Here is a 57,671-nt window from a genome sequence, read left to right on the forward strand (position 1 = left end):
CCAGGGTTCGCGCGAGAACTTGAAGCAGCGGTGGCCGCGGTCCAGGACGCCGCACGGGGGGCGGGCAGCACCGTAGTAGGGGCCTACGGGCTGTCGGTGGGTGGGAACCTGTCGGTACAGGCCGAGAAGGATTCGTTCGCTGCAGGTGTGGCCAATGTCCAGGGCGGGGTGCGCCTGGGAAACCCTCAACAGCCGGGCCCGAATCAGCCCTGACGGGACCCGGTAGCGAAGCCGTGCTTCTCTCGGGCGTGCAGGCCAGCAACGGTTCACTGGCCGCCGAGCAGTTCCGGGCCGACAACGTCTATTTCGGTGGCGCCCAGCCCGACCCACTGAACGTCCCCGTTACAGTGGCGCCGCCTCTGGGCGTGCGTGACCCAAGGCATCCACTGCGGGGCCGCGATGCACTGCTGAAACAAGTGGAGTTGGCGCTGTCCGCACCCGGGGACAGGCGGGCGCATGTGCTGTCCGGCATGGGCGGGTCTGGCAAGACCTCTGTGGCTCTAGATGTACTGCCCGGGCAGGTTGGTTGAGTTTGTGCGACGACACGGTCTGAATCTGTGAGATGGCGAAGGCCTCCGGTTGTGGAGTGGAGCTGTCTAGGAACCGCTCCGCCAACCTGGAGGCCTTCGTGTCTCACGCTAACGCTGCTTTGACTCCTCGTGCCCGTCTTCGCCTGGCGCGTCTGATTGTTGATGACGGGTGGCCGGTCGCTCGTGCGGCCGAGCGTTATGACGTGTCCTGGCCGACCGCGAAGCGGTGGGCCGTCCGTTACGCCGAGTCCGGTGCCCAGGCCATGGGCGACCGGTCCTCACGGCCGCACCGCAGTCCTGCCCGAACCACGCAGCCGCAGGTCCGCAAGATCGTGCACCTGCGCTGGAAGCAGCGTCTGGGCCCGGTCCAGATCGCCGGACGGCTCGGCATGCCTGCCTCCACCGTGCACGCGGTCCTGACCCGGTGCCGGATCAACCGGCTCTCGCACATCGACCGCGCCACCGGCGAGCCGGTCCGCCGCTACGAACACGACCATCCCGGCGCGATGCTCCACATCGACGTGAAGAAGCTCGGGAACGTTCCCGACGGCGGCGGCTGGCGCTACGTCGGACGCGTCCAGGGCCGCAGGAACCGCGCCGCGACCCCGGACAGGCCCCGCAACAAGTACCGCGGACCGCTGCTGGGCACCGCGTTCGTCCACACCGTCGTCGACGATCATTCCCGGGTCGCCTACGCCGAGATCTGCGACGACGAGAAAGCCGCCACGGCGGTCGGTGTCCTGCGACGCGCGGTCGACTGGTTCGCCGCCCGCGGCGTGAGGGTCGAGCGGGTGCTCACCGACAACGGCTCGGCCTACCGCTCCCGGCACTGGACACAGGCCTGCACCGAGCTGGGAATCACGCCGAAGAAGACCCGGCCCTACCGGCCACAGACCAATGGCAAGGTCGAACGCTTCCACCGCACCCTGGCCGACGGCTGGGCTCTTGGCCGCTTCTACTCCAGCGAATCAGCCCGCCGCAAAGCCCTGCCGGCCTGGCTCCATCACTACAATCACCACCGCCCCCACACCGCAACCAGCGGCAAACCACCCATCACCAGGTTGACCAACGTCCCTGGGCAGTACATCTAGAACTCACGTTCCGCCGAATGCGGATGGGTCATGAGGTGTGGTGGGTCGACGCACGGCAGGCTGCGACGCTTCAGTCGGGCTTGCGGGCGGTGGCCCGTCACATTGGGGCGACAGATGAGCAGTTGCACGCCGGGGACGCGGCCGACGTGCTGTGGGCGCATCTGTCGCAGTACGGGCGGCCCTGGCTGCTGGTGGTGGACAACGCCGACGATCCCGCACTGCTGGACGGTCCCGGACGGCTTAGGAACGGCACCGGCTGGATTCGCCCTCACACCAACAGCCTTGGCAGCGTGCTGGTCACCACCCGCGACAGCACCTCCAGCACTTGGGGAGGCGGCTGCGTCCTGCATCCGGTGCGCACGCTGACCGGTGACGACATCGGAAACGCCGCGCAGATCCTGCTGGACCACGCCGGCGACACAGCTGGCACGGCAGTCGATGCACGCCGCTTGGCGGAACGCCTTGGCGGACTCCCGCTAGCTCTGCTCCTGGCTGGTACTTACCTGGCCGAGGCGAACGACATGCCGCCCGCGTACCGGGACCCGGACATGCCCGCGGACTTCTCCTCCTATCAGGCAGCCCTGGATACCGGCCTGCGCCGAGTGGACCCCGGCAATGTCATCGGCCAGACCTGGGCCATGTCCGTGGACCTGCTGGAGAAACGTGGTGAGCCCCTCGCCCGACCGCTGCTGGAGCTGATCGCGACATTCGCCGACGCTCCGCTCCCCTACACCCTGCTCCTAACCCCATCAGCCCTGGCCAACGCCGGGCAACTCGCCGGCCTCGACGGGCCGCGCCTGTGGCGACTGCTCACGGCGCTGGTCGACCTCGGCCTAGTCGACCTCTCCTCCACAAACAACGACACGGACGCGCTGCCCACGTTGCGGGTACACCCGCTGGTCCGCGACGCCAGTCGCAGCCACACTGCCCTCAACACTGCGGTCGCAGCGCTAACCGTCGCGGCATTGGCGAACGAAACCGGAATACCGGAGGAACCGGCTTACTGGGATCACTGGCGGCTCCTCCAACCCCACGCGTCGGACCTCTTCCACCGAGCCAGTGCCGCCCTCCTGCCTGGTGATGTCATGCAGATGGCAGCAACAGCAGCGGTCTTCGCAGCCCGCCAGCTGCGAACCCGCGGCCTCTACCAGCAGGCCCGAACCGAATTCGAAGCCATCCTCGCCATCCAGCGCGAAACCCTCGGCGACACCCACCCGCGCACTCTCGTCACCCGGCACGAACTCGCGCGGATCCTGCACGACCAGGGCGAGCCGGCACAGGCCCGAACCCAATTCGAAGCCATCCTCGCCATCCAGCGCGAAACCCTCGGCGACACCCACCCGCACACTCTCGGCACCCGGCACGAACTCGCGCGGATCCTGCACGACCAGGGCGAGCCGGCACAGGCCCGAACCGAATTCGAAGCCATCCTCGCCATCGAGCGCGAAACCCTCGGCGACACCGACCCGCAGACTCTCGTCACCCGGTACAGCCTCGCGCGGATCCTGCACGACCAGGGCGAGCCGGCACAGGCCCGAACCGAATTCGAAGCCATCCTCGCCATCCAGCGCGAAACCCTCGGCGACACCCACCCGGACGCTCTCGGCACCCGGCACGAACTCGCGCTGATCCTGCACGACCAGGGCGAGTCGGCACGGGCCCGAAGCGAATTCGAAGCCATCCTCGCCATCGAGCGCGAAACCCTCGGCGACACCCACCCGGACACTCTCGTCACCCGGCACAGCCTCGCGCGGATCCTGCACGACCAGGGCGAGCCGGCACAGGCCCGAACCGAATTCGAAGCCATCCTCGCCATCCAGCGCGAAACCCTCGGCGACACCCACCCGCACACGAAGGTGGCCCGTAAGTGGTTGGCTTGGGCAGACGGCCGCCGGTGAACACCGATACAGACGGCGAGGCCGATTGGCAAGGTTAAAGAAGGTTGACGGCCCCGAGACGGCCCAATCAATGTCAGCAGGCCCCCGGCCAACACCAAAAGTGCTGGTCGGGGGCCTGCGGATGCTACTGAATTGCAAGTTCTCCGGGCTTGGGCATGGTGTTACCAGTGTCGCAGAGATACCAAGAGGGGTTCGCCGTCCTGTGGACAACGAACCCCTCGGCCCAAACACGCAGGTCAGCCGATCAGCCGGATCCGACGAAGATCACCATCAGCAGCCACACCACGGGAGCCGTCGGCAGCAGGGAGTCGAGCCGGTCCATGATGCCGCCGTGTCCCGGCAGCAGCGTGCCCATGTCCTTGATGCCGAGGTCCCGCTTGATCATCGACTCGCCCAGGTCACCGAGCGTGGCACTGGCCGCGACCGCGAAGCCGAGCAACAGGCCCTGCCACCAGGTGCCGTCGTCGATCACGAACTCCATCAGCAGCGCGCCCGCCACCATCGCGAACGTCACCGCGCCGACCAGGCCCTCGCGGGTCTTCCCGGGGCTGATGCGCGGCGCGAGCTTGTGCTTGCCGAAGCGCCAGCCGACGGCGTACGCACCCGTGTCACTGACCACCGTCAGCACCAGGAAGGTGAGCACCCGCTGCGGCCCGTCGTCCGCGGTGAGCATCATCGCGACGAACGTCGCCAGGAACGGCACGTAGAACGCGGCGAAGACACCCGCCGTGACGTCCTTCAGATAGCCCTCGGGCGGCTCCGTCATCCGCCAGACCAGGACCGCGAGCGCGGTGAGCGCCATCGCGACCCAGGCGCCCTCCGCACCACGGACATAACCGGCCACGACCATCGCCGCGCCGCCGACCGCGAGCGGTACCAGCGGCGCCTTGATCTGTTTGCGCTCCTCGAGACGCGAGGTGAGCTCCCACAGCCCGACGACGACGGCGACCGCGATCACGCCGACGAACACGGCCTTGACGATGAACAGCGATGCCACGATCACAGCGCCGAGCCCGACACCGACCCCTATGGCCGCCCGCAGATCGCGGCCGGCCCGCTTCTTCTGCGGCGGCTCGGACGCCGGCGGCGGGGTGGGCATGGGCTCCTGCGGAATCTCGTCCCGGAACAGAGGGCCGCTCAGCCGAGCGGCCCCCATGTCACGGTCGTCGTTCTGGTCGGGGTCGTTACGGTCTTCGGCGTCTCTACCTGCGTCGGGAAAGTCCGGCACGATGGGCATGGGCCGAGTCTGATGTGCGTCATGCTCATCGTATGCGGGACCCGCCGGGGCAGGCCCCTGGTCGGGCGGTCCCCAGAAACCGGCTCTCGGTGGGGCCCCCCAGGAAGAGTCGTTCATCAGACCTCGAGCAGCTCGGCTTCCTTGTGCTTGAGCAGCTCGTCCACCTGCGAGACGTACTTCGCGGTGGTGTCGTCGAGCTCCTTCTCCGCACGGCGGCCCTCGTCCTCGCCGACCTCGCCGTCCTTGATGAACTTGTCGATGGTCTCCTTGGCCTTGCGGCGCACGGAACGGATCGAGATCTTGGAGTCCTCGGCCTTGGTCTTGGCGACCTTGATGTACTCCTTGCGGCGGTCCTGCGTCAGCTCCGGGAACACCACCCGGATGATGTTGCCGTCGTTGCTCGGGTTGACACCGAGGTCGGAGTCGCGGATGGCCTGCTCGATATTGCGCAGCGCGCTCTTGTCGAACGGGGTCACCACGGCCATCCGCGCCTCGGGAACCGAGAACGAGGCCAGCTGGTTGATCGGGGTCAGCGCACCGTAGTAGTCCGCCACGATCTTGTTGAACATCGCCGGGTGCGCACGTCCGGTGCGGATCGCGGCGAAGTCATCCTTGGCGACCAGGACGGCCTTCTCCATCTTCTCCTCGGCCTCGAGGAGGGTCTCTTCGATCACCACTTGCTCCTGCGTGTCTTGAGTAGGCCCGGCGTTCGACTGGGCCGGCGGAACCTGCGTCGCGTCTTTTCCCTGCACGGTGTCCGACCGGCAGGACTTTGTCCATCCCTCGAGGGAAGCCCCCGGGGTCAGGCCCTGGTGCCCTGGTCGCTCACGAGCGTGCCGATCTTCTCACCCTTGACGGCCCGAGCGATATTGCCTTCTGCGAGCAGTTCGAAGACAAGGATCGGAAGGGCGTTGTCGCGGCAGAGAGTGATGGCCGTGGCGTCGGCGACCTTGAGGTTGCGGGAGAGCACCTCGCCGTACTCCAGCGCGTCGAACTTCACCGCGTCGGGATTGGTCTTGGGGTCGGAGTCGTAGACCCCGTCGACGCCGTTCTTGCCCATCAGCAGGGCTTCGGCGTCGATCTCCAGGGCGCGCTGCGCGGCGGTGGTGTCGGTGGAGAAGTACGGCATGCCCATACCGGCGCCGAAGATGACCACGCGCCCCTTCTCCAGGTGGCGCACGGCGCGCAGCGGGATGTACGGCTCCGCGACCTGCCCCATGGTGATGGCGGTCTGGACACGGGAGTCGATGCCCTCCTTCTCCAGGAAGTCCTGGAGGGCGAGGCAGTTCATCACCGTGCCGAGCATGCCCATGTAGTCGGAGCGGGCCCGGTCCATGCCGCGCTGCTGCAGTTCGGCCCCGCGGAAGAAGTTGCCGCCACCGATGACGACCGCGATCTGCGCACCGTCGCGGACGACCGCGGCGATCTCGCGCGCGATGGCGTGTACGACGTCGGGGTCGACGCCGAGTCCGCCGCCGCCGGCGAAGGCCTCACCGGACAGCTTCAGCATGAAGCGCCCGGCCTTGTTGACGTCGTGGTCGCTCTTGTCGTCGGCTGCCTGATTGGCGTCCGCGCCCTTGTTCATGGAGATCTCCTCGTGCACATACGAAGAAGGCCATTGCCTTGGGGTGCTGGTGTCCCTGTCGGCAATGGCCTCCTCGTCAGATCTGCGGTCTCCGGCGCGAGCGCGACCGGCGACTGCGTAAGAAACCCTAGCGGGCTCCCGTGTCGATCGCTTAACGGGTCAGATGCCGACCTTGATGCGCGAGAAGCGCTTCAGCGTGACACCGGCCTCGTCCAGGACCTTCTGGACGGACTTCTTGTTGTCGAGCGCGTAGGGCTGACCAAGGAGGGTGGCCTCCTTGAAGAAGCCGTTGACGCGACCCTCGACGATCTTCGGGAGGGCGGCCTCGGGCTTGCCCTCGGCGCGGGTGGTCTCCTCGGCGACGCGACGCTCGGACTCGACGACCTCTGCCGGGACGTCCTCGCGGGAGAGGTACTTCGGCGCGAAGGCGGCGATGTGCTGCGCGACACCCTTGGCGACCTCGGCGTTCGCCTTGTCGAGCTCGACAAGGACACCGATCTGCGGCGGGAGGTCAGGCATGGTGCGGTGCATGTACGCCGTGACGTAGGCACCGGAGAACTGCGCGAAGCGGTCGAGGACGATCTTCTCGCCGAGGTTGGCGTTGGCCTCGTCGACGAACGCCTGGACGGTCTTGCCGGCCTCGATCTCGGAGGCGAGCAGCGCGTCGATGTCGGCCGGAGAGGTCGCGGCGACGTGCACGGCCAGGGCGTTGGCGACGGCCTGGAACTTCTCACCCTTGGCGACGAAGTCCGTCTCGCACTTCAGCTCGACGAGGACACCGGAGGTGTTGTCGTCGGCGATCAGGGAGACGACGGCACCGTTCTCGGCGGAGCGGCCCTCGCGCTTGGCGACGCCCTTCTGGCCCTTGATACGCAGGGCCTCGACGGCCTTGTCGACGTTGCCCTCGGCCTCGTCCAGCGCCTTCTTGCAGTCCATCATGCCGGCGCCGGTGAGCTCGCGGAGCTTCTTGACGTCAGCGGCGGTGTAGTTCGCCATGTCCTTGAATCTCTCTCGAAAGTCGAAAGTCGAAGATCTACGGGTGAGCGGCGGGGGCCGGCGCTTGTGGCACCGTCCCCCGCCGTCAACTACCGAACCTGTGTGGTCAGGCCTGCTCGGCGTCCGCGGCCGGCTTCTCAGCCTCGTCGGCCGGGGCGGCCTCAGCGGCCGGAGCCTCAGCAGCGGCCTCAGCCGGCTTCTCGGCCTCGGCGGCGGCCGGAGCCTCGGCGTCGTCGGCCTTCTTCTCGCCCTCGAGGAGGTCGCGCTCCCACTCGGCCAGCGGCTCGCCGGCGGCCTTCTCGCCCGGCTTGGAGTCACCGGTGGCGACGCCGGAACGGGCGATGAGGCCCTCGGCGACGGCGTCGGCGATCACGCGGGTGAGCAGGGTGACGGAGCGGATGGCGTCGTCGTTGCCCGGGATCTTGTAGTCGACCTCGTCCGGGTCGCAGTTGGTGTCCAGGATCGCGACGACCGGGATGTGGAGCTTGCGCGCCTCACCGACGGCGATGTGCTCCTTCTTGGTGTCGACGATCCAGACGGCGCTGGGCACCTTCTGCATCTCGCGGATACCACCAAGGGTCTTCTCCAGCTTGGCCTTCTCGCGGGAGAGGACCAGGAGCTCCTTCTTGGTGAGGCCGGACGCGGCCACATCCTCGAAGTCGATCTGCTCGAGCTCCTTCAGACGCTGAAGGCGCTTGTAGACGGTGGAGAAGTTGGTGAGCATGCCGCCCAGCCAACGCTGGTTGACGTACGGCATGCCAACGCGCGTCGCCTGCTCGGCGATGGCCTCCTGGGCCTGCTTCTTGGTGCCGACGAACATGATGGAGCCGCCGTGGGCGACGGTCTCCTTGACGAACTCGTAGGCGCGGTCGATGTACGACAGCGACTGGAGCAGGTCGATGATGTAGATGCCGTTGCGCTCCGTGAAGATGAATCGCTTCATCTTCGGGTTCCAACGACGGGTCTGGTGACCGAAGTGGACGCCGCTTTCCAGCAGCTCCCGCATCGTGACGACGGCCATGGCCGTATCTCCTTGGGTTCTCGGTTATGTCCTGACGCCCCGACGCGCCGTGCCACAAGGGACCGAGGAGCGCGGCCACCGACCTGAAGAGGATGTGGTGGCGGGGCGTGCGAAGTCGACCCGGTGACCCGGATCGCCAGAAGAAGTGTACGGGACCCGCGCAGTGCCGGGTGACGGAGCTGTCCACAACCGGTCGGTACTCCACAGATCGGGACCATGATCCACTCGGCCGCGGGATTCGCGGGACGGTCTGTGCCATGAACCGCGCCCTGTTTCGCAGTCTTCTCGTCCTGCTCGTGTCGATGCTTTCCCTGGCCTGGGCGGGCACCGGCCCAGCCCGGGCCGGTGATTCCCGCAGCCGGAGCTGGCCGCTGGGGCCGCCCCGTCCCGTCGTCGTGCGCGGGTGGGAGCCGCCGGCCTCGGCGTACGGGGCGGGGCACCGCGGGGTGGATCTGGCCGCGCCGCCCGGCACAGAGGTCCGGGCGGCCGCGCCCGGCCGGGTCTCGTTCGCGGGCCGGGTCGCGGGCCGCGGCGTGCTGTCCGTGACCCTCACCGGTACGGGTGACCCGCCGCTGCGCACCACCTACGAACCGGTGCGCCCACTGCTGGCCGAGGGCGCGGAAGTGAGCGCGGGCCAGGTGGTTGCGACCATGGAGGCGGGGCCGTCGCACTGTGCTTCGGGGTGCCTGCACTGGGGGCTGCTGCGCGGGAGGGAGTATCTGGATCCGCTGTCCCTGCTGCCGCCCTGGCTGCTGCGCCGTCCCCCCTCCAGGCTGCTGCCGGTGTTCGGCGTCCCGGCTCTGGAGTCGACCAATGCTGTGGATGTCCCCGCGGTGCGCGCGGTGCAGACGCCGGTTCTGGCGGGTGCGGGCGGGGCGCTGCACGCTGTGATGCTCGCGGTCACCGCCGCCGTGTCTCAGTGGCTACTCCGGCGTGGCCGGGCGACCGGCCCGCACGGGCCGGGTACGCGCGGCACGCGGCCTGAAGCGGGCCCGCGCCGGCTCAGCCCCGTACGCCTCGCAGAGCCATCGCCACGGCCGCGTCGGCGATCGCCTCCGGGTCCTCCGCCACACCGATCTCGATCCGGCGCACCGCCGCGTCCACGACACCCTGCAGCAGCATCGCCGCCAGCCGGGGCTGCTCCTGGCGCAGCTCGCCCAGCGCCTCCACGATCATCGCGATCAGCCCGCCGTGCGCGGCACGGATCTTCTCCCGTGCCCCGGCGTCCAGCTCGCTCGCGGAAATCGCGACAACCGCCCGGTGACGCCGGTCGCCCACGAGGTCCAGCTGCTTGCGTACGTACGCCTCGACCTTGCCCTCCGCCGTGTCCGCCTGCTGCATCGCAGTCTCGACCTCCGCCGCCCAGACGGGGAAGTCGACCGCGCACAGCTCTTCGACGACCGCGGCCCGAGAGCGGAAGTACTCATAGACGGAGGACCTGGCCAGGCCGGTGCGCTCGGCGAGGGCGGGGAAGGTCAGCGCCTCCGTGCCGCCCTCGGACAGCAAGGAGCGTGCGGCGTCCAGCAGGGCGCCGCGCTGCATGGTCCGGTGCTCGGCCACGGAGGCCGCTCGAATCCTTGGCACGCCTCCACTGTACGGATGCAGGCGGATGAGGCAGGGAGGATTCGGCGTCAGCGCCCGACGTCGGCCAGCTTCGCGCGCAGTTGCAGGACCGACTTCGTGTGGATCTGGCTGACCCGGCTCTCGGTGACACCGAGAACATTGCCGATCTCGGCGAGGGTGAGGCCCTCGTAGTAGTAGAGGGTGACGACGGTCTTCTCGCGCTCGGGCAGGGTGTTGATCGCGCGGGCGAGCAGTCGGCGCAACTCCCGGTCCTCGGCCACCTCGACCGGGTTGTCGGCGGCCGTGTCCTCAAGAGTGTCCATCAGGCTGAGCCGGTCGCCGCCCTCGCCGCCCACGTGCAGCAGCTCCTCCAGCGCCACGACGTTGGCCAGTGACAACTGGCTGAAAACCGCGTGCAGTTCGTCCACCGCGATCCCCATCTCGGCGGCGACCTCGCACTCCGTCGGCGTACGCCGCAGCTGCGCCTCCAGGGTGCCGTAGGCCCGCTCCACGGCCCTGGCCTTCTGCCGCACGGAGCGCGGAATCCAGTCCAGGGCGCGCAGTTCGTCGATCATCGCGCCACGGATCCGGGTGATGGCGTACGTCTCGAACTTGATCGACCGGTCGATGTCGAACTTCTCGATGGCGTCGATGAGTCCGAAGACTCCGGAGGAGACGAAGTCCGCTTGTTCAACATTGGACGGCAGCCCCACGCTCACCCGTCCCGCGACGTACTTCACCAGAGGCGAGTAGTGCAGGATCAACTGCTCCCGCAGCCGCTCGTCACCCGTGGCCTTGTACGACCGCCACAACTCGTCGAGCGACGAAGGAGCGGGGGGCCGCACGGTGCCTCGGGCAGCGGGGGGCACTGCCGCGCGGTCAGACCCGGAGGTGTGCTGGGGCATGCGTTGCCTTGAGCCGTTCTGCTGTGAGGGGGGAGGGGGACGAGCGTCTGGGCCGGAACCTTGGTGAGCGTAGCGTGACTGTGGCGTTGCGGTGGGCGAAGGTCGAGGGAACGAACCTGTGCGGGTATCTGCTGTCGCCCACACCTTCGAACCGGGGCGGCCACCGCGCGCGCCGGGCTCTCAGATGTCGCCGAGGGGCCTGCAAAGCTCATCGGCATCACCTTTTCACCCGAATGCTCCAGGTCAAGGACCGCCTCGCCGCGCGTTCGAACCGCGGATCGCGCTGCGCGTCAAGTGCCATCCGTCTCCGTGCCGTTCGACGAACCCCAGCGAGTGCAGTTCGTACAGCCTGCCGAGCGTCTCGTCGGTCGTGGTTCCGGCAGCCCGCGCCAGCCGGCCGCCGTCGGCCGCGCCGCGCGCCGGCATGGCCTCAAGAACCCGCGCGCTGACGGGATCCAGCAGATCCCTCGGGAGCACAGGCCCCCGCCGGTCCGGGGCGAGATCACCGATGTCCCCGACCAGCTCGGCCACTTCGGCGGCATCGGTGACCAGCACACCCTCCCCGCGCAGGAGTTCGTGCACGCCCGCCGAGAGTCCGCTGGTGGCCGGCCCCGGGACTCCCATCGTGTAGCGGCCGAGCTTCTGCGCGCTGCGCGCGGTGACCAGCGAACCGCTGCGGTATTCGGCCTCGACGACCACGGTGCCCCTGGTGAGGGCAGCGATGACCCGGTTGCGCAGGACGAATCTGCTGGGCGTGGGATGGTCGCTGGGCGGCAACTCTCCGATGACCAGCCCCTGTTCGGCGATGCGTCCGATCAATTCGGCATGTCCGCGCGGATAGACGACATCGACCCCGCAGGCGAGTACGGCGACGGTGGCCCCGCCCGCGGCGAGTACGCCCCGGTGCGCCGAGCCGTCGACCCCGTAGGCCGCCCCCGACACCACGACCCAGCCGCGCTCGGCAAGCCCCGAGCCGAGCGTGGCCGCCATGTGCGCCCCGTACGGAGTGCAGGCCCGCGCTCCGACGACGGCGACCGAGCGCAGTGCCCATTTCCGCAGGTCGGCCCGCCCCCGCACCCAGAGTCCGATCGGTCTGGCGTCATGCAGGTCGTCGAGCTGCGTCGGCCATTCCTGGTCGCCGGGGCAGATGAAGCGTCCACCGACCGCGGCGACCGACGCCAGGTCGCGGTCGGGGTCAGCCCCCGCAGCCCGTATCCGGTAGCCCGCGAGCCGCCTGGCCGTGGCTCCGGTCAGCCCTGCGTCCTCGTGCTCCGCTGCGGTGAGCCGCGCCATGAGCCCTTGCGCGCCGAACTCACGCAGCCACCGCCCGCCGTGCTCGTCCCCCGGCTCGATCACCCGCGTCAGCGCGGCCCGTGCGAACCGCTCACGCTCCCCGGCGACCGCCCGGAGCTCGCCCCCTGCGTCCGGCATCACAGCCCTCCCGTGCCGACGGGCATGGGCGCACCGCGCGCGATGCCCGTACGCAGCTCCAGAGCCAGGTCGACGTCGCAGGCCTGCGGCCGCTCCCGCCCCGCGAGGTCCGCGATCGTCCACGCCACCCGCAGCACTCGGTCAATGCCCCGCGCCGTGAGCAGTCCCCGTTCCATGTCCCGCTCGGCCGCGGCCAGCGCCCCGGGCGCGACGAGCCAGCGCGTACGCAGCTCATGCCCCGGCACCTCGCTGTTGACCGTCCACGGCGTGCCCTGCAGCCGGGCCGCGGCGCGCTCCCTGGCCTCCCGCACCCGGGCCGCGACGACCGCCGTCGGCTCGCCCCGGCCGCCCTGGCACATCAGGTCTCCGCGGTTGACGGGCTCGACCCCGACCCGCAGATCGACCCGGTCGAGCAAGGGCCCGGACAGCCGCGCCTGATACCGCCGGATCACCGACGGCGGACACTCACATCCCGCCCCCTGCAGCGTGTGCCGCCCACACGGGCAGGGATTGGCCGCCAGAACCATCAGGAAGCGGGCCGGCAGCCGCACCACTCCCGCGCTCCGCGCCACGACCACAAGCCCGGATTCCAGCGGCTGTCTCAAAGCATCGAGCGCCTTGCCCGAGAACTCGGGCGTCTCTTGGACTTTACCGATCCCCCATCTGGCCGGATCGGCTCTGGGCTGGTCTAACACGTCACGTAGGTGTCAGCGATGTGCCTCATGTTGGGTGTCTGGTTCCGTGGGTGGGGGCTGGTCCCGATAGCGTGCCGCCCGAAGTACGTGACATGAAGGACAGGCTCCGGTGGCGAAGTGGTGGGTCCGGTACGTGATGCCTCCACGCGCACGCCAACCACTTGCAGGAACCCCGAGGTCTTGGTCGATCACTGCGGCATGCGACTTTCGAGCTCAGCGATCCGTGCCTTGACCGCCGGATCTTCGGCGAGCCGCGGCGGAAGTTTCGTCTTTGATGTGATGTCGGCGGAGATGACCTGTTTCAGCTCCACCACCGCGCCGGTCAGGTCCGCGCTGTCCAAGTCCGCACCGGTCAGCTTCGCATTGCTGAGGTCCGAGCTGGTCAAATCCGCGCCGGTTAGATCCGCGGCCTCCAGGTCCGCACCGTCCAAGTGCGCCTCGTGCAAGTTCGCCTCGTACAAGTCCGCGAAGTCCAGCTTCACGCCACTCAGGTCCGCACCGTTCAGGTCCGCACCCTTCAGGTGCGCCACAATCAGGTTCGCATTGCTGAGGTCCGCGCCGGTCAGGTCCGCGCTGTCTAAGTCCGCGCCGACGATGTACACGCCCGACAGGTCTACGCCCTGCAACTCTGCGTCGTACAGATTCAGGTCCGAAGGTCTTGGGGTTTGGATATCGGGAAGTTGGGCGAAGCGAAGATCGGCTCTGTAGTTGCGGCGGTCGTGTGCGGGGTTGCGGGTAGCGAGCACGATGAAGGCGGCCTGTACGTCAGCCGGGACGCCCACGCCTCGGCCTGGAGGCTTGCTCGCATGCGTGCGGACGTAGGTCGCCAGGACGTTGGCGATGGTGGGTTGGTCACGGGGGGAGTCCTCCATGATGCGCTGCAGGGCGTAGATGCCGCCCAAACGCACATCCACTGCGTCGTCCCCGAGGTTGTCCACGGCTGCGGTGTACCGGTCGGTGATCTGCCCTTCTTTCCCGAGGCTCAACTCCGCACGACTGACCTTCAGCTCGTCGCGCACCTGGGCATTGGAGTACAACAAGCCTGCCGCTGTCACGACGGAGGCGATCACGACCGCAGCCAGCTCGATCCGGCGCGCCCAACCCAAGCCCGCCGGGGCACCATCTGCCTCGTGTAACCCACGGTCGGCGGGTTCCCGGGTAGTGCGCCAAGCCACTCGGTGCAGCTGCTGACTGCGTCGGTGGTACATAGGGCCTATTGGATCTCTGCCTCCCGTCTTCCGCATTTCTTGGTGTCCTGCAGGGACCCTTTTCATGATCCCTATGGATTCGCCGGTCCTTTCTGTGGACTGACCTGCTACAGGGAGGGACGGAAGCCCGTCCGAACCCAAGGGATGTCGCACAAACAGCGGATACCTGCCGCTGCACGACGCCCCATAGTCTCCGGAGCAGCTTGCTGGTCTCTTCGGTGGTTTGTGCTGTGCGGCATCTCGGTAGCGCGGCCGCCACAACGCAATATGGCACCATGAACGTCCCCCACACGGCGCCTGGCACTGTTCGAATCGAGATCCTCAACGGGAGTGGGGCTACCGCCCAGGCTGTCCACGCGTGCCTGGCAGGCCGCCACCGGCTGGTGTCAGATTTGGAGCAGCTGACTGGGCAACCTGAAGGTACTCGCTGGCAGTTCTTCGCAGACCTGACCAGCCCCGCCGTCAACGGTGGCCCCCCGCCCCTCACCTCGGGGCCACCTAAGAACATCTCTGTCAGAGCGCGATGCTCCACAAAAGCTCACGTGCAGACTGTGGCGCAGGACCTGGAAGAAGCCTTCTGGTGCGTGGTCCCGGAAATCCAAAGGGACGATGAGGCCGACGCGTGGTTCTGTGACGTGGTCGTCGACCCCAGTCACCGGCCACCAGGTGCGGCCTGAGCGGCGGCGTCACCCCAGCTCGGCGCGGGCTTTTCTCCATCGTGACGGTGCCGGAGTCCGGCAGCCCCGCAGCCGACCACGCGGCCTGTGCGCGAGGTAGGCCCTCGGGGAGTATCGGCACGGCGGGTAGCGGTTGGGTGTTCAGTTTGTTGAACATCTGGTGGTGGCGGGTGGTCAGCGTTTGATGCGTCCACGGACGGCGAGGACAGCGAGGGCGAGGAGGGTGGGTTCCAGGAGGCGGGAGGTCATCTCGATGTAGGTGCCGACGGTGGTCCCCCGCGCCTGCGTATAGCGCCGCCTAGCTGATTACGAAGGGAATCAGTGCCACCTCCACATCCCACGGCGTCGACGACGGAGACCTCAGCACGAAGCTGTACTGGCGACCGTCGTTATCGGGAACAGCGGCGGAGACACAGCGCGGGTGATTTGCCAGCAACTGAGTGGCCTTCTCCACGATCGGCTCCGGCTGGGCCGCGTGGATGAACAGCGGAAGCACTGCGAAGCGGTCGTAGCGGGTCAGGTAGCCGAACAGCTGGTCGATGGCGTCAGGGAACTTCGATGCGCCCTTCCAAATTTTGCACTCGCCGACGAGAACGTTCCGGTCCTCGATCCGCAGCAGAAGATCGGTTTTCCCCGCACCGTTCAGGCTTTCCGCAGTGCAGCGGCCCGCGAACGCTGCGCCGAGCGCGACCAGGAGGACGTCTCGGATGTCTTCCTCGCCCTTTCCTCGGGTGGTGGAGGGGAGACGTTCGATCTGGTTGCGGGCGTGGCGCAGAACACGGAGAGCTTCGGTATAGAGCTCGGCGTCGGCCTTCTCATGGTCAGGCCGACGCTCTCCGGCCTTGCGAATGCGCAGGCTGTCGGTGATCTGGTAGCTGTCGTATTCGAAGTCACGGCGGATCCTGTCGAGTTCTTTCGCCCACTTCTGCTGGGGCGTCTCTTCCTCGGATCCGGAGTATCTCTCCACCCCGTTGCGGTAGGCGCGGAGCATCCTCTCGAACACGGCTATGGCACGGGTGACCTGTTCGGGGTCACTCCAGGTGATGTGGTCGGCGTAGGAAGAGAAGAGTTGCTTCCTCTGGGCGCCGGAGGTGTCGTTCGGAGGTCCGGGGGTGAAGCCGCTGCCGTCCCAACAGGCTTGGAGGGGGGAGAGCTCGATCCGGGAGCTAATCTCCCGCATGCAGGTGCGGGTCGGGCCGCTGACTAAGTCTGATGCCATAAGGGGTGAGGATAGTGACCTCGTGGTGGATAGGGTCCGGTGTCCGTCCAAGAGCCAGGCGGCCTTCTCGGGCCAGACGTGGTCGGTCAGCCATAGGTGAGGGGGACGAAGCCGTCGCCATCGTCGGCCTCGTCCTTCAGGGCCGGGCGTCGGCCGGAGCGGTCTGCTGGAGTTCGAGGAGTTGAACTTCGAGGTCGCCGATGCGTTTGTCGGAGAAGCGGAGGTTGGTGCGGGCTCCTTCGAGGCGTTCTTGGAGCTTGCGGTGCTCTTGTGTCACCTGTTGGAGACGGCGCTTGAGGGTGGTGTTCTCTGTGGTGAGGTGCTGGAGGGACTCGCCAGGGACCATGCCATCGGCGTCACGGAGCTGGCCCATGAGCTCGCCGATCCGCTGCCGCTGTACCAGGACCTCGTTCTGGGTCCGGGTGAGTTCGGCCTCGGCGTTCAGGGCGCGCTCACGCCAGGACGCCTCGATCTGCTCGTGCTTCTCGCCGGTGCGCCGGTCGTGGCGGCTCTTGCTGTCGGCGACGGCCTGCTGGACGAGAGCACGGGCGTCGGGGTTCTCGTAGAGAAACGTGGGAGACACGGCCGCCCGCTCGGCGATCGCCCGCACTGCGAGCCGGCCGCGTTCGCGGCGGAGTTGGGTGATGGCCTTCTCGACGCGGGTGAGTTTGTCCTGGGTCTGCTGGCGGCGGGCGGCGATGGCCGCCGCGGTCTGACCGGGGCCGGAGGTCATGGCGTCTCCTTGTCCTCGTCGGCCGGCTGGGTCGTGCCGACGACCGTGATCGCGCCGCTGGCGGCGTACTCGATCGCCGCGGTGGTGTCCGCGCCGATGTAGAGCTCGCTCGACGACTCGACGCGGAGGTGCCCCAGCCGCCGGGCCGCCACGAGTTCGGCGCTTTCGGTGTACTTGGTCAGCGCGGTGGTGTCCGCGCGGATGTAGGCCTCGCTTGACGCGGTGCGGCTGTGTCCCAGCTGCTGACGGGCCAGGGTCCGCAGGTGGCGGTCAGCAGCGGTCATGACAGGTCCTCGCTGTTGTCATCGGTGTCGTACTCGTCGTCGAAGTCGACATCGCCGTGGTCCTCGAGCTGGGCAAGTTCGCTGGCGCGGAACGCGGTGGCCCAGACCCGGCCGAAGTAGTCCTGGGGGCGTCGCAGGTCCAGGGCGAGGGCTTCATCAAGGAGACCGACGCCGGCCAGGGCCTTCTCCAGGCCGTCGATCGCGCGGGCGGTCGGTTCGAAGAGCTGGTGGAGGTAGTCGGCGACATTGGGGTCGGACGCGCCTTCGGCGACCGCGCGCCACTGCTCGCGCTTGCGGTGCCAGTAGACGAGGTCGGCGCCGGACATCACGAACTTCTCGCAGTTGTGGCAGTCCAGTTTCCAGGGGCATGCGCCGCCGTCAACCACGGCCTGGAAGGTGCAGAAGCCGCCCTCGGCCGGGGTGGACTTGCGGGTGAGGTCGATCATCATGGCCTCGGCCTGCTCGCGGCTCATCGGTTCGCCGCCGGACAGCACCACACCCGGTTCAGGGGCGCCGGGGCCGGTGACCCAGATCGCCTGGAGGGCGTCCTCAAGCTGCCGGTCAGTGCTGGCGATGTGCACGTAGTGCTCGGCCATCGCCTCGGAGACCTGCCCGAGGTAGCGCTTGACTTGAGTGAGGTTCGCCCCGTTCTTGAGCAGGTTGGTGGCCAGGGTGTGACGAGCCTGGTGGGTGACGACGTAGATGTCGGTGAGCGAATCGACCCACTTGCGGAACTGGGTGTTGAACCAGCCGTAGCTGACGCCCTTGACGTGCTGCCGGTTCGAGTTCCTGCTGGGAAACAACGCGATCTTCCGGCGTTCTTCTCCGGTAGGTTCGCGGCCCTCGCGCCCCAGGAACCTGTTGATCGTCTTGGCCTGGCGCTGCTGAAGCCGTTCGTAGAGGCGTTCAGGGATGCGGATGGCCTCGTCGTAGTTGCCGACCTTGGTTGCGTCGTACCAAAACATCGGAAGCCCCCCGAGGCGGCCGATGCACTCCAGCCGCAGCTCCAGCACCTCGCGGCAGCGGCGGCCGGTAATGACCAGGGCCTCCCAGCAATCCAGCAGACCCCGGTCGTCGACGTCCAGGGCATCCAGGGCCTGCAGGTTGGTCTCGTTCGCGACGGCCTTGGCAACGTCATCAGGGAAGGGACGGCGCCGCCTCTGCGTGCGCTTGCCCGGGGGGAGTGCGAGGACGAATGAGCGGTCCAGTCCGAGGCGTTCGACCTCCCCGGTCTCCATAAGAGCCGTGCGCAGGGCGCGGCGGATCCCGTTGAAGTAGTCGCAGACCATGCCCTCTGTGACGGGATCGTTCTGGCTGCTGCGGCGGCGGCTCGCCGCCAATGGTGACAGTCCGTTAAGGACTCGGTGCCGCTGGTCGGCGACGAAGTCGACCATGTGGCGGCCTTCCAGCAGGCGGGGATCGTGACCTCCGCCGGGAGCCTGAACCTCCAGGAATGCGCTGAGCTCCGCGCATCCGCGCCGCATCGCATCGAAGGGCCCGGTGCTGCGGGGTGGGACGGTCAGCAGCCGGTTCGCCATGTGGTCCCAGACCATGTCCCGCAGCCACCGCTGGGAGATGTGGATCAGATCGATCTGCCCACCGTGGGTGCCGAATCGGATCCCAAAGTGCTCGGTCTCGATGTAACCGGCGTCCCGGGTGTCCTCACGGGTGAAGTAGATCAGCCGCAGCATGCGGAGCATCCCTCGGGCCACCTGTGCCGGGAAGGGGCGTGCCTGTTCGAGATCGAGGTCGGCCAGCGAGTTGACCTTGCGGGTTCGGCAGTCGTCGGCCACGTACTGGATCCAGGGCAGTGGCCAGTGCCCGGCCTCGACCTTTGACTGGGTCCGCTGCCCCATGCACCACTGGATCTCGGCCTTCACCAGCGGACGCAGCCCGAGCAGGGACACCTTCCCGTCCATGCGATGGGCCGGGTCCGTCTCCGCGCACCATTTCCGGAACGCCAGCTCGTCGCTGTAGAGCACCGGGATCGGCTTGTCCCGGTCGGCCAGCCACCGTCCCCACTGGTGTGGCAGCCGGGCCAGGCCCGGCGAGCCGGCCTTGTGGTAGCGGCTGACGTGGCGCTGACACAGCCCGATCGGGTTTTCTGCAAGGCTGGCGCAGGCCAGCACCCGGCAGTCGCCGAAGGGCACGAAGGGCTTCTCCGATGCGAGCCACGCATCGTAATCCGGCTCCCCCTCGCCGAACCTATTCCTCCACCCCTTCTTGCGCGCCTGCCACCGTTTGCTGTGCAGGAAGCACAGGGGGGACGCTCCCGAAGCCGGGATGCCAGGGCAGATAGTGCAGTCCTCGGGCTGATACCAGGACACCGGCTTCAGCGGCTCGGCGGTCCGCATGAAGTCGCCGAGCAACCCGCCCGCCGCCTTCTGCGTGGCCCACTCGATCTCGTGGATGGAGCAGAACGACCGGGTCACCTCCTGAGCCCGCTCGCACAGCGGGACCGTGCAAATCCACCCGTAGGTGTCATGTTCCCCCGGCATGCGGATCACGTCCTGGCGGAACAGATCAGCGTCGAAGCCGGGCGCCTGCATCAGCGCGTGCAGCAATTCCAGCCGGTCGCCGGTGGTTCGGCTTGGCTGGTCGGGGTTGATGACGGGCAGCAGGTTGCGGATGGGCTCGCTCACGCCTCCTCACCCCAGACCGCCTTCAGCGCGCCGATGAACTCCGGGGAGTGCATGTCGGGATGCCCGTAGACCTCGTCGACGGTCTGCACCGATGCCCAGTGGCCTGCCTCCTTGGCCACCCAGCTGTTGTTGTTCGTCACGTCGAGGATCTTGCTGGTGGTCGAGTGCCGGAACGCGTGCGGCTTGATGCGGCCGGGCAGCTCGGCCCGCTTACCGGCTCGCCGCAGCACCCCGCGGGCCGCGTCCGCCGTCCACGGCTCGCCGATCTGCGGTCCGGCGAGCTGGATCAGGAGCATGCCGTGCCCCGTCGCGAACTTCGCATACTCGGTCGTCATGTACTTGAAGTAGGAGCTGATCATGGCTGGGCTGACCCGGTAGATCTCACCGCCGGTGATCACGCCGTCGACCAGATTCCAGTCTTCCTTCTTCTTCGCCTTGGCCCGGTTTCGGTTGCCCTGCCGGTGGCAGACGTGGACGTGCGGGCTCTTGTCCTCGCCGCAGGCCGCGTTCTCACGAAGGTGCAGGTCGACCAGGTGCAGGCCGGTCAGCCCGCCGATCCGCAGGGTCGTGTCGGACAGCCAGGTCACGACCATCTCGTCGCGGGCCGTGTTCACCGCGCTCATCAGCTCCGGGCGGGCTCCGTCGGGCAGCATCTTCGGATGCCTCCGTCGCGTTCCCTGCGGCGGTGCCAGCGGATTGGTCTTGACCGACGTCATCGTGTGGCCCAGGATCGCCCGATTCTTGTCGGCCTTGGTCGGCAGCCTCTCGACGTCCAGCTCGGCGCGCAGTTGCTCGTTGATGCCCCGGGTCACGCATTGGTGCAGGTAGAAGCCCTTCAAGACGGTCGCCGAAATCGACAGTGCCGACGTGCCGTACGGACGCTTCGGCGGCACCCGCCAAGGCTGCCCGTACGGCATCGACACCTGAGCGCCCACTGCCCCCTGGTAGCGGTGGAGATCCTGCATCGCGATCGTCTCTGTGGTCAAGCCCTCACGGAACCGCCACCGCAAATGGTCGACGAGGTAGTACGCGTACGGCTCCTGCGACCCCGACCCTTCATAGGGACGCAGGTAGCTCTCCGCCTCCTCATCGACCGAGCAGTCCGGCCAGAGGATCGCGTACGACCAGCCGCCGTCAGCCCGTTTGATCTTCTGTACCCGTAGGTCATTCAGCACCAGCGTGCTTCGCATCAGGCCCTCTTCCCGTTCATCCCGAATAGGACGAAGAGAACCAAACCGTTAGCTAAAGGCCCACGCGACGCGGCCGAAGTGCGTCTTAACGAGCGACATGATCACGGAACTAGTGGTCGCTAAAATCGAGGAACAGCACGCCCCTGTGGGCGAGCGAGACCGCCCCCGGTCTCGGCAGGCCGTTTCCTCCGCCGACGAGCGACTGCATCGTCGCCGAATGGTGCGGCGCGCAGTACGGAGCCGTCCGTACCAAAGGCTCGCCCGGCGGCAGGATGCCGGCCACCGAGTGAACGGCCGTGACCTCCAAGGACTCCCGTCTGGTCAGCGGTGGCAGCAACCCGGGCAGCCGCTCGGCCAGCATGGTCTTGCCCGCGCCGGGCGGTCCGTGCAGCAGCAGATGGTGGCCGCCGGCCGCCGCGACCTCCAGCGCCGCCCGTGCCGCGCGCTGCCCGGCGACATCGGCCAGGTCCGGCCCTTCGCCGGGCTCCCTCGCCAGCCCCGTGCCGACCCCCGCACCCGGCACCATCAGCCCGGCCAGCATGGGATCCGGCCTGCCTTCCGCGACCGGTTCCTCCTCGGGCACCGGTTCATTGGTCAGCACGGCGATGAGCTGGCGCAGGCTGCGGACGCCCAGCACCGAGACACCCGGCACCAGCGAGGCTTCCCCCGCGGTCTGCTCCGGGACGACCACCTGCCGGTAGCCCGCCTCGGCGGCCGCGAGGACGGCCGGCATCACTCCGCGTACGGGTCTCACCCTGCCGTCCAGGCCGAGCTCTCCGATCATGACCAGGTCGGCGATGTCCTTGGCGTCGATGCGTTCCGCCGCACCGAGCACCGCGCAGGCAACCGCCAGATCGAATCCGCTGCCGCCTTTGGGGACGGAAGCCGGGCTGAGCCCTACGGTCAGCTTCTTCTGCGGCCACTCCGCGCCGGAGTTCACCAGCGCCGCCCTCACCCGGTCCCGGCTCTCCGACAGGCTCTTGTCGGGCAGTCCCACCAGCGTGAAGGCGGCCACGCCCGGCTCCAGGTCCGCCTGAACCTCGACCACCACGCCCTCGACGCCGACAAGCGCCACCGAACACGCACGCGCGAACCCCATCAGGCCACCCCCCGCGCATGCTCAACAGTGGGTGCGCCGCGCCTGGGCAGCACCACACCCACCAGGTCGATGCGCACGCCACCGGGCGGCGGCCCGCCGGTGCGCTGGAGCCAGCACTCGGCCAGTCGCCTCAGCCGCTCCGCCTTCGCCGGCGTGACCGCAGCCATCGGATGCTCGAACGAGCCCGCCCTGCGGGTCTTGACCTCGCAGACGACCACGGTGTCGCCGTCCCGGGCCACGATGTCGATCTCACCGGCCCGCCCGCAGCGCCAGTTCCTCGCCAGAACCGTCATCCCGGCCGCGGCCAGCAGCCGCGCCGCCAAGTCCTCGCCGTACCGCCCCAGTGCCCCCGTCGCGTTCATATCGGCACCACCTCCGGCACCGACTCTGACGCGTAGGGCGTCCACTTGTGGATCTTGGTGGACAACCCCTCGATTGTGGATAACCCAGTCACCCAGGAGTGCGCTCACGAAGGAGCGCACTCACCCGGGAGTTCAGCCGCTCGGGAGTTCCAGATCGCTCTTGTTGAGCTCTTCGATATTCACGTCCTTGAACGTGAGCACCCGCACCTGCTTGACGAACCTGGCCGGTCGGTACATGTCCCAAACCCACGCGTCCGCCATCGAGACTTCGAAGAAGACCTCGCCCTGTACCGAGTGCACCTGCATCTCATAGTCATTGGTGAGGTAGAAGCGACGCTCGGTCTCGATCACATATTTGAACAGCCCGACGACGTCTCGGTACTCCCGGTAGAGCTTCAGCTCCATCTCGGTCTCGTACTTCTCGAGGTCCTCGGCGCTCATGGCATGTTCCCCTTCAGCCGTGCGTCCCCCTATTGTGCGCCAGCCCCGCGGGCCCCTAGACGATTTCGGGGGCCAGGACAATCGGCGTACTCGGAGGACCCTCGTCGAGCAGCGTTCGCAGCAGCTCGGCGAGCCTGGTCGGATACACCGTCTCACGGGCCGCCGACAGTTCGGCGGAGGTCCACCACCTCAGACCCCCGACACTGCGCCGCTCAAGCTCCGTCAGTCCGCCCGGGGCCGTTGCCGTCTGCGCCGTACGCGCCAGGAAGTACCACTCGTCCTGGTCCCAGCGGCGTCCGTCGAACGGAAATGAGCAGGTCCGCCGCCACAGCACCGGCCCCAGCTCGACCTCTGTGATCCCCGTCTCCTCGGCCAGCTCGCGCAGCGCGGCCTGCTCCCGGGTCTCCTCGCCCTCCAGACCGCCGCCCGGCGTGAACCACCAGCGGTCGGCCGGATCCTGCGGCTCGTACCCGTGCATCAGCAGAATGCGGTCATCGGGATCGAGCAGGACGACCCGGGCCACTTTCCGCAGCTCGCCGAGCGCCTGCTCCTCGTCCGACACCGGCTCGCCATGGGCCGGTCCCTCATCCGACACCGGCGCTCGCCTTCTTGCGCCCGGCGCCGCCCGCCGCCCCACGCCGCCTCCCCGGCAGCCTGCGCGCGATGGGACCGTACAGAGCCCCGGCCACGATCAGCGCGGCCCCGACCGCCACCGACCCGACCACCAGCTTCACCGGTCCCGGCCGGGACACCCCGCCCGGCAGCGCGGCGAAGCCCTCGGGCCGCTCCAGCAGGCCGCCGTCCAGGGGCCATGCCACGGCGTCCAGCCGTGCCTCCACGGCCGAGCGCGGCACCGACCCCTGGCCGGGGTCCTGAAGGTGTACCCGGGAGTCCTGCGAACCCATGCGCTCGTCGCCCAGCAGGAACAGCTGCCCCTTGGGCACGGTCGCCGTGAAGGTGTTCGACGCGGGTCCCTCGGTGCGCAGATACGGTTCCTCGATGGCCTTGCCGTTGACGGTCAGCTTGCCGCCGTCGCCGCAGCAGGCGATCGTGTCGCCGCCCACGCCGACCACACGCTTCACCATCGGCATGTCGCCCCACTGCTTGTCGCGGAAGACCACGATGTCCCCGCGCCGCACCTGGTCGCCGTCTATCCGCTCCGCGAGCACCCGGTCTCCGGCGTGCACGGTCGGTGTCATCGAGTCGGTCGGCACGGTGTACGGCTGGTAGACCACGGCCCCCCAGATGAACCCTCCGAGGAAGAGCACAGAGCCGACGGCCACGGCCAGACCCGACAGCGCATTGCCGAGCCGGCCGTGGCCGTCGTCCGTACGTTCTGTTCCGCTCATCCCAGCGCTCCCCACCTCGGAGATTCGGTCCCCGGACATCGTGCCCCGGGGATCGGCGATCTGGGACGGCACCCTACCCGGCGGTACGCCCGGAGGTCAGCCTCCTCCGGCGCAGGAGCACGACCGGCAGGGCGCCGATCGCGCCCAGCACCAGGGGCGCGGCCGGGGCGGCAGCCGCGGCGGCGGAGTTGATCCCCGGCTGGTCGAAGGTCTCGGGCACCGGCAGCGTCGCCCAGCGGTCCAGCGGCCAGGCCACCACCACGGCACGTCCGACGACCTTGTCCACCGGCACGAAGCCGCCGTTCACGTCTTCCATGTGGTAGCGGGAGTCACGGGAGTTCTGGCGGTTGTCGCCCATCACCCAGATCCTGTCCTTCGGCACCTTGAAGGGGCCGAAGGGCTGGTCGTCGCATGCGGTGCTGCCCGGGAAGATGTACGGCTCGTCGAGCGCCTTGCCGTTGACCTTGACCGGGCCGCCCTTCTTGCACTCCACGGTGTCGCCGGCAACCGCGATCGTCCGCTTGATCAGGTCCTTCTCCTCGGACGACGGCATCAGGCCGATGAAGCTGAGGAAGTTCTGCACGGCGTTCGGCTTGGGGGTGGGCTCACCGTCCAGCCAGCCGCCCGGGTCGTGGAAGACGACGACCTCGCCGCGCTCGGGCTCCGAGCCGAACCACGGGGTGAGCTTGTCGACCAGCACCCGGTCGCCCCGCTGGAGGGTGTTCTGCATCGAGTCCGAGGGGATCGAGAACGCCTGTACCAGGAAGGTCTTGATGAGCAGCGCGAGAAGCAGCGCGATACCGATCAGGAGCGGCAGTTCCTTCCAGAAGGATCGCTGCTTCTTCTGTCCCGTACCACTGCCCTCGGAGGATCCGCCTCCAGCGTCCTGGACGTTCTCGTCGTCCACGCCGCCCGCCGTCCCCGGCGTACGCGCCGCCGATTCGTCCGTCACAGCTGCGGGTGACTCGGCGGGTTTCCCCGGCCTCTCCTCCGGCCCGTCGTGTCCGGATCGTGCGCCGACCGCCACGTCCCCCACATCCACTCCTCAGTCCGTGCGAACCGCCTGCCCCGGATCCGGAGCAGGCCCACTACTCCCATAACGAGCGGGAGTTCCGCAGGGCTCGGGAGCAGGATCATTCCGTTGAGATCCTGAGGTGACACCCTATTCGACGGGTGGAGTGCTGATGTCGACCCGGCACGCGCGTTCGGCACGGATGCGTACGTCTCGGGCTCCTCCAGCTTCCGCCAGTGGCCGACGGGCCAGGCGATGACGACCGCGCGTCCCACGACCTGGTCCTCCGAGACCGTGCCGCGGTCCTTCTCGTCGAGATGGAAACGCGAGTCCGCCGAGTTGGCCCGGTGGTCGCCCATGACGAAGATCCGTCCGGCCGGCACCTTGACCTCGAACTTCAGCGTCGAAGGAACGTTTCCGGGGTTCAGATACGGCTCGATGAGCGGTACGCCGTTGACGGTGACCCGCCCGTCCTTGTCGCAGCACTTGACGGTGTCCCCGCCGACCGCGACCACGCGTTTGATCAGATCCTGCTCGTCGTCGGAGGGCAGCAGCCCGATGAAGGACAGGCCCTCTTTCACCTGCTTGACGACGACCGGGTCGTCCTTCTGCGGTTTCTGCTCCTGCCGGAGCCAGCCGCCCGGGTCCTTGAACACGACGACGTCACCCCGCTGGGGCTTCGAGCCGAACCAGGGGGTGAGCTTGTCCACGAGCACGCGGTCCTGGATCCGTATCGTCTGCTCCATCGAGCCCGACGGGATCACAAAGGCCTGCACCAGGAACGTCTTGAGAACCAGCGCGATCATCAGCGCCACGGTGATCAGGAGGGGGATCTCCTTCACGGCCGAACGGCGGCGCTTGCGCTTCACCTTCTGAGCGAGCCTGCGCCGTTCCGCACGGCCCGGCAGCGTCCGGGAACCGTTCGTAGGCCGGGTCCCGGTGGGCAGCCTGGTGTCGGCCCGGTGGCTCGCTCGACGCCCGCGGTTACCCATGGGCGCCGCCCGGCATTCGTTCCGCCTCTCCGACGCGCGCAAAGGCACCGGACGGCTCCAGCGAGGTCCAGCGGCCGACCGGCCAGCCGATCCAGTCCGCCCGTCCGATCACCCTGTCGACGGGCACCATGCCGCCGCCGGGCTCCCCCAGATGGTCGCGGGAGTCCCGGGAATTGCTCCGGTGGTCTCCCATGACCCACAAAGTGCCCTGGGGGACGACGATGTCGAAGGGAACCTCTGACGGGACGTCACCGGGGTGCAGATATCCCTCGTCGACGGGTACGCCGTTCACCTCGACTCTTCCCCCCTTGTCGCAGCACACCACGCGGTCGCCGCCCACACCGACCACGCGCTTCACGAAGTCGGTCTCGGCGGGCTCGGCCAGCCCCAGCGCCGCGAAAACGCCCCGCGTCGCCGCACTGACCGGGTTCTCCTGCAGACCCTCCTGTACGAAGGATCCGGTGCCGTCGAAGACGACGACGTCCCCCCGCTCCGGCCCCGAACCGAAACGGTACGCCAGCTTGTTCACCAGAACCCGGTCCCCGACCTGAAGGGTGGGTTCCATCGAGCTGCTGGGGATCTGGAACGGCTGCACCACGAAATGGCTGAACAGCAGCACAACGACGGTGCAGCCGAGACCGAGCAGCCCGGCCCTGCGCCAGGACATCCCGGAGAGACGTTTACCCAGGTGCCCGGAGGGGCGCGATGAACGCACAAAGCGCGACCCCTCTCCCTCTTCCCCGGCGTCGGGGGCGGAAGAGCGGTCGCGCTCCGTGTACTTCGCTTCGGTGTCCATCGGGGCCAGAGCCTATCCGGCCCCTATGTGAACCCGGCGTGAGTGTGAGCCGAAGCTCAGGCGCGAGAGGCGAGCCGGGGCTCAGTTGTCGCGCTTCTCCTTGATCTTGGCAGCCTTGCCGCGCAGGTCGCGGAGGTAGTACAGCTTCGCGCGACGGACGTCACCGCGGGTGACGAGCTCGATCTTCTCGAAGATCGGGCTGTGCACCGGGAAGGTGCGCTCGACGCCGACGGAGAAGGAGACCTTGCGGACCGTGAAGGTCTCGCTGACGCCCGAGCCCTGGCGGCGGATGACAACGCCCTTGAACTGCTGGATACGCGAGCGGTTGCCCTCGATGACGCGCACGTGGACGTTCACGGTGTCGCCGGGACGGAAGGCGGGGACGTCGCTGCGCAGCGAAGCCGCGTTGACGTTGTCGAGCAGGTGAGCCATGTTGGTCTGCTTCCTCGCCGATGCCACAGGTCATCAGCGGAACGATCGAGATGAGAATTAGGGTGCTGGCCGCGTCGGGCGGGCGTCGTTCCCCCTGTGGCAGGGGCGCCGACCGGACGCACAGCAGCGGCCTATTCTTCCACGGCCTCGGGCCTGCGCCAAAATCGGCCGCCGGGCTCCGGCGCCCAGCCGAGGATGGACAGGATCTCGCGATCCTTCTTGTCGAAGACCGAGGTATCGCAACGCTCAATCAGATCGGGCCTGTTGGCGGCCGTGCGCCGTAGCGCCTCGTCCCGCCGCCAGCGCGCGATCTTCCCGTGGTGCCCACTGACCAGCACGTCCGGAATGGCGCGACCTCGCCACTCGGGCGGCTTGGTGTAGACGGGGCCTTCGAGCAGATTGGCCATCGCGCCGGGTGCGAAGGAGTCGTCCCGGTGCGACTCGGCATTGCCCAGGACACCCGGCAGCAGCCGGGCCACGGCCTCGGTGATCACCAGGACGGCAGCCTCGCCGCCGGCCAGGACGTAGTCCCCGATGGACACCTCGTAGACCGGTATCCGGGTCGCGTACTCGTCGATGACCCGGCGGTCGATGCCCTCGTAGCGGGCAGGAGTGAAGATCAGCCACGGCCGCTCGGAGAGCTCGACGGCGAGTTCCTGGGTGAAGGGGCGGCCGCTGGGGGTGGGCACGACCATCACCGGGCCGTGCGCGCCCGCCTCGTACCCGCTCGCCAGAGCGTCGTCGAGGGCGTCGCCCCAGGGCTCGGTCTTCATGACCATGCCGGGACCGCCGCCGTACGGAGTGTCGTCGACGGTGTTGTGCCGGTCGTACGTCCACCGGCGCAGGTCGTGCACATGGACATCGAGCTGTCCACGCGCGCGTGCCTTGCCGACGAGCGAGACGTTCAGCGGTTCGAGGTACTCGGGGAAGATCGTGACGACGTCGAGCCGCATCAGTTCTCGTCCCTCGACGATGCGATCTCGGCCTCGCTGTCGTCGATCAGCCCGGGCGGCGGTGTGATGACGGCCCGCTGCTTCTCCAGGTCGATCTCGCTCACGATGTCGCCGACGAAGGGGATCATCACCTCGCTGCCGTCCGGCCGCTCGACGATGAAGAGGTCCTGCGAGGGCAGATGGCTGATCTCGGTGATCCGGCCGATCTCGGTGCCGTCGGCGAGGACGACATCGAGGTCCATCAGCTGGTGGTCGTAGTACTCGTCCGGTTCCTCGGGCAGCTCTTGCGGGTCCACGTCCGCGATCAGCAGGGTGTTGCGCAGGGCCTCGGCCGCGTTTCGGTCGCGTACGCCCTCGAAGCGCAGCAGCAGCCTGCCGCTGTGCACCCGGCCGGTCTCGATCGTCAGCGGCCCCGCCGAGGCCGGGTCGGTGGCCAGCACGGCGCCCGGGGCGAGCCGCAGTTCCGGCTCGTCCGTGCGCACCTCGACGGTGACCTCGCCCTTGATGCCGTGGGCGCGGCCGATCCGCCCGACTACCAGCTGCACGCTCACTTCTCCCTCTGTGCGGCCAAGCCGCCGCCGCTCTCGCGGATGTGGCACATCCACGTCGTGGTTGCTCGATTGATGGTTGCTGTCGCCGTGCCTTGAAACGGCTCGGGCCGGGGAGCCCGCAGGCCCCCCGGCCCGAGCCGGTGTTCAACAACGTGTCAGCGAACCTGGTCCACGTCGACAAGGTCGACGCGGATGCCACGGCCGCCGATGGCGCCCACGACGGTGCGCAGGGCGCGTGCGGTGCGGCCGTTGCGGCCGATCACCTTACCGAGGTCGTCGGGGTGGACCCGGACCTCGAGCACACGCCCGCGGCGCAGGTTGCGCGAGGCGACCTGCACGTCGTCCGGGTTGTCGACGATGCCCTTCACGAGGTGCTCGAGAGCCTCCTCGAGCATGCTCAGGCCTCGGTCGACTCAGCGGCGGACGCCGACGAGGCAGCCTCGGCCTCGTCCGCCTTCTTGTCGGCCTTCTTCGCCTTCGGGGTGATGGCCTCACCCTTCGGCTCGTCGCCCTCGAGGCCCTTGGTGAAGGCCTCGAACGCGGCGCGCTTGTCCTTCGGCTCCGCGACGAGCAGCGGCGCCGGGGCCGGCAGGCCCTTGTGCTTCTGCCAGTCACCGGTGAGCTTCAGGATGGCGAGGACCGGCTCGGTCGGCTGGGCGCCGACGGACAGCCAGTACTGCGCGCGCTCGGAGTCGACCTCGATGCGCGAGGGGTTCTGCACCGGGTGGTACAGACCGATCTCCTCGATGGCCCGGCCGTCACGGCGGGTACGGGAGTCGGCAACGACGATGCGGTAGTGAGGCGAACGGATCTTGCCCAGACGCTTCAGCTTGATCTTGACTGCCACGGAAGTGGTGTCTCCTGGTCTTGACGTGGTTGGGCACAACGAGATGCCACGTGGGGTTGCGGTACTCGGGTGCCCGATGGACGCGTCAGCCGGAGGCGAGAGGGTTCCTGTGCGGCTGTCGAGTACAGCTAGCCATTGTGCCACACACCTGCGGCAGCCTCGCACCCGACCGGAGTCGCACCGCCCCCGTCGGGCGGCCCGACCCGGCGGGCGTGGCGGTCAGCTCGCCGCGGCGGCCACTTCCGGGATCCGGAAGGGCTTGCCGCAGCCGCCGCAGACAATGGGGGCCTGGGCGAGAACGGACGGAACGACCCGGACATTGCGCCCGCAGTCGCAGACCGCCTTCACGCGCACACCGCCGCCGGACGAGCCGTGCCGGGCGGCCGGCCCGCGGAAGGTGCGCTTGGTGTCGGAGGCCGTCGCAACCGTGTGCGCCTTGAGGGCGCGCTGCAGTCGCTCGATCGTGGGTCGGTAGCGCCTCTTCGCCTCGGGATTGAGCATGACCAGCGAGAAGCCGCTGCTCGGATGCGGCTCGTCGACATGGTCCAGGCCCATCTCCTCGGCGATCGCCAGGAATCGGCGGTTGTGATAGCGGCCGGCGCGTGAGGTGTCGCGGACACCTCGGGCGGCGGCGATGCCATGGACTGCCTCATGGAGCAGTCGCTCGAAGGAGAGCTCGGCGCCACAGGCGGACGACGACTCTCCGATCAGGGACTCTGGCGCGGCAAGATCCGGCAGCTCGGGGTGGTGCCGCTGAATATCGGCCCACGCCTGTGCCAGCTCTGCGGCGAGAACAGGTGGTGTCGTGCTCACGTCGTGATAACGAGCCGAAGCCCTTGCGGGTTCCATTCCGGGGCATCCCAAATATTTTGCACGTACCCGTCAGTTGCCATTGATGCGTCCTGACGAGGGCGGGTGCGCTGATCTGCGGAGAAGCCTCGCAGCTCACAACAAGGTGGTACGTAGCGGCGTGTACGCCCCAGCGCGTAGGCAAGCTCCGCGCGCCGGGGCGGCTACCCGCTTGCGGGTGGCTCACGCCTCAGTAAGCGCGGGCCACGATCGCGACAGTACCGGGGGCGTCGTCGGCCTCCGGCACCGACCCGTCCGCGGCGACCAGACACCGTACGGACACCGCCTGCTCGGCGAGCCGGGCCTCACCCTCCTGGCCCAGCGTCGACCACGGGATTCGCGCCCAGCCGCCCGCGACCGCGGCCTCGGAGGCCTCTTCGATCGTCCGCACCTCGGTCGTACGGGACTCACGGCGCTCGCGCGACTCCCGCAGCAACTGCGCCTGGTCCTCCTCCAGAATCGCGGGCAGCAGCTCGGCCAGGGCATCGAGGCGCACCGGCTCCTTGCCTCCCGGGATACGGCGGGCCAGCATCGCGGTGCCCGCCTCCAGGTCCCGCGGTCCGATCTCGATCCGTACCGGCACGCCCTTGAGCTCCCAGTCGACGGCGCGGCGGCCGAAGGGGGTGTCGGTGCGGTCGTCGACCTGTACGCGCAGGCCCGCGGCCTTGAGCCGGTCGCCGATCTCGCGGACCTTGGCGACGGCCTCGTCGCCCTTGATGGCCATGACGACGACCTGGACGGCGGCGAGGCGGGGCGGGACGCGCAGTCCGTTGTCGTCGCCGTGGGACATGATCAGGCCGCCGACCATCCGGGTGGAGCTGCCCCAGGAGGTCTGCCAGGCGAGCTCCTGCCGGCCGTCCTTCGACAGATAGGTAGTGTTGAAGGCCTTGGAGAAGTTGGTGCCGAGCTCATGGCTCGTACCCATCTGCAGGGCCTTGCCGTCGCCCATCATGCCTTCGAGCGTGAGGGTGTTGATGGCGCCGGCGAAGCGCTCCCTGGGCGTCTTGCGGCCGAGCACCACGTCGATGCCGAGGACGTTGACCATGAAGTCCGCGTAGACCTCCTTGTGGATGTACGCGGCGTAGTCCCGGGCGTCCTCGTAGGTGGCGTGGGCGGTGTGGCCCTCCTGCCAGAGAAATTCCGTCGTACGGAGGAAGACGCGCGGACGCATCTCCCAACGGACCACGTTGGCCCACTGGTTGATCAGGAGCGGCAGGTCGCGGTAGCTCTGGATCCACTTCGAGAAGTAGTCGTTGATGATCGTCTCGGAGGTGGGGCGTACGACGACGGGCTCCTCGAGCTCCTTGCCGCCTCCGTGGGTGACGACCGCGAGCTCGGGCGCGAAGCCCTCGACGTGCTCAGCTTCCCGAGTCAGGTAAGACTGTGGGATGAAGAGCGGGAAGTAGGCGTTCTGGGCGCCCGCATCCTTGATGCGGGCGTCCATCTCCTGCTGCATCCGCTCCCACAGGCCGTATCCGTACGGTCGGATGACCATGGTGCCGCGCACCGGGCCGTTGTCCGCCAGCTCGGCCTTGTTGATCAGGTCCTGGTACCAGCGTGGGAAGTCTTCCGACTGGGGCGTGAGAACAGGTGCCTTTGCCATGGCGCGCATCGTACGGCGACACCGGTGCCGAACGTGAATCGGCCGGCGCCCTGGGGGCGCACGCCGGTGGCACGCAAGCATTGCCATTCAACCCCTGGACTTGCGGACGCATGCGGAGTTCTCTGGCATACGGGGGGAGCGCAGGCGTACGCACACGGGGGGCTGTCCTTCAGGGCTCGGCTGACCTCTTGGCGGATTGGGGCGCTTTCTGATGACACCGACTCTCGTCCAGCACCGACCCCATGCGGCGTCCGCGGCTCCGTCCCCGGCGGAGGCGTGCGCTCGGGCCCGGGACTGGGCCGAGATCCAGGAACGGATGCTGGTGCCGCTCTACGAGGCGGTGTATGAGCGCCTGGAGGTCGGTCCGGGGACGCGGCTGCTCGGTCTCGGCTGCGGGTCCGGCCTGGCGCTGCTGATCGCGTCGGCGCGCGGTGCGAGCGTGACCGGCTGCGACGCGGACCGCGAACGGCTGGCGCTGGCGCGGGAACGGATGGCTGCGGACGCGGGTGCGCCCCGTGATGTCGAACTCGTGGAAGGCGAAGCGGCGGCGGATCCGGCGCGGCCTGCGTACAACCTGATCACCGCGTTTCAGCCGATCGGCTGTATGGCGGGTGACTCCGAGGGGCTCGTTCCGGCCCTGACGGCGGCCGTGGAACTCGCCGAACACGGCAGCGCGGTGGTCCTGACCGGCTGGGGCCCGCCGGAGCGGTGCGCCACGTCGGGCGTCCTGCGGATGGCGGGCCGGCTGACGGACCCTCTGCGCACGGGCGGCTGGCGCGCGGCCCGTCGGGACGACCTGGAGGACGTCGCGTCCCGGGCCGGCCTGAAGCCCGACGGCTCGGGGCGGGTGGCATGCCCCTTCGGCTACGCGGACACGGAGAGCGCGGTGCGGGGGCTGCTGTCGACGGGGCTGTACGGGGCGGCGGTGCGGGCGACGGACGTTGCACAGGTGGAGAAGGAGATTACGGAGGCGCTGCATCCGCATCGGCGGCGGGACGGGACGGTGTGGATGCCGAATGTGTTCCGGTACCTGATTGCGCGGACGCGCTGAGGGGGGCGGTGCGGTTCGGGTGGCGGGGGGGTGGGGCCGCTGCGCGGGGCTTTCCCCTACCCGCCCCTTCCCACAACCGGGGCAAGCCCCGGACCCCACGGGAGCGGCAGCTTCGCGCCGCGGGGTGCGGGCCTGCGCGGCGCACGGTGCGGACCCCTGCGCTCCACCGAGCGGCAGCTTCCCGCCAGAGGGTGCGCGCGCGTTTACGCCGCCCGGCCGACCATCGGCGGCAGGCCCGGGCCGGGCCCGACCACTGCGGGGCAGGCCCCCGACCCCACGGGGGGCGGCAGCTTCGTGCCGCAGGCGCCGCCCGGAGGCACCCGTTCGCGGCGTAGGGCGGGAGCTCATTCGCAGTGCAGCGCGGCGCGCGGCGCAGTTCGCGGCGCCTATGTGTCCTGGGTGAGGCGGGCGATGCCCGCCGCGTGGTAGGCCGCCTCCTCGTCGAGTGTCTCGTGGGTCAGGAGCGCCTCCGCCAGGGCGTCCAGGCGGTCGCGGTTGTCGCGGAGTTGGCGGCAGGCGCTCTCGTAGCACTCGTCGACGATGCGGCGCATCTCGTGGTCCACCGCGTCCAGCGTCGCGGGCGCAGCCGTGAGGCCGTACGGCTGCTGGGCGTCCCCCGGGATCGCGGTCAGTCTGCCGACGCGCTGGCTCATGCCCCAGCGGCCGACCATGCCCCGGGCCAGCTGGGTGACCTGTTCGAGGTCGCTTTCCGAGCCCGTCGTGATGACGTCGAAGACGACGTGCTCGGCCGCCATGCCGCCCAGCGAGCCGACGATGCGGCCGCGCAGATACTCCTCCGTGTACGCGTACCTGTCGGCGTCCGGGGTGGAGATCGCGACGCCCGGCGCCCGGCCGCGCGGCACGATGGTCACCTTGCGGACCGGGTCGGCGCCCGGCTGGAGCATGCCGAGCAGGGCGTGGCCGCTCTCGTGGTAGGCGGTGCGACGGCGTTCCTCGTCCGGCATCACCAATGCGCGTTCCGCGCCGAGTTGGACCTTTTCCAGGGCGGCGAAGAGGTCGGACTGGGTGACCGCGGACTTCTTGCGCCTGACCGCGAGGAGCGCCGCCTCGTTGGCCAGCTTGGCGAGTTCCGCGCCCGTCATCCCCGGTGTCGCACCGGCGATCCGGCCCAGGTCGACGTCGTCGGCGAGCAGGATCTCCCGGGTGTGGATCCTCAAGATCGCCTCCCGGCCGCCCCTGTCCGGCGGTGAGACCTGGACGACCCGGTCGAAACGGCCGGGCCGGGTCAGCGCGGGATCGAGCACGTCCGGCCGGTTGGTGGCGGCGATGACGACCACGCCCTCCGAGCCGGTGAAGCGATCCATTTCGCTGAGGATCTGGTTGAGCGCCTGCTCGCGCTCGTCGTGAGCGCCCAGGCCCGCCTCTCCGCCGCGCGCCCGCCCGATGGTGTCGATCTCGTCGATGAAGAGGATGGCGGGGGCCGCCTCGCGGGCTTCGGCGAAGAGTTCGCGGACCCGGCTCGCGCCGACGCCGACGATCATCTCGATGAACTCCGACGCCGATGCCGAGAAGAACGGCACGTCCGCCTCCCCCGCCACCGCCCGCGCGAGCAGCGTCTTCCCGGTCCCGGGCGGCCCCGCGAGCAGCACGCCGCCGGGCATCCGGGCGCCCATCCTCCCGTACGCCTGCGGGTTCTTGAGGAAGTCGACGACGTCGTTGAGCTCTGCCTCGACCTCCTGGATCCCGGCGATGTCCTCGAACGTGGTGCGTTTGCCCTGCTCGGACTCGACCGGTCCGGGCGGCGGCTCGGGGGCGAGCATGCCGCCGCCCGGCGTGGCACCGATGCGACGGGCGATGAAGACCCACAGCAGTACGAGAAGCGCCATCGGTGCGAGGGCGATCAGCAGATTGGCCAGAATGCTGCGCTCCTGGACGACCGGCTGGGCCGTCACGGTGACCTGCTGCCTGCTCAGCTCGTCCCACAGCCTGTCGTCGGCAAAGGCCGGACGCTGGGTCTTGAACGCGGTGTAGTCGCCCTCGCCGTCGGGGGCCGGGGCCTTCTGCTTGAGCCGGCCCTGGATCGCGTTGCCCTCGGAGTAGATCTTCGAGACATTGCCGGCCGCGACCTGCTTGCCGAACTCCGTGTACGGGATGGTGGGCTCGCCGACGCCGTTGAAGAAGGACAGCAGAAGACTGGCGATCAGATACACGGCGAGCGCGGCAAGGACCAGTCCGATCCAGCCCCCGGGCATCCTCTTCCTCGGCGGGGGCGGCACAGGCGCGCCTTCCGAGCGCCACGGCTGGTCCGTCCGGTCGCGTGGGGGTACGGGGTTGGCCACGCCTGTTCTCCTCCGCCCTGCCTCGGCCCCTGTGCCCATGACCGCATGGATCCCCAGGCGTCGCCAGCCGAGGACGTGTCCGGGAGTACTCACCCGGGGCAGGGCGGCAAAAGGGCCCGCGGCCGGTCCGGCCGCGGGCCCTTCAGAACTGCTGTCAGCCCATGAACTTCTTGAACTCGTCGGGCAGTTCGAAGTCCTTGCCCGCCTCGCCGGCCGGCAGTCCGAACGCCCCGCCCTGCGCCGCCTGCTCGCGGCGGGCCGCTGCCGCCTGCTCCTCGGCCTTGCGCTTCATCGGGTTCCCGCTCTTGCGCTTGCCCTTGGCCTGCTTGATCTGCTTCTTCTGACGGCCGGGGCCGCCACCCATGCCCGGCATCCCGGGCATGCCCGGCATCCCGCCGCCCTGGGCCATCCTCGACATCATCTTGCGGGCCTCGAAGAACCGCTCCACCAGGCCCTTCACCGCGCTGACCTCGACACCCGAGCCCTTGGCGACGCGGGCTCGGCGCGAGCCGTTGATGATCGTCGGGTCATGGCGCTCGGCGGGGGTCATCGACTTGATGATCGCGGCCATACGGTCCACGTCACGCTCGTCGATGTTGTTGATCTGCTCCTTGATCTGGCCCATGCCGGGCAGCATCCCGAGCAGCTTGGAGATGGAGCCCATCTTCCTGACCTGCTCCATCTGGGCCAGGAAGTCGTCGAGCGTGAAGTCCTTGCCCTTGCTGCTCGCCAGCTTGGAGGCCATTTTGGCGGCCTCTTCCTGGCTGAAGGTCTGCTCGGCCTTCTCGATCAGGCTGAGCATGTCGCCCATGCCGAGGATGCGGGACGCCATGCGGTCCGGGTGGAACGCGTCGAAGTCGTCCAGCTTCTCGCCGTTGGAGGCGAACATGATCTGGCGGCCGGTGACATGCGCGACGGACAGCGCCGCACCACCGCGCGCGTCGCCGTCGAGCTTGGAGAGCACCACGCCGTCGAAGCCGACGCCGTCGCGGAAGGCCTCCGCGGTGTTGACCGCGTCCTGGCCGATCATCGCGTCGACGACGAAGAGGACCTCGTCGGGGCTGACGGCGTCGCGGATGTCCGCGGCCTGCTGCATCAGCTCCTGGTCGATGCCGAGGCGGCCGGCGGTGTCGACGATGACGACGTCGTACTGCTTGGCCCTGGCGTGCTCGATGGAGTCCTTGGCGACCTTGACCGGGTCGCCGACACCGTTGCCCGGCTCCGGCGCGTAGACCGCGACGCCCGCGCGCTCGGCGACCACGGCGAGCTGGTTGACCGCGTTGGGACGCTGCAGGTCACAGGCGACCAGCAGCGGCGCGTGGCCCTGGCCCTTGAGCCAGAGGCCCAGCTTTCCGGCGAGCGTGGTCTTACCGGCACCCTGGAGACCCGCGAGCATGATCACGGTCGGCGGCTGCTTGGCGAAGCGCAGGCGGCGCGTCTCGCCACCGAGGATGCCGATGAGCTCCTCGTTGACGATCTTGATGACCTGCTGGGCCGGGTTCAGTGCCTGGGAGACCTCGGCGCCGGTCGCGCGTTCCTTGATCTGCTTGATGAAGGCACGGACGACGGGCAGCGCCACGTCCGCCTCGAGCAGCGCGATACGGATCTCGCGCGCCGTGGCGTCGATGTCCGCCTCGGACAGGCGGCCCTTGCCCCGGAGGTTCTTGAATGTCGCGGCAAGGCGGTCGGAGAGGGTGTCGAACACGGTGGTCGCGGATCCTCAGATGTCGGGAGCGGGCGGACAGTGTCCCCCAGGGTATCCGGCCGCGCGAGGTGGGGTCTTCCCCGTGGGGAGTCTCACGTCATGACCGCAGCACGGCCTCCAGGGCACGGGCGGTCCGGGCGGCCTCCTCGGCGGGCAGCGGCGCCCCCTCGGGATCGGTCACATAGAAGGCGTCGACGGCGTTCGAGCCGAGGGTGGAGACATGGGCGCTGCGCACCCGTACCGCCTCGTCCTCCAGTGCCCGGCCGATCCGGTGGAGCAGGCCCGGCGCGTCCTGGGCGCGGACCTCGATGACCGTGGCCAGGCTCGAACCGGCCGCGGCGACCGTGACCCGCGGGGGCGGGGCCTGCACCCCGCGGCGGCGCGGGTAGGCGGACTCCCGCTCGGCGAGCCTGGCGGGGATGTCGAGCGAGCCGTCCAGGGCCCGGACGAGATCGCTGCGCAGGCGGGCAGCCTGCGGCAGCGAGCCGTACTCGGCAGCGACGCGCCAGCTCAGCAGCAGTACGCCGGCGGGTCCGCCCAGTTCGCTGGGCAGCTCGATGGAGCGCAGATCGGCGGCGCGTACGGTCAGCCGGTGCAGGGCCAGCACTCCGGCCGCTGCGGGCAGGACACCCGGCTGGTCGGGCAGCGCGATCAGCAGCTCGACGCCGACCGGTTCGGGTTCGTCCCCGGCGGGCGCCTCGGTCTGGGCGTGCAGCGCGAGGACGGGTTCGCCGGTACGCAGCGCCTCGATGGCGAGCCGTTCCTGTTCGGCGCTGGGCGCCGCGGGCTCCGGCTCGGCCGGGGCGTTGCCCGCGAGGACCGCCGCGACCCGCTTGACCAGGTCGGTCACGAGCGAGCCGCGCCAGGCCGACCAGGCCGCGGGCCCGGTGGCGAGCGCGTCGGCCTCGGTGAGGGCGTGCAGCAGCTCCAGGGTGCTCACCGATCCCACGACCTCGGCGACGGAGGCGACCGTCGCGGGATCGTCCAGATCGCGCCGGGTGGCTGTTTCGATCAGCAGCAGATGGTGGCGTACGAGCGTGGCGATGACGGCCACGTCGGCACGGTCGAATCCGATCCGCGTTGCGACGTCCCGCGCGATGGTCTCGCCGGCCACCGAGTGGTCGCCGGGCCAGCCCTTGCCGATGTCGTGCAGCAGGGCGGCGATCAGCAGCAGGTCGGGGCGGCCGACGCGGCGGGTGAGGGCCGAGGCCTTGACCGCGGCCTCGACGAGATGCCGGTCGACGGTCCAGGTGTGTACGGCATTGCGCTGCGGGCGGCACCGTACGCGCTCCCAGTCGGGCAGCAGCCGGGTGATCAGGCCCTCGGCCTCCAGCGCCTCCCACACGCCGATCGTCGACTCCCCCGCGCCGAGCAGGGTGACGAGCTCCTCGCGCGCCTCGGCGGGCCAGGGCACGGGCAGCGGCCGGGTGGCGGCGGCGAGTCGCCGCACGGCGTGAAGGGAGATCGGCAGGCCCGACTGGGCGGCCGCGGCCGCGGCTCGCAGTGGGAGCACGGGGTCACGCTCGGGCTTGGCGGTGCGGGCGAGCACCACCTCGCCGTCCTGCTCGACAACGCCTTCGGCGAGCGGGGTGCGCTCGGGCTGCTGTCCACGGCCACCGCCGAGCATGGCGCGCAGCCGGGGCCGTACGGCCCGTGACCTGAGCACCCGGTTCACCTCACGCCAGGTGACATCGGTGGCGTACGAAACGGTGCGCGCCGCCTCGTACACCTGGCGCAGCAGCGCGTCGGCGTCCAGCAGGCCCAGCTCGGCGGCGACCTGGTCCTGCTCCTGGAGGGCGAGACGGTCGGTGGCCCGGCCTGTCGTCAGATGCAGCGCGTCGCGGGCGTCCAGCAGCGTCCGGCGCGCCTCGGCGAGCCCTTCGCGCGGCGCGTCGGCGAGCCAGGAGGCGGCGACGGCGCGCAGTGCGGTGGCGTCGCGCAGGCCGCCGCGCGCCTCTTTCAGGTCGGGCTCCAGAAGGAACTGCAGCTCGCCCTGACGCTCGGCCCGTTCGCGGCAGAGCTCGTCGAGCTGGGGCAGCCGTTTGGGGGCCTGGTTGCGCCAGTCGGCCAGTACAGCGGTGCGCAGCCCGGCGACCAGACCCAGATCGCCCGCGACCGGTCGCGCGTCCAGCAGCCCCAGCTGCACCTTCAGGTCCTCGCCTGCGGTCTTGCGGGCCTCGGCAGGGGTGCGTACGGAGTGGTCGAGGGCGAGACCGAGGTCCCACACCGGGTACCAGATCCGGTCCGCGAGCGCGGCGAGCGCGCCCGCTTCGGCGCTCCCGTCGTGCAGCAGGAGCAGATCGAGGTCGCTGCGCGGGGACAGCTCTCCGCGTCCGTAGCCGCCGACGGCTACGAGCGCCGCGCCACGCACCTTCGCCTCCTTGCAGGCGGTGGTGAAGAGCGCGGACAGCCACTCGTCGGTCAGCGTGGCCAGGGCCGCACGGCGCGGCGGCCCGGACTGCTCCTTCTCGTTGAGAAGGCGCAGCCGGGCCGCCGCATAGCCGCTGGGTCCCGAGTCTTCCGCTTCGGTGGTCACTTCGAGGCTCGTCACCCAGTAGCTCCTGTTCTGTAGAGCGGTCCGCGACTCAGAGCGCGTCGGGGCCGCGCTCGCCGGTCCGCACCCGTACGGCCGTCTCGACCGGGACGCTCCAGACCTTGCCGTCGCCGATCTTGCCGGTGCGGGCCGCCTTGACGACCACGTCGATGAGCTGTTCGGCGTCGTCGTCCTCGACCAGTACCTCGATACGGATCTTCGGCACCAGGTCGACGGTGTACTCCGCGCCCCGGTAGACCTCGGTGTGACCACGCTGGCGGCCGTATCCACTGGCCTCCGTGACCGTGAGGCCCTGGACGCCGAAGGCCTGCAGGGCCTCCTTGATCTCGTCCAGCCGGTGTGGCTTCACGACTGCGGTGATGAGCTTCATGCGTCCACCTTCTTGTTCTCTGCAGCTGCCACGGAGTCGGCCGGCGTGGGCGCGGCCTTGCGGGAGCCGGCGCCGCCGCCCGCACCGCTGAAGTCGTACGCCGTCTCGGCGTGCTCGTCCTGGTCGATTCCGGAGATCTCGACGTCCTCGTCCACCCGCATACCGATGGTCTTGTCGAGGACGAAGGCGAGGATCGCCGATGCCACCAGAGAGTAGGCCAGCACCGCGCCGACACCGATGGCCTGCTTGCCGAGCTGGTCGAGGCCACCGCCGTAGAAGAGGCCCTTGGCGTCGGACTGGACGCCACCCGTGGCGAAGAAGCCGATGAGCAGGGAGCCGACGACACCACCGACGAGGTGGACACCGACGACGTCCAGGGAGTCGTCGTAGCCGAGCTTGAACTTGAGGCCGACCGCCATGGCGCACAGCACACCGGCGATGACACCGATGGCGATCGCGCCGAGCGGCGAGCAGGAGCCGCCGGACGGGGTGATGGCGACCAGGCCGGCGACCGCGCCGGAGGCGGCACCGAGCGTGGTGAACGCGCCGTGGCGGATCTTCTCGTAGGCGAGCCAGGCGAGCATCGCGGCGGCCGTGGCGACCTGCGTGTTGACGAACATCACCGCGCCGACGCCGTCATCGTTGCCCAGCCACGATCCGGCGTTGAAGCCGAACCAGCCGAACCACAGCAGACCGGCGCCGAGCATCACCAGCGGCAGGCTGTGCGGCCGCATCGGGTCCTTCTTGAAGCCGACACGCTTGCCGATGACCAGGATCACGCCGAGGGCCGCGGCTCCGGCGTTGATGTGGACGGCGGTACCGCCGGCGAAGTCGATGACACCGAGCTCGAAGAGCCAGCCGCCCGCGCCCCACACCCAGTGCGCGACCGGGAAGTACACGACGGTGACCCAGAGCGTGATGAACAGCGCCCAGGCGGTGAACTTGACGCGGTCGGCCAGCGCACCGCTTATCAGCGCGGGCGTGATGATCGCGAACATGAGCTGGAAGACGGCGAAGACGTACACAGGGATGGTGTAGCCGTCCCACAGCTGAGTGAGGCCGAGGCCGCTCAGTCCGACGTAGTCGGAGGTCCAGCCGATGAAGCCACCCTTGTCGGTGCCGAATGCGGCGCTGAATCCGTACAGCACCCACAGGATCGTGACGATCCCGAGGCTGATGAAGCTCATCATCAGCATGTTCAGGGTGGACTTGACCCGGACCATGCCTCCGTAGAAGAAGGCCAGGCCCGGTGTCATGATCATCACCAGGGCGGAACAGATGAGCATGAAGCCGGTGTTGGCTGCCGACAGCGTCGGGGTGTCTGCTGCAAGCGTCGAGATGCCTGTTGGCATCGGCGTCTCCTCGTCGTCGGTGCGGCCGCGTGCGGGCGAAGCCTGAGCGGAAGGGCGGGCCGGTTATGCGCCATGAGATTGGCCCAATGCGGTTTCCGTCGATGCCCCACGATGTTTCGCCGCAGTGACGAAGAGGTCCGGCGTGTTACACCGCCATGAACAGCGGGGTCACGAGTACGTAACGGGAGTACCCTCTGCGCACGTCACGGGCCCCCGGGAGAAGAGCCCCGTCAGCCGCCCCGCAGAACCGGCCGCGACGTCACCCGGCTGACCTGGCAACGGGGGAGCCGAGTCGGGCTGTTTCGAGGTGACGTCGCGGCCGGGGCCTGCTGGGCGCAGCCCTCTCAGACCGCTTCCGCGGTCTCGGGCAGCTGGGAGGTGATCTGGTCGGTGAAGTGGGCGACCTCGGCCACGTCACCGAAGTCGCGGGCCGCGGTGTCGACGGTCTTGCGCAGCCGGGTGTTGACCCGCTCGGAGCGGACCCGCTTGGCGACCTTCAGCGCCTGCCCGGCCAGGTCCGTCGACTTTTCGGGCTCCCTCTTGAGCAGATGGACGGTGGCCATGCCGATCAGATTCAGTGCGTACGACCGCTGGTGCTCCTCGTCCTTGCCGAAGAGCTCCACCGCGCGCTGCATTATCGGCTCGGCGAGCGAGGCGTACGTGGGGCTGCGGCCGGCCACATAGGCCAGATCGCGGTACGAGTGCGCGTTCTCGGCATTGAGCTCGGCCTCGGAGAAGAAGCGGATCCAGTCGGGCTCGGGCTCGCCGTCGAGACCGGCGTCGGCGAACGTGTCCTCGGCCATCCGGACGGCTCGCTTGCACTTGCTGGGCTGGCCCATATTGGCGTACGACCGGGCCTCCATCGCATACAGCATCGCCTGGGTGCGCGGGGTCGCACAGTCGCGGCTGCCGTACTGCGCGAGATGGACGAGCTCCAGGGCGTCGTCCGGCCGCCCCAGGTGGATCATCTGGCGGCTCATGGAGGACAGGATGTACGAGCCGAGGGGCTTGTCGGCCGCCTCCTTGGCGGCGTGCAGCGCGAGCACGAAGTACTTCTGCGCTGTGGGCTGCAGGCCGACGTCGTAACTCATCCACCCGGCCAGCTCGGCGAGCTCGGCCGCGCACTTGAACAGCCGCTGGGCGGTGGCCTCGGGCTGCGGCTCCTGCAGCAGGTCGGTGACCTCGTGCAGTTGGCCCACCACGGCCTTGCGGCGCAGTCCGCCACCGCACTGGGCGTCCCACTGGCGGAACATCGCGGTGGTGGACTCCAGCAGATCGAGCTCGGGCTCGGAGAGCCGCGAGGACCTGCGCGCGGCGCTCGGCGGCGCTTCCGGCTCACCGGACGGGGAGGGCACCAGCCAGCGTTGCATCGGCTCGACGAGGGCGGGACCTGCGGCCAGGGCGAGCGAGGTGCCGAGGAAGCCGCGCCGCGCCAGCATCAGATCGCTGCGCGAGAACTCACTGAGCAGGGCGACGGTCTGCTCGCCGGCCCACGGCAGGTCGACCCCGGACACCGACGGTGACTGGTGCGCCGAGCGCAGACCGATGTCCTCGATGGCGACGACGCACCCGAAGCGCTCGGAGAACAGCTCGGACAGGATGCGCGGGATCGGCTCGCGCGGCTGTTCGCCATCCAGCCAGCGGCGCACCCGTGAGGTGTCGGTGCTGATGTGGTGTGCGCCCATCTGGCGTGCCCTGCGGTTCACTTGGCGCGCCAGCTCGCCCTTCGACCAACCACTGCGCACGAACCACGAACTCAACTGCTCGTTCGGGCGCTTGCCGGTATTCGTACCGCCTGCGCCGGTGCCGCCCACTGGATTGCCCCCATCCGCCGTAAAGCCCTGTCCCTGAACCCTTACCAGAATGCCGCGAGTTGAGGCTCTCCGTAGGGAGGTTGCGCCCCATCGAACAGGAAACCGACTTGCCTCCGGCATACCCGCGGATGCGCAGAACTCCAGGGTTCGTGTACTGAAAGTAGTCCTACGATCACCCCTCCAGCGAGGGCGATTCCAGAAACGCCACCATTCGCCACCCCTTCGAATGAACTCCCCTGCCGTCAGGCGCGATTCACTTGACACACGACGATCAGGAGTCAGCGGAGCGGTGCACGCGCAGGCGCGCGACCCTAGCTGCACCACCCCTCTCGCCACTGTGCGCTGCCGGACCTTCACCGAATGCGACGCAGTGTCACGGGAAGACTTCGGGTCGTAACCACCGGCGATTCGACCCGTTGGAGGGGGCATGGGCTTCACAATCGGCGGCAGCCGGGGGATCAGTCAGATCAGGCCCGGCTCACGGCGCCGTGCGCGCACCGCGGAGTGCACCGTGGTGGCGGAGTACACGGGGCTGTGGGGCTGGGACGTGGCGCCGGGGGCGCGAGCGGCCTCCGGCGACTGTTCCTGCGGGGCGGGCGACTGCGCGTCCCCAGGGGCTCATCCGCTCGGCTTCGCCCCCGAGGTCCCCGCAGGCGCCACGCTGGACGAGGTCACCAGGGCGTGGGCCCGGGTACCGGGCGCGGCACTGCTGCTGCCGGTCGGGCGGACCTTCGACATCCTGGACGTCGCCTCCCCGGCGGGCCGGCGGGCGCTGGTGCGCCTGGAGCGGATGGGCCTGCCGCTCGGCCCGGTGACGGCCACGCCGGACGGGCGCTGCCAGTTCTTCGTCGCGCCGGGCGCGGCCGACGAACTCCCGCAGCTGCTCTACCGGATGGGCTGGGACGACGCGGACCTGGACCTGCACTGCCTGGGCCCGGGCGCGCACATCACGGCACCGCCGTCGGACCACGCGGGTCTCGGGCCGGTCAGCTGGCTGCGACCGCCGTCGCTGGACACGGCGGCGGCGCCGCCGGAGGCACGGCTGCTGCTGGGGACGCTGGCGTACGTCTGCCACCGTTCCTGAACCGGGGCTCCGCCCCCCGGAACCCCGGACGTGCGGCCGAAGGTCGCCTACGGGGTCCGGGGCGGAGCCCCCGGTAAAGGGCGAGCTACTCGCCGATCAGCGCGTCGACGAACGCCTCCGGCTCGAACGGTGCCAGGTCGTCCGGCCCCTCGCCCAGGCCCACCAGCTTCACCGGGACGCCCAGCTCGCGCTGGACCGCGACCACGATGCCGCCCTTGGCCGTACCGTCCAGCTTGGTCAGCACGATGCCGGTGATGTCCACGACCTCCGCGAAGACCCGGGCCTGCACCAGCCCGTTCTGCCCCGTAGTGGCGTCCAGGACCAGAAGGATCTCGTCCAGCGGGCCGTGCTTCTCGACGACGCGCTTGACCTTGCCGAGCTCGTCCATCAGGCCCGTCTTGGTGTGCAGCCGGCCCGCGGTGTCGATCAGTACGACGTCCGCGCCCTCGGCGATGCCCTCCTTGACCGCGTCGAACGCGACCGACGCCGGGTCGCCGGCCTCGGGCCCGCGCACCGTGCGCGCGCCGACCCGCTCGCCCCAGGTCTGGAGCTGATCCGCGGCCGCCGCACGGAACGTGTCCGCCGCGCCGAGAACCACCGAGCGGCCGTCCGCGACGAGCACCCGCGCCAGCTTTCCGGTCGTGGTGGTCTTTCCGGTGCCGTTGACACCGACGACCATGACGATTCCCGGGGTGTCCAGACCGCTTTCGGTCTTCACCGCGCGGTCGAAGTCGGTGCCGAGAAGGTGCAGCAGCTCCTCGCGCAGCAGCCCGCGCAGTTCCTCGGGCGTGCGCGTGCCGAGCACCTTCACGCGCTCGCGCAGCCGCTCGACCAGCTCCTGGGTCGGCGCGACGCCGACGTCCGCGGTGAGCAGGGTGTCCTCGATCTCCTCCCAGGTCTCCTCGTCGAGGTGCTCGCGCGACAGGAGCGTGAGCAGACCCTTGCCGAGGGCGTTCTGGGAGCGGGCGAGACGCGCGCGCAGCCTGACCAGCCGGCCCGCCGTCGGCTCGGGGATCTCGATCTCGGGGGCGAGGGGCTCCTCGACGACGACCGGAGCCGTGGCTCCCGTGGCGTCGGGGAGATCGACCTCCTCGATCGTGCGGCGCGGCTCCTCGACCGTCGGGGCGGCGTCCTCACCGACCTGAGGCTCGGCGGGCGGGGCAGTGATGGTCGGCGTGCTCGACGGTGCCGAGGGCGGCAGCTGCTTCTTCTTGCGGCTGCTGACCACGAGCCCGCTGATCGCGCCGACCGCGACCAGGGCGATGACTACAGCAAGGATGAGGATTTCCATAACCCGACCAGTATGCGTGACCTCCCGGACGGCCGTTCGCTCCCTCTCCCGGGCCGCGCGCCCCTGCGGGAGGGGTCCCTCCCCCGCCCGGTCCCGTGCGCGAGCCCGGGCCGGGCGGCCACCGCCGTGGTCCCCGAGCCCCTCTCAGAACCCCGGGTCGCCGCTCTATCAATCTGACGCAACGTCAGCTACCGTCCGTCTTCGCCGTGCTCATACGCTGCGGAGGGGGACGTTCCCATGGCCTTCACGGTGGCCCGCTTCAATCTCGTCGATCCCGACGCGACACCCGAGACCCTCGCGGCCCGCTATCGCGCTGCCCTGGAGATGGCCGCGTACGCCGACGACCGCGGCATCGACACCATCCAGACCGAGGAGCACCACGGCGCCGGAAACAACTGGCTGCCCTCCCCCTTCGTCTTCGCCGGCGCGGTCCTCGGCTCCACCCGCCGTATCGCGGTCACCGTCTCCGCGATCATCGGCCCGCTCTACGATCCGCTGCGGCTGGCCGAGGACATCGCCGTGCTCGACCTGATCGGCAAAGGACGGCTGGTCACGGTCGCGGGCATCGGCTACCGGCCCGAGGAGTACGAGGCCCACGGCGTCGACTGGGGCAGGCGCGGCAAGATCCAGGATCTGCTCCTGGAGACCCTCCTCAAGGCGTGGACGGGCGAGCCCTTCACCTACGAGGGCCGTACGGTCCGGGTCACCCCGCGCCCGTACACCCAGCCCCACCCCCTTCTGCTCGTCGGCGGCTCGTCGAAGGCGGCGGCCCGCCGCGCCGCCCGCCTCGGGCTGCCGTTCTTCCCGAGCGCGCATCTGCCGGAACTTCAGGCGTACTACCAGGACAGGCTCGCCGAATACGGCACCGAGGGCTGGACGATGATGCCCGCCGAGAAGACGCCGCTCCTGCATCTGTCGGACGACCCGGACCGCACCTGGGCCGAGTACGGGAAGCACTTCCTGCACGAGGCCCGGATGTACGCCTCGTGGCAGTCCAAGGACATCCGCTCGGCGGTGAAGTCCACCGCCACCACCGTCGACGAGCTCCGCGCCGAGGGCGTGTACCGGATCGTCACGCCGGACGAGTGCGTGGCCCTGGGCGCCGAGAGTCTCGTACTGCATCCGCTGTGCGGCGGTATGCCGGTGGACGAGGGCTGGCGCAGCCTGCAGTTGATGTGCGAACAGGTACTGCCCCGGCTCACTGGGTGAGCCGGGGCAGTTCCGTGGTGAGGAGAGGGGCAGCGGGGATTAGCCCATCTCCTCCAACGCCTTGCCCTTCGTCTCCTTGACGTACCTGAGCACGAAGGGGATCGAGAGCACGGCGAAGGCTGTGTAGATGACGTACGTGCCCGAGAGGTTCCAGTCCGACAGGCTCGGGAAGCTCGCGGTGATGGCCCAGTTGGCGATCCACTGGGCGGAGGCGGCGACGCCGAGCGCCGCGGCGCGGATCCGGTTGGGGAACATCTCGCCCAGGAAGACCCAGACCACAACGCCCCACGAGAGGGCGAAGAAGAGCACGAAGACATGGGCGGCCACCAGAGCGACGACGCCCTGGGTGGTGGGCAGCTTGCCGTCGACGAGTTCGGCGGAGAAGGCCCAGGCCTCGAAGGCCAGCGCGATCGCCATACCGGCCGAGCCGATGAGGGCGAGCGGGCGGCGGCCGATCCTGTCCACGAGGACCATCGCGATCACGGTGCCGACGATGTTGATGATCGAGGTGGTGAAGGAGTAGAGGAACGAGTCGGTCGGGTCGATGCCGACGGACTGCCACAGCGTCGAGGAGTAGTAGAACGCGACGTTGATGCCGACGAGCTGCTGGAAGACCGAGAGTCCGATGCCCACCCAGACGATGGGCAGGAAGCCGAAGCGGCTGCCGAGCAGGTCCTTGAAGGTCGACTTGTGCTCGCTGCGCATCGCCCGGTCGATCTCGGCGACTCGGGCGTCCAGGTCCACGCCGTGGCCCTCGACCTCGCCGAGGACCTCCTTCGCCCGGTCGGTCCTGCCGACGGAGATCAGGAAGCGGGGCGACTCGGGGATCGCGAAGGAGAGCAGTCCGTAGAGCACCGCGGGCACGACCATGACGCCGAGCATCCACTGCCAGGCCTCGAGCCCGCCGATCTCGCCGCGCTGCTCACCGTCGGCGAGCTGCAGGATGCCGTAGTTCACCAGCTGGGACACGGCGATGCCGATGACGATCGCGGCCTGCTGGAAGGAGGCGAGCCGGCCGCGGTAGGCGGGCGGGGAGACCTCGGCGATATAGGCCGGGCCGATGACCGATGCCATGCCGATGGCGAAGCCGCCGACGATGCGCCAGAAGGCGAGGTCCCAGAGGGCGAAGGGGACGCAGGACCCGACCGCGCTGACGGTGAAGAGCCCGGCGGCGATCTGCATACAGCGGATGCGGCCGATGCGGTCGGCGATCCGGCCGGCGGTGGCTGCGCCGATGGCGCAGCCGATCAGGGCGATCGCGATGACCTGGGCGAGCGTTCCGGAGCCTATGTCGTAGCGGTCGCGGATGGCCTCGACAGCGCCGTTGATGACCGAACTGTCGTAGCCGAAGAGGAAACCGCCCATCGCGGCGGCGGCCGTGATGAAGATGACATGGCCGAGGTGGTCGGGGTGGGCCTCACGGGCTGCCGATACAGGTGGTGGCTGCGCGGTGCTGGTCACGTGTACTCCTCGGGCGTCCGGCAGCGTCGCCGGGCGTGGGGGGCGAGCCCTTCAAGCGGCGTACAACAAGCCGCCGCCCACCACTTGAAGGTAAAAGCAACGCTGCAGAGACTATTCGTTCAAGTTTCGAAGTCAAGAGGAGAGATCAAGCCGACTTCAGCGATCGCGACATCTGTCTTCATTCAAGTGTTGAAGAAGTGTGGACGGTGTGGAAGAAGCGTCAGCGAAGGCGCTGACTGATGACCTTGGAGACACCGTCACCCTGCATGGACACGCCGTACAGCGCGTCCGCGACCTCCATCGTCCGCTTCTGGTGCGTGATCACGATCAGCTGCGAGGACTCCTGGAGCTCCTGCATGATCCGGATCAGCCGCTGGAGGTTGGTGTCGTCGAGCGCCGCCTCGACCTCGTCCATGACATAGAACGGACTCGGCCGGGCCTTGAAGATCGACACCAGCAGCGCCACCGCGGTCAGCGACCGCTCACCACCCGAGAGCAGCGAGAGCCTTTTCACCTTCTTGCCGGGCGGTCTGGCCTCGACATCCACACCTGTGGTGAGCATGTTGTCGGGATCGGTCAGAATCAGCCGTCCCTCACCGCCGGGGAAGAGCCGCGAGAAAACACCCTCGAACTCGCGGGCGGTGTCCCGGTACGCATCGGTGAAGACCTGCTCGACGCGCTCGTCGACCTCCTTGATCACCTGAAGAAGGTCGGCCCTGGTCTTCTTGAGGTCTTCGAGCTGCTCGGAGAGGAACTTGTGGCGCTCCTCCAGTGCCGAGAACTCCTCCAGCGCGAGCGGATTCACCTTCCCGAGCTGCTGGTACGCCCGTTCGGCGGACTTGAGGCGCTTCTCCTGCTCGCCGCGTACGAAAGGTTTCGGCAGGTTCCGCGGGTGCTCGGGGTCCTCCGGCAGCTCCTCGCCCTCGGCGGGCGGTGAGGGCGGCACCAGCTGGTCGGGCCCGTACTCCGCGATCAGCCCGGCCGGTTCGACGCCGAGCTCCTCCAGAGCCTTGGTCTCCAACTGCTCGATCCGCAGCCGCTTCTCGGCCCCGAGCACCTCGCCGCGGTGCACCGAGTCGGTCAGCTTGTCGAGCTCGCCCTTGAGGTCGCGCCCCTGGTTGCGGGCGGCGCTCAGATCCTGTTCGCGCTCGGCCTTGGCCGCCTCGGCGGCGACCCGTTCCGCCTCGGCGCGCACGAGGGAGACCTCGACATGAGCCAGCAGCTGGCGGGCGCCGCTCGCCACCGCGGAGGCCACCTCGGCCTCGTGGCGCAGCCGGGCGCGCCGCTGTTCGGCCCGCGCCCGCGCCTCGCGCTCGGCGCGCGCTCCCCGGTCGAGCGAGTCCGCGCGTCCCGCCAGCCCCTTGACACGCTCCTCGTGCGTACGGACCTGGAGGCGGGCCTCCATCTCGGTCTGGCGGGCGTTGGCGCCGTCGGCCGCGAGCCGGTCCCGTACATGCGTGTCGGGCTCCTCCTCGGCCGGAGCCTCCTCGGCGACCAGCAGCCGCTCGGCCAGTTCCTCGGCCTCCTCGCGGGCCCGCTCCAGCGCCTCTTGGGCCCGGGCCGCGGCCGCGGTCGTCCGCTCGGCCTCGCCCGCGGCGCCGCGCGCCTGGCCTGCGAGCCGCCCGAGCTGCCCCGACACCGCGGACTTCTCGCGGTCGGCGGCCCGGCGCCGCTCCCCCAGCTCCTCGACCAGCGCGGCGCATTCACGGCGGCGGGCGATTGCCTGCTGCTGGGTGGCGGCCAGTTCCTCGCACTGGACGGCCAGTTCCTCGAGCTCGGCGACGGCCTCGTCGACGGAGGCCTGCACCTCCAGCAGGCTCGGCGCACCGGCGGAGCCGCCCTGCGCGAAGTGCGCGCCGAGGACGTCGCCCTCGGCGGTCACGGCGGTGAGCTCGGGCCGCCCGTAGACCAGATCCTCGGCGTCCTCCAGCGTCCCGACGACGACGATGCCCCGGAGCAGTCTGCGCACGGCGGGCATCAGCTCCTCGGGCCCGCGCACCAGGTCTGCGGCGTACGGGGAACCGTCCGGGCGCCGCTCGGGCGCCGCGGGCTCCGGGGCGCCAGTCAGCAGTATCGCGGCGCGCCCGGCGTCGGTCTTGCGCAGCAGCCGCAACGCTTCGGCGGCGGTCGCCGGGCTGGAAACGGCCACGGCGTCCGCGGCCGCGCCGAGCGCCGCCGCCACCGCAACCTCGTAGCCGGAGGCAACCGTCAGCAGCTCCGACGCCGGTCCCAGTAGTCCGCTCAGCCGGTCCTTCGCAGCGAGCAGCGCGCCCGTGCCGTCCTTGCGGCGCAGGCCCAGGGCGAGGGCTTCACGGCGGGCGGCGACGGCGGCGCGCTTGCGCTCGGCGGCGGTGAGCGCCTCACGGGCCGCGCCGAGTGCGGCCTCCGCCTCGGACAGCTCCCGCTTGGCCGCGTCGTGCTGCTCGCCGAGCGCGGAGTCGTCGGCGTCGAGCCCGGCCACCTCGGCCTTGAGCTGCTCGTACTCCTCCTGCGCGGCGACGGCCCGCTCCTGGGCCTCGTCGCGTGCGGCGGCCAGCCGGTCGATCTCGGCCTGCGCCGAAGCGGCCCTGCTGCGTGCCGCGTTGACCTGGCCGCCCAGCCGGGCAAGACCCTCGCGCCGGTCGGCGATCGCCCGGGCGACGTCCTTGAGCCGCCGCTCCTCGACCGTCAACTCCCGCTCCAGCTCGGCGCGGTGGGCGACGGTGTCCTCCAGGGCGCGCTCGGCCGCCTCCAGCGCGGCCTCCAGCTCCGCCTCCTGCTCACGGATCCTGGCGGCCTCGCGCTCCATATCCTCCGGATCGCGGCCACGCCGCTCGTCCGCGGGCGCGGCGCTGGCGCTCTTGACCCGCGCGTCGGCCAGCGAGATCGTGCCGCGCACCCGCTCGGCCAGCTGGGAGAGCTCGTACCAGCTCTGCTGGGCCTGCTGCAGCCGTGGCGCGAGCCGCCGTACCTCGTCCTCCAGCTCCGCCTCGCGCGTCAGAGCGGCCTTGAGCTCCGCCTCGGCCGCGTCCTTGCGCTGCTTCAGCGCGGCCTCGTCGGCGATCTCGCCGCGCAGCGCCTCCCGCAGCCGTACGAGATCGTCGGCGAGCAGCCGCAGCCGGGCGTCGCGCAGATCGGCCTGGATGACGGCGGCCCGCCGGGCGACGGCGGCCTGCCGCCCCAGCGGCTTGAGCTGGCGGCGCAGTTCATCGGTCAGATCCTGCACGCGCGCGAGGTTGGCCTGCATCGCGTCCAGCTTCCGCAGCGCCTTCTCCTTGCGCTTGCGGTGCTTGAGGACGCCCGCGGCCTCCTCGATGAACGCCCTGCGTCCCATCGGATCGGCGTGCAGCACGGAGTCGAGCTGGCCCTGGCCGACGATGACGTGCATCTCGCGGCCGATGCCGGAGTCGGACAGCAACTCCTGGATGTCGAGGAGCCGGCAGGTGTCGCCGTTGAGCTGGTACTCGCTGCCGCCGTTGCGGAACATGATCCGCGTGATGGTGACTTCGGCGTAGTCGATGGGGAGCGCGCCGTCGGAGTTGTCGATGGTGAGGGAGACCTCGGCGCGGCCCAGCGGGGGCCGTCCGGTCGTCCCGGCGAAGATGACGTCCTCCATCTTGCCGCCGCGCAGCGACTTGGCCCCCTGCTCGCCCATGACCCAGGAGAGCGCGTCCACCACATTGGACTTGCCCGAACCGTTGGGCCCCACGACGCAGGTGATGCCCGGCTCGAAGCGCAGCGTCGTGGCGGACGCGAAGGATTTGAACCCGCGCAGGGTCATGGCCTTGAGGTGCACGCGGCCGGACTCTACCGTGCGCTTCGCTCGGAAGGCCGGAGCACATTCGCTCGGGCCCGCCACGAGGGGTTTTCTGCCGGGGGTCCGGGGGTTGCCCCACGGGAGGACACAGCGCTCACGGTTTCACCGATGAAGGTGCAGGGCACATCAGACGGTAAGGGAAGGACTGTAAGGGGCGGAGCGCAAAGAAAGAAGGGACGCCGAGGCGTCCCTTGCATATCTTGTGCGCGATGATTCTCCAGCGAACGCCGTGCTCAGGTGAGCGCAGGCTCCGCCTGGGGTACGTCGATGTCGATGCCTTCGAGCAACGACTCTCCAGGGTGCTGAGCGACGGCAGCGTTGAGCGCGTCGTTCTCGGACTGAATCCGTACAAGCTCGGATTCGAGGTCCTGGACGCGCTGCTGAAGCCGTCGCATCTCGGCGAGGAGTCGCGGGTCGTTACCGCCGACGTAACCGAGAAGCGCCTTTGCCATGATGGATGGTCCTCCACACTGAGTGACCGACCGAAGCGGTGTGGGTCGTGAGGGATTCGCACCCGCGGTGCTCGACAGTGCTTTGTTAGTGCTGAATACGGCTGCGGTTCTTACTGCCAAACAGCTAAGGTGCGCGGGGCTTCCAGAGTCTCACCAAAAAGTTTGACGGTCAACACGATCACGCCCGCGTCGACGGGCAAACCCGGGGGCGTACGGCCGCGGAACGCGCGGCGAAGCCTCTCAGCGGGGCCCAGGGGGCGTAGAGATCATTCTTACTGGCGCAGCCTGGCACGACAAGCCCTTCTTGGCAACCACCAGCCAATTTCTGCCGCGGCAGATGCCCGCGGCATGCCCGCTGGACCGACTTTCGCGATGAAATGCGCGATGACCTCAGCGGATCGCGAAGCCTTCGTAGCCACCGCGCGGGGTGGCCCAGATCTCGGTGACACCGTCGACCCGCCCGGGTGTGTCGTCCGAGCGCAGCCACTCCAGCAGACGGTGGCAATTCTCACGTGGCCCCTCTGCCACAACCTGCACTCTGCCGTCGTCGAGATTGACGGCGAATCCCGTGAGGCCGCCGATCTCCAGAGCATTCGCCCTGGTGAACCAGCGGAAGCCCACTCCCTGTACCCGGCCGCGTACCCAGGCGGTGAGCCGTGCGTCATCGTTCATGCGTGCAAGGTAACGGGCCAATTGCACACAGAACACTTCGCCCCCACGCGTCATGGCGTACAGTCCCGTCGAAATGAGCTTCACCCATATGGGTGAGTCAGTTTGACGTTTGACCGTCGAGCTTCGTCGAGCATCAGGAAGGCACAGCAGATGGGACGCCATCGACGCTCCGCCGACGCACCCGCCGCGCACGACCATGCGGACGGAGCGGCAGGCCGGCACCGGGGTGGTGCACGCCGGAAGAAGCGGTCGGGCATGCCCGTACGCACCGGACTGCTCGGCGCCTCCGCGGCCATGGCCGTAGGCGCTGTCGCCGTCGCGTCCGGCCTGCTGCCGGGCGGCGACAAGTTCGACGTCAGCGGCGGCAGTGAGCCGAGCGGGCAGATACGCAGCGAGGGCTCCGCCCAGCTGCAGACGCAGGGCGACGCGAGCGCCGAGCCGACGAAGGGGACTTCGGCCCCCGCGAGCCCCACCGCGCCGCGCCCGCAGGCACCGTCGAAGACCCCTTCCCCCACGCCGACGAAGCCGTCGGCGACTCCGTCGAAGCAGACGAAGGCCCCGCAGGCGGAGAAGAAGACGACGGCCCCGACCCGTACCGAGACCCGCGCCCCCGAGCGTTCGTCCGAGCGGGCCAGGCCCCCCGTCTCGGGTGCGGCGGCCGCCGAGGCCGAGGTGCTCGCCCTGGTCAACAAGGAGCGCGCGAAGGTGGGCTGCAGCCCGGTGCGCTCCGATGCCGGTCTTGCTGATCTCGCCAGTGACTTCAGCGCCGACATGGCCGCGCGCGGCTTCTTCGACCACACCGACCCCGACGGGGACACTCCCTGGGACCGCGCCGACCAGGCGGGCGTCAAGGGTCTGGGCGGCGAGAACATAGCCCGAGGGCAGGCCGACGCCGCCGCGGTGATGAACTCCTGGATGAACAGCGACGGTCACCGCGCCAACATCCTCAACTGCGACTACAAGACGCTGGGCATCGGTGTGGTCATGGGCGACGGCGGCCCCTGGTGGACCCAGGACTTCGGCTTCTAGCCGCTCCTACAGCACTTACGAATAGTTAGTACACCGGAGTAGGGTGGCCGTCATGGACGACGACGGCCACCCCTTCGACGTTTTCTCCAAGCAGTGCCCCTCACGCGGCACGCTCGAGCACGTGACGGGCCGCTGGGGAAGCCTGACGATCGGGGCCCTGTACGAGGGGACCCTCCGCTTCAACGAACTGCGCCGGCGCGTCGACGGCGTGAGCGAGAAGATGCTCTCCCAGACGCTGCACGCGCTGGAGCGCGACGGCCTGGTCCACCGGGAGGCACAGACCACCAATCCTCCGCGCGTGGACTATGAACTCACCGCGCTGGGACGCGCCGTGGCCGAGCGGCTGCTCGGGCTGATCCACCTGGTCGAGGGCCGGATGCCCGAGGTGCTCGCCGCGCGCGAGCGCTACGACGAGGTGCGGATGACTCTCGGCGCCCGCTGACAGCGCGGGCAGAAGTAGCTGGAACGGTTCATCCAGGAACGGCGGCGCATGGGTGTGCCGCAGCGTCGGCAGGGCTCGTCCTCGCGGCCGTACGCATCCAACGACCGGTCGAAATAGCCCGATTCGCCGTTCACATTCACATAGAGGCTGTCGAAGCTGGTGCCGCCGACGGCCAGGGCCGCGTTCATCACGTCCCGTACATGACCGAGCAGTTCGGCCGAGCGGGGGCGCGTGAGGGTCGCGGTGGGGCGCTCGTAGTGGAGCCGGGCGCGCCACAGTGCCTCGTCCGCGTAGATGTTCCCGACGCCGCTGATCAGCGACTGGTCGAGCAGCGCGCGCTTGACCGTCGTACGGCGCAGCCGCAGCGCGGCATGGAAGGCCGCGTCGTCGAAGGCCGGGTCCAGCGGATCGCGGGCGATGTGGGCGATCGCGTCCGGGAGTCCCTCAGGAGTGTTGTCGTGCAGCGACAGACCCCCGAAGGTGCGCTGGTCGACGAAGCGCAGCTCGGTGCCGAGCCGGTCGTCGAAGCGGATCCGGATCCGCAGATGCTTCTCGTCGGCGGCGTCCTCGGGCTGCACGAGCAGCTGCCCGCTCATGCCGAGGTGGCCGAGGATCGAGGTGTCCGTGTCCGCCAGCGGCAGCCAGAGGTACTTGCCGCGGCGGCGGGCGATCCCGACGCTGTGCCCCTTGAGCCGGGCCGCGAAGTCCCCGGCGCCGGCCGGATGGCGGCGGACCGCGCGCGGGTGCAGCACCTCCACCTCGGCGATCGTCCGCCCGCTGACCCAGCGCTGGAGTCCGCGACGTACGACTTCGACCTCGGGCAGCTCGGGCAACGGGGCTCCTTCGGGCAATCTCAGGGTGACGCCCGCAGCGTACCTCCGTGCCTGAGACGGAAAGCCGCGAGGCCCCTGCGCTCCTGAAGAGCGAGGGGCCCCGCGGGGAAAGCGGAATCGCGGACTCAGGCCGAGGCCCGGTCCCCGGATTCCGAGGCCGAAGGGGCGTCGGCGGCCCCTTCGTCATCAGCAGCGGTCGCATCGGCCAGAGCCTCCGCCTCGGCCCGGGCCTTGGCCCCGGCCTCCGCTTCGGCCTTCGCCGCAGCCGCACGCTCGTCCGCGGCGGCACGGATCTCCCGCCATGCGGACTCCGCCGCCTGCTGCTCCGCTTCCTTCTTGCTGCGGCCGGTGCCGGTGCCGTACGAGACACCACCGACGCGGGCGGCAGCAGTGAAGGTCTTCTCGTGGTCCGGGCCGGTCTCGGTGACGAGATACTCCGGAACTCCGAGCCCCTCGGCGGCGGTGAGCTCCTGGAGACTGGTCTTCCAGTCCAGGCCCGCGCCCAGGTTCGAGGACTTCTCGATCAGCGGGTCGAAGAGCCGGTGCACCAGCTCCGAGGCCGCTTCGAGGCCCTGGTCGAGATAGACCGCACCGATCACCGCTTCAAGGGTGTCGGCGAGGATGGACGCCTTGTCCCGGCCTCCCGTGCCCTCTTCGCCCCGGCCGAGCCGGATGAAGAGGCCGAGCTCGAGGCCGCGGCCGACCTCCGCCAGCGCACGAGAATTGACCACCGCGGCCCGCAGTTTGGCCAGCTGGCCTTCGGGCAGGTCGGGGTGGGTGCGGTACAGCGTGTCCGTGACCACCAGGCCGAGCACCGAATCCCCGAGGAATTCGAGACGCTCGTTGGTGGGCAGACCGCCGTTCTCGTACGCGTACGAACGGTGGGTCAGCGCACGCACCAGAAGGGCGGACTCGAGGTGATACCCGAGCCGCCCTTCCAGAAGCGTGTGGGACGAGGCTGCGTTGACGTTGTCCGCCTGCTTCTTGGCATTGGACAGCTCAGACATCGGGCCTCTCACCAGCCGCTCAGACCTCGAGGACCTGGCGCTTGTTGTAGGTGCCGCAGCTCGGGCACGCGATGTGCTGCTGCTTCGGCTCCTGGCAACGCTCACACGAAACCAGAGTGGGGACCGCAGCCTTCCACTGCGACCGGCGGTGGCGCGTGTTGCTGCGCGACATCTTCCGCTTCGGAACAGCCACGGCTACTTCTCCTGCTTCTCGTCGACGCCCGCTTCGGCGCCGCCCATGTTGTCCTTCTCGCCGTCCTGAATGGTCTCGGCGAGTCCCTGCAGTGCCGCCCAACGAATGTCGACGGCGTCATGGTGGTGGTCCGGGTTCTCGTCCAGCCTGATCCCGCATTCGGGACACAGACCGGCACAGGTCTCCCGGCACACCGGCTGCATCGGCAGTGCGAGCACCACCGCATCACGCAGCACGGGCTCGAGGTCGAACATGCCGTCCTCGAGGAAGAGCACGTCCTCGTCCTCGGCGTCGTCGACCGGCTCCGCAGTGCGACTGCGGCCCCGGTCATCGGCGTCGGGGTACGAAAACATCTCCTGGAAGTCCGCCGCGACCTCGTGGCTCAGCGGCTCCAGACACCTTACGCACTCCCCTTCGGCCGATGCACGGGCGGTGCCTGTCACAAGCACACCTTCCATGACCGACTCGAGACGGAGGTCGAGCTTCACGGGTGCGCCTTCCGGCACACCGATGACCCCTTCGATACCGAAGTCCTTGGGGGCATCGACCGAGCGGGTCAGCCGCTGGAGGGCACCAGGACGCCGCCCCAGCTCGTGTGTGTCGAACACGAGGGGGTTGCGGTGGTCGAGGCGCGTGCTCAGGGCTTTTCCTGCTTTCGGATCGTGAGGAGGGGCCGTCCCGGGCTTCTCGGTGCGAAGCGGGCAGCCGTGATCGCGGAGCTACGCGCGACCGAAGAGCCAGGATACTGGACGGGCCGCCGTAGACCCAATCCGCGCTTCCCGGCAGCCGTTCAGCGCCCCTGTTCGTACCGGCGCAGCTGCTCCAGGTCGATCATGCTGGTGTCGAACAGGCTGGTCTCGTCGAG

General features: G+C 69.3%; 52 protein-coding genes and 3 pseudogenes (2 of these 55 running past the window's edge). 9 read left to right on the forward strand and 46 right to left on the reverse strand.

The features are described from left to right. From OHA61_RS10120 to OHA61_RS10130, 3 genes are all read left to right on the forward strand, one after another. Positions 1–213, forward strand: partial view of a hypothetical protein gene (locus OHA61_RS10120; protein ID WP_406302826.1) — the 3' portion only. The gene continues 264 nt to the left of window position 1, outside the view; 213 of the gene's 477 nt are visible here — the last part of the coding sequence; its start codon lies off the left edge, out of view; its stop codon occupies positions 211–213. A gap of 415 nt (positions 214–628) precedes the next feature. Next, positions 629–1,621: an IS481 family transposase gene (locus OHA61_RS10125; RefSeq protein ID WP_406302827.1), complete on the forward strand. Its 993-nt coding sequence runs from the start codon at positions 629–631 to the stop codon at positions 1,619–1,621. Positions 1,622–1,638: 17 nt separating this feature from the next. Next, positions 1,639–3,519 carry a tetratricopeptide repeat protein gene (locus OHA61_RS10130; RefSeq protein ID WP_406302828.1) on the forward strand — a complete coding sequence of 627 codons (1,881 nt, stop codon included), beginning with the start codon at positions 1,639–1,641 and terminating at the stop codon, positions 3,517–3,519. A gap of 244 nt (positions 3,520–3,763) precedes the next feature. On the opposite strand, the gene OHA61_RS10135 is transcribed toward OHA61_RS10130, so the two are convergent. The 5 genes from OHA61_RS10135 to rpsB form a co-directional block, all read right to left on the reverse strand. Continuing rightward, positions 3,764–4,873: a phosphatidate cytidylyltransferase gene (locus tag OHA61_RS10135; RefSeq protein WP_406302829.1), complete on the reverse strand. Its 1,110-nt coding sequence runs from the start codon at positions 4,871–4,873 to the stop codon at positions 3,764–3,766. Then, positions 4,873–5,430, reverse strand: a complete 558-nt coding sequence (gene frr / locus OHA61_RS10140) for a ribosome recycling factor (RefSeq protein ID WP_324986969.1) — start codon at positions 5,428–5,430, stop codon at positions 4,873–4,875. Before frr ends, OHA61_RS10135 begins: the two co-directional genes overlap by 1 nt. 128 nt (positions 5,431–5,558) lie before the next feature. After that, complete coding sequence (gene pyrH / locus OHA61_RS10145) at positions 5,559–6,341, reverse strand: UMP kinase (protein ID WP_266488844.1); 783 nt, start codon at positions 6,339–6,341, stop codon at positions 5,559–5,561. Between the two features lie 159 nt (positions 6,342–6,500). Then, positions 6,501–7,337, reverse strand: coding sequence for a translation elongation factor Ts (gene tsf, locus OHA61_RS10150; protein WP_406302830.1), 837 nt, complete (start codon positions 7,335–7,337; stop codon positions 6,501–6,503). Between the two features lie 106 nt (positions 7,338–7,443). Further along, a complete protein-coding gene (gene rpsB, locus OHA61_RS10155) occupies positions 7,444–8,358 on the reverse strand; it encodes a 30S ribosomal protein S2 (protein ID WP_324986977.1) in 915 nt (304 codons plus the stop codon). A 347-nt stretch (positions 8,359–8,705) separates the two neighbouring features. On the opposite strand from rpsB, the pseudogene OHA61_RS10160 reads away from it, so the two are divergent. Beyond that, positions 8,706–9,155 (forward strand): annotated as a pseudogene (locus OHA61_RS10160) (M23 family metallopeptidase); the annotation flags it as partial. 205 nt (positions 9,156–9,360) lie between these two features. Here OHA61_RS10160 and OHA61_RS10165 read toward each other — a convergent pair. The 25 genes and pseudogenes from OHA61_RS10165 to proS all read right to left on the reverse strand — a co-directional run bounded on the left by OHA61_RS10165 (position 9,361) and on the right by proS (position 32,191). Then, positions 9,361–9,918, reverse strand: a complete 558-nt coding sequence (locus OHA61_RS10165; protein ID WP_324988251.1) for a helix-turn-helix domain-containing protein — start codon at positions 9,916–9,918, stop codon at positions 9,361–9,363. A gap of 71 nt (positions 9,919–9,989) precedes the next feature. Beyond that, a complete protein-coding gene (whiG, locus tag OHA61_RS10170) occupies positions 9,990–10,826 on the reverse strand; it encodes an RNA polymerase sigma factor WhiG (RefSeq protein WP_266488838.1) in 837 nt (278 codons plus the stop codon). Between the two features lie 243 nt (positions 10,827–11,069). Then, on the reverse strand, positions 11,070–12,257 hold the full coding sequence (gene dprA / locus OHA61_RS10175; protein WP_406302831.1) for a DNA-processing protein DprA: 1,188 nt from the start codon (positions 12,255–12,257) through the stop codon (positions 11,070–11,072). Next, positions 12,257–12,952, reverse strand: coding sequence for an ATP-binding protein (locus tag OHA61_RS10180; RefSeq protein ID WP_406302832.1), 696 nt, complete (start codon positions 12,950–12,952; stop codon positions 12,257–12,259). The genes dprA and OHA61_RS10180 overlap by 1 nt, the downstream gene beginning before the upstream one ends. A gap of 188 nt (positions 12,953–13,140) precedes the next feature. Further along, a complete protein-coding gene (locus OHA61_RS10185) occupies positions 13,141–14,022 on the reverse strand; it encodes a pentapeptide repeat-containing protein (RefSeq protein ID WP_406302833.1) in 882 nt (293 codons plus the stop codon). 1,113 nt (positions 14,023–15,135) lie between these two features. Further along, positions 15,136–16,056: a hypothetical protein gene (locus tag OHA61_RS10190; RefSeq protein ID WP_406302834.1), complete on the reverse strand. Its 921-nt coding sequence runs from the start codon at positions 16,054–16,056 to the stop codon at positions 15,136–15,138. A gap of 136 nt (positions 16,057–16,192) precedes the next feature. Continuing rightward, positions 16,193–16,789, reverse strand: a complete 597-nt coding sequence (locus tag OHA61_RS10195) for a DUF6262 family protein (RefSeq protein WP_406302835.1) — start codon at positions 16,787–16,789, stop codon at positions 16,193–16,195. After that, positions 16,786–17,073 (reverse strand): hypothetical protein, encoded by a 288-nt coding sequence (locus tag OHA61_RS10200; protein WP_406302836.1) that lies wholly within the window; start codon positions 17,071–17,073, stop codon positions 16,786–16,788. The genes OHA61_RS10195 and OHA61_RS10200 overlap by 4 nt, the downstream gene beginning before the upstream one ends. Continuing rightward, on the reverse strand, positions 17,070–19,715 hold the full coding sequence (locus tag OHA61_RS10205; protein ID WP_406302837.1) for a tyrosine-type recombinase/integrase: 2,646 nt from the start codon (positions 19,713–19,715) through the stop codon (positions 17,070–17,072). Before OHA61_RS10205 ends, OHA61_RS10200 begins: the two co-directional genes overlap by 4 nt. Next, positions 19,712–20,905: a tyrosine-type recombinase/integrase gene (locus OHA61_RS10210; RefSeq protein WP_406302838.1), complete on the reverse strand. Its 1,194-nt coding sequence runs from the start codon at positions 20,903–20,905 to the stop codon at positions 19,712–19,714. The genes OHA61_RS10205 and OHA61_RS10210 overlap by 4 nt, the downstream gene beginning before the upstream one ends. 124 nt (positions 20,906–21,029) lie before the next feature. Continuing rightward, positions 21,030–22,004 (reverse strand): annotated as a pseudogene (locus tag OHA61_RS10215) (ATP-binding protein); the annotation flags it as partial. Beyond that, positions 22,004–22,366, reverse strand: coding sequence for a YraN family protein (locus tag OHA61_RS10220; RefSeq protein ID WP_406302839.1), 363 nt, complete (start codon positions 22,364–22,366; stop codon positions 22,004–22,006). The pseudogene OHA61_RS10215 and the gene OHA61_RS10220, both read right to left, overlap by 1 nt. A 132-nt stretch (positions 22,367–22,498) precedes the next feature. Continuing rightward, positions 22,499–22,807, reverse strand: a complete 309-nt coding sequence (locus tag OHA61_RS10225) for a DUF2469 domain-containing protein (RefSeq protein ID WP_003993268.1) — start codon at positions 22,805–22,807, stop codon at positions 22,499–22,501. Between the two features lie 55 nt (positions 22,808–22,862). After that, entirely contained in the window at positions 22,863–23,369 is a 507-nt protein-coding gene (locus tag OHA61_RS10230; protein WP_406307310.1) for an NUDIX hydrolase, read from the reverse strand. Positions 23,370–23,391: 22 nt separating this feature from the next. Further along, complete coding sequence (gene lepB, locus OHA61_RS10235; RefSeq protein WP_406302840.1) at positions 23,392–24,156, reverse strand: signal peptidase I; 765 nt, start codon at positions 24,154–24,156, stop codon at positions 23,392–23,394. A gap of 73 nt (positions 24,157–24,229) precedes the next feature. Then, a complete protein-coding gene (gene lepB, locus OHA61_RS10240; RefSeq protein ID WP_406307311.1) occupies positions 24,230–25,183 on the reverse strand; it encodes a signal peptidase I in 954 nt (317 codons plus the stop codon). Then, positions 25,077–26,160 (reverse strand): annotated as a pseudogene (gene lepB, locus OHA61_RS10245) (signal peptidase I); the annotation flags it as partial. The gene lepB (OHA61_RS10240) and the pseudogene lepB (OHA61_RS10245), both read right to left, overlap by 107 nt. Continuing rightward, positions 26,153–26,956, reverse strand: a complete 804-nt coding sequence (gene lepB / locus OHA61_RS10250; RefSeq protein ID WP_406302841.1) for a signal peptidase I — start codon at positions 26,954–26,956, stop codon at positions 26,153–26,155. The pseudogene lepB (OHA61_RS10245) and the gene lepB (OHA61_RS10250), both read right to left, overlap by 8 nt. 81 nt (positions 26,957–27,037) lie before the next feature. After that, positions 27,038–27,388 carry a 50S ribosomal protein L19 gene (gene rplS, locus OHA61_RS10255; RefSeq protein ID WP_266488825.1) on the reverse strand — a complete coding sequence of 117 codons (351 nt, stop codon included), beginning with the start codon at positions 27,386–27,388 and terminating at the stop codon, positions 27,038–27,040. Positions 27,389–27,519: 131 nt separating this feature from the next. Next, positions 27,520–28,341, reverse strand: coding sequence for a tRNA (guanosine(37)-N1)-methyltransferase TrmD (gene trmD / locus OHA61_RS10260; protein ID WP_406302842.1), 822 nt, complete (start codon positions 28,339–28,341; stop codon positions 27,520–27,522). Continuing rightward, a complete protein-coding gene (rimM, locus tag OHA61_RS10265) occupies positions 28,341–28,886 on the reverse strand; it encodes a ribosome maturation factor RimM (RefSeq protein WP_324988241.1) in 546 nt (181 codons plus the stop codon). The genes trmD and rimM overlap by 1 nt, the downstream gene beginning before the upstream one ends. A gap of 161 nt (positions 28,887–29,047) precedes the next feature. Then, positions 29,048–29,287: an RNA-binding protein gene (locus OHA61_RS10270; protein ID WP_005311361.1), complete on the reverse strand. Its 240-nt coding sequence runs from the start codon at positions 29,285–29,287 to the stop codon at positions 29,048–29,050. 2 nt (positions 29,288–29,289) lie between these two features. Then, positions 29,290–29,739: a 30S ribosomal protein S16 gene (gene rpsP, locus OHA61_RS10275; RefSeq protein ID WP_266488820.1), complete on the reverse strand. Its 450-nt coding sequence runs from the start codon at positions 29,737–29,739 to the stop codon at positions 29,290–29,292. Positions 29,740–29,958: 219 nt separating this feature from the next. Then, positions 29,959–30,552: a hypothetical protein gene (locus OHA61_RS10280; RefSeq protein WP_324988245.1), complete on the reverse strand. Its 594-nt coding sequence runs from the start codon at positions 30,550–30,552 to the stop codon at positions 29,959–29,961. Between the two features lie 226 nt (positions 30,553–30,778). Continuing rightward, positions 30,779–32,191, reverse strand: coding sequence for a proline--tRNA ligase (gene proS / locus OHA61_RS10285; RefSeq protein WP_406302843.1), 1,413 nt, complete (start codon positions 32,189–32,191; stop codon positions 30,779–30,781). 211 nt (positions 32,192–32,402) lie between these two features. Between proS and OHA61_RS10290 the strand changes: the two genes are divergently transcribed. Next, the gene (locus OHA61_RS10290; protein ID WP_406302844.1) at positions 32,403–33,242 is read left to right on the forward strand and encodes a methyltransferase domain-containing protein; all 840 of its coding nucleotides are present in this window, start codon (positions 32,403–32,405) and stop codon (positions 33,240–33,242) included. A 386-nt stretch (positions 33,243–33,628) separates the two neighbouring features. Here the strand turns inward: OHA61_RS10290 and ftsH are convergent, their stop codons facing one another. From ftsH to OHA61_RS10320, 6 genes are all read right to left on the reverse strand, one after another. Then, positions 33,629–35,542: an ATP-dependent zinc metalloprotease FtsH gene (gene ftsH, locus OHA61_RS10295; protein WP_406302845.1), complete on the reverse strand. Its 1,914-nt coding sequence runs from the start codon at positions 35,540–35,542 to the stop codon at positions 33,629–33,631. A gap of 154 nt (positions 35,543–35,696) precedes the next feature. Further along, positions 35,697–37,247 (reverse strand): signal recognition particle protein, encoded by a 1,551-nt coding sequence (gene ffh, locus OHA61_RS10300; RefSeq protein WP_406302846.1) that lies wholly within the window; start codon positions 37,245–37,247, stop codon positions 35,697–35,699. 97 nt (positions 37,248–37,344) lie between these two features. Then, the gene (locus OHA61_RS10305) at positions 37,345–39,798 is read right to left on the reverse strand and encodes a [protein-PII] uridylyltransferase (protein WP_406302847.1); all 2,454 of its coding nucleotides are present in this window, start codon (positions 39,796–39,798) and stop codon (positions 37,345–37,347) included. A gap of 34 nt (positions 39,799–39,832) precedes the next feature. Continuing rightward, on the reverse strand, positions 39,833–40,171 hold the full coding sequence (locus OHA61_RS10310) for a P-II family nitrogen regulator (RefSeq protein ID WP_101390346.1): 339 nt from the start codon (positions 40,169–40,171) through the stop codon (positions 39,833–39,835). Continuing rightward, positions 40,168–41,523, reverse strand: a complete 1,356-nt coding sequence (locus tag OHA61_RS10315; RefSeq protein WP_406302848.1) for an ammonium transporter — start codon at positions 41,521–41,523, stop codon at positions 40,168–40,170. The genes OHA61_RS10310 and OHA61_RS10315 overlap by 4 nt, the downstream gene beginning before the upstream one ends. A gap of 344 nt (positions 41,524–41,867) precedes the next feature. Continuing rightward, the gene (locus OHA61_RS10320; RefSeq protein WP_406302849.1) at positions 41,868–43,337 is read right to left on the reverse strand and encodes a hypothetical protein; all 1,470 of its coding nucleotides are present in this window, start codon (positions 43,335–43,337) and stop codon (positions 41,868–41,870) included. Positions 43,338–43,764: 427 nt separating this feature from the next. Between OHA61_RS10320 and OHA61_RS10325 the strand changes: the two genes are divergently transcribed. Then, entirely contained in the window at positions 43,765–44,421 is a 657-nt protein-coding gene (locus OHA61_RS10325; protein ID WP_406302850.1) for a bifunctional DNA primase/polymerase, read from the forward strand. An 85-nt stretch (positions 44,422–44,506) separates the two neighbouring features. Here OHA61_RS10325 and ftsY read toward each other — a convergent pair whose 3' ends face one another. Next, the gene (gene ftsY, locus OHA61_RS10330; RefSeq protein WP_406302851.1) at positions 44,507–45,712 is read right to left on the reverse strand and encodes a signal recognition particle-docking protein FtsY; all 1,206 of its coding nucleotides are present in this window, start codon (positions 45,710–45,712) and stop codon (positions 44,507–44,509) included. 237 nt (positions 45,713–45,949) lie between these two features. Between ftsY and OHA61_RS10335 the strand changes: the two genes are divergently transcribed. Beyond that, on the forward strand, positions 45,950–46,921 hold the full coding sequence (locus tag OHA61_RS10335; protein ID WP_324981073.1) for an LLM class flavin-dependent oxidoreductase: 972 nt from the start codon (positions 45,950–45,952) through the stop codon (positions 46,919–46,921). A gap of 39 nt (positions 46,922–46,960) precedes the next feature. Here OHA61_RS10335 and OHA61_RS10340 read toward each other — a convergent pair whose 3' ends face one another. From OHA61_RS10340 to OHA61_RS10355, 4 genes are all read right to left on the reverse strand, one after another. After that, positions 46,961–48,382, reverse strand: coding sequence for a sugar porter family MFS transporter (locus tag OHA61_RS10340; protein ID WP_406302852.1), 1,422 nt, complete (start codon positions 48,380–48,382; stop codon positions 46,961–46,963). A gap of 220 nt (positions 48,383–48,602) precedes the next feature. Then, positions 48,603–52,157 (reverse strand): chromosome segregation protein SMC, encoded by a 3,555-nt coding sequence (gene smc, locus OHA61_RS10345; RefSeq protein WP_406302853.1) that lies wholly within the window; start codon positions 52,155–52,157, stop codon positions 48,603–48,605. A gap of 254 nt (positions 52,158–52,411) precedes the next feature. Then, entirely contained in the window at positions 52,412–52,630 is a 219-nt protein-coding gene (locus tag OHA61_RS10350) for a hypothetical protein (RefSeq protein WP_142213425.1), read from the reverse strand. 390 nt (positions 52,631–53,020) lie between these two features. After that, positions 53,021–53,302: an acylphosphatase gene (locus tag OHA61_RS10355; RefSeq protein ID WP_324979604.1), complete on the reverse strand. Its 282-nt coding sequence runs from the start codon at positions 53,300–53,302 to the stop codon at positions 53,021–53,023. A 150-nt stretch (positions 53,303–53,452) separates the two neighbouring features. Between OHA61_RS10355 and OHA61_RS10360 the strand changes: the two genes are divergently transcribed. Continuing rightward, positions 53,453–54,331 (forward strand): CAP domain-containing protein, encoded by an 879-nt coding sequence (locus OHA61_RS10360; protein ID WP_406302854.1) that lies wholly within the window; start codon positions 53,453–53,455, stop codon positions 54,329–54,331. A gap of 52 nt (positions 54,332–54,383) precedes the next feature. Beyond that, complete coding sequence (locus tag OHA61_RS10365; RefSeq protein ID WP_406302855.1) at positions 54,384–54,773, forward strand: winged helix-turn-helix transcriptional regulator; 390 nt, start codon at positions 54,384–54,386, stop codon at positions 54,771–54,773. Here OHA61_RS10365 and mutM read toward each other — a convergent pair. The 5 genes from mutM to OHA61_RS10390 form a co-directional block, all read right to left on the reverse strand. Continuing rightward, entirely contained in the window at positions 54,737–55,606 is an 870-nt protein-coding gene (gene mutM / locus OHA61_RS10370; RefSeq protein WP_406302856.1) for a bifunctional DNA-formamidopyrimidine glycosylase/DNA-(apurinic or apyrimidinic site) lyase, read from the reverse strand. The genes OHA61_RS10365 and mutM overlap by 37 nt on opposite strands. Before the next feature lie 125 nt (positions 55,607–55,731). After that, positions 55,732–56,613 (reverse strand): ribonuclease III, encoded by an 882-nt coding sequence (gene rnc, locus OHA61_RS10375; protein WP_324979617.1) that lies wholly within the window; start codon positions 56,611–56,613, stop codon positions 55,732–55,734. A 19-nt stretch (positions 56,614–56,632) separates the two neighbouring features. After that, complete coding sequence (gene rpmF, locus OHA61_RS10380) at positions 56,633–56,806, reverse strand: 50S ribosomal protein L32 (RefSeq protein ID WP_026165248.1); 174 nt, start codon at positions 56,804–56,806, stop codon at positions 56,633–56,635. Positions 56,807–56,808: 2 nt separating this feature from the next. Next, positions 56,809–57,414, reverse strand: coding sequence for a YceD family protein (locus OHA61_RS10385; protein ID WP_406302857.1), 606 nt, complete (start codon positions 57,412–57,414; stop codon positions 56,809–56,811). A 182-nt stretch (positions 57,415–57,596) separates the two neighbouring features. Continuing rightward, on the reverse strand, positions 57,597–57,671 hold the final stretch of the coding sequence (locus OHA61_RS10390; protein ID WP_406302858.1) for an ATP synthase F0 subunit B. The gene runs 1,008 nt beyond the window's last position; 75 of the gene's 1,083 nt are visible here — the last part of the coding sequence; its start codon lies off the right edge, out of view; it ends in the stop codon at positions 57,597–57,599.

This window comes from Streptomyces sp. NBC_00885, from assembly GCF_045207475.1.
GTDB lineage: Bacteria > Actinomycetota > Actinomycetes > Streptomycetales > Streptomycetaceae > Streptomyces.

Coding starts and splice junctions, on each gene's coding strand:
- OHA61_RS10130 (WP_406302828.1), top strand. CDS start 1,639: ATGCGGATGGGTCATGAGGTGTGGTGGGTCGACGCACGGCAGGCTGCG.
- OHA61_RS10135 (WP_406302829.1), bottom strand. CDS start 4,873: ATGAACGACTCTTCCTGGGGGGCCCCACCGAGAGCCGGTTTCTGGGGA.
- pyrH (WP_266488844.1), bottom strand. CDS start 6,341: ATGAACAAGGGCGCGGACGCCAATCAGGCAGCCGACGACAAGAGCGAC.
- tsf (WP_406302830.1), bottom strand. CDS start 7,337: ATGGCGAACTACACCGCCGCTGACGTCAAGAAGCTCCGCGAGCTCACC.
- rpsB (WP_324986977.1), bottom strand. CDS start 8,358: ATGGCCGTCGTCACGATGCGGGAGCTGCTGGAAAGCGGCGTCCACTTC.
- whiG (WP_266488838.1), bottom strand. CDS start 10,826: ATGCCCCAGCACACCTCCGGGTCTGACCGCGCGGCAGTGCCCCCCGCT.
- dprA (WP_406302831.1), bottom strand. CDS start 12,257: ATGCCGGACGCAGGGGGCGAGCTCCGGGCGGTCGCCGGGGAGCGTGAG.
- OHA61_RS10190 (WP_406302834.1), bottom strand. CDS start 16,056: ATGGCATCAGACTTAGTCAGCGGCCCGACCCGCACCTGCATGCGGGAG.
- OHA61_RS10195 (WP_406302835.1), bottom strand. CDS start 16,789: ATGACCTCCGGCCCCGGTCAGACCGCGGCGGCCATCGCCGCCCGCCGC.
- OHA61_RS10200 (WP_406302836.1), bottom strand. CDS start 17,073: ATGACCGCTGCTGACCGCCACCTGCGGACCCTGGCCCGTCAGCAGCTG.
- OHA61_RS10210 (WP_406302838.1), bottom strand. CDS start 20,905: ATGCGAAGCACGCTGGTGCTGAATGACCTACGGGTACAGAAGATCAAA.
- OHA61_RS10220 (WP_406302839.1), bottom strand. CDS start 22,366: ATGAACGCGACGGGGGCACTGGGGCGGTACGGCGAGGACTTGGCGGCG.
- OHA61_RS10225 (WP_003993268.1), bottom strand. CDS start 22,807: ATGAGCGCCGAGGACCTCGAGAAGTACGAGACCGAGATGGAGCTGAAG.
- lepB (WP_406302840.1), bottom strand. CDS start 24,156: ATGAGCGGAACAGAACGTACGGACGACGGCCACGGCCGGCTCGGCAAT.
- lepB (WP_406302841.1), bottom strand. CDS start 26,956: ATGGACACCGAAGCGAAGTACACGGAGCGCGACCGCTCTTCCGCCCCC.
- rplS (WP_266488825.1), bottom strand. CDS start 27,388: ATGGCTCACCTGCTCGACAACGTCAACGCGGCTTCGCTGCGCAGCGAC.
- trmD (WP_406302842.1), bottom strand. CDS start 28,341: ATGCGGCTCGACGTCGTCACGATCTTCCCCGAGTACCTCGAACCGCTG.
- OHA61_RS10270 (WP_005311361.1), bottom strand. CDS start 29,287: ATGCTCGAGGAGGCTCTCGAGCACCTCGTGAAGGGCATCGTCGACAAC.
- proS (WP_406302843.1), bottom strand. CDS start 32,191: ATGGCAAAGGCACCTGTTCTCACGCCCCAGTCGGAAGACTTCCCACGC.
- OHA61_RS10290 (WP_406302844.1), top strand. CDS start 32,403: ATGACACCGACTCTCGTCCAGCACCGACCCCATGCGGCGTCCGCGGCT.
- OHA61_RS10310 (WP_101390346.1), bottom strand. CDS start 40,171: ATGAAGCTCATCACCGCAGTCGTGAAGCCACACCGGCTGGACGAGATC.
- OHA61_RS10315 (WP_406302848.1), bottom strand. CDS start 41,523: ATGCCAACAGGCATCTCGACGCTTGCAGCAGACACCCCGACGCTGTCG.
- OHA61_RS10325 (WP_406302850.1), top strand. CDS start 43,765: ATGGGCTTCACAATCGGCGGCAGCCGGGGGATCAGTCAGATCAGGCCC.
- ftsY (WP_406302851.1), bottom strand. CDS start 45,712: ATGGAAATCCTCATCCTTGCTGTAGTCATCGCCCTGGTCGCGGTCGGC.
- OHA61_RS10335 (WP_324981073.1), top strand. CDS start 45,950: ATGGCCTTCACGGTGGCCCGCTTCAATCTCGTCGATCCCGACGCGACA.
- OHA61_RS10350 (WP_142213425.1), bottom strand. CDS start 52,630: ATGGCAAAGGCGCTTCTCGGTTACGTCGGCGGTAACGACCCGCGACTC.
- OHA61_RS10355 (WP_324979604.1), bottom strand. CDS start 53,302: ATGAACGATGACGCACGGCTCACCGCCTGGGTACGCGGCCGGGTACAG.
- OHA61_RS10360 (WP_406302854.1), top strand. CDS start 53,453: ATGGGACGCCATCGACGCTCCGCCGACGCACCCGCCGCGCACGACCAT.
- OHA61_RS10365 (WP_406302855.1), top strand. CDS start 54,384: ATGGACGACGACGGCCACCCCTTCGACGTTTTCTCCAAGCAGTGCCCC.
- rnc (WP_324979617.1), bottom strand. CDS start 56,613: ATGTCTGAGCTGTCCAATGCCAAGAAGCAGGCGGACAACGTCAACGCA.